General features: G+C 70.7%; 43 protein-coding genes, 1 tRNA gene and 1 pseudogene. 32 read left to right on the top strand and 13 right to left on the bottom strand.

What is annotated here, in order from left to right:
• Positions 1-63 precede the first annotated feature (63 nt).
• Positions 64-1,125, bottom strand: coding sequence for a LacI family DNA-binding transcriptional regulator (locus tag P3L51_RS10860; RefSeq protein ID WP_354604917.1), 1,062 nt, complete (start codon positions 1,123-1,125; stop codon positions 64-66).
• A gap of 124 nt (positions 1,126-1,249) precedes the next feature.
• Here P3L51_RS10860 and P3L51_RS10865 point away from each other — a divergent pair, with 124 nt between their 5' ends.
• The 5 genes from P3L51_RS10865 (at position 1,250) to P3L51_RS10885 (ending at position 8,631) form a co-directional block, all read left to right on the top strand.
• Positions 1,250-2,401, top strand: a complete 1,152-nt coding sequence (locus P3L51_RS10865; RefSeq protein WP_354604918.1) for a Gfo/Idh/MocA family protein — start codon at positions 1,250-1,252, stop codon at positions 2,399-2,401.
• Positions 2,398-3,627, top strand: a complete 1,230-nt coding sequence (locus P3L51_RS10870; RefSeq protein WP_354604919.1) for a dihydrodipicolinate synthase family protein — start codon at positions 2,398-2,400, stop codon at positions 3,625-3,627. Before P3L51_RS10865 ends, P3L51_RS10870 begins: the two co-directional genes overlap by 4 nt.
• Positions 3,628-3,737: 110 nt before the next feature.
• Positions 3,738-4,529 carry a sugar phosphate isomerase/epimerase family protein gene (locus P3L51_RS10875; RefSeq protein ID WP_354604953.1) on the top strand — a complete coding sequence of 264 codons (792 nt, stop codon included), beginning with the start codon at positions 3,738-3,740 and terminating at the stop codon, positions 4,527-4,529.
• Between the two features lie 325 nt (positions 4,530-4,854).
• On the top strand, positions 4,855-7,077 hold the full coding sequence (recD2, locus tag P3L51_RS10880; RefSeq protein WP_354604920.1) for an SF1B family DNA helicase RecD2: 2,223 nt from the start codon (positions 4,855-4,857) through the stop codon (positions 7,075-7,077).
• A 264-nt stretch (positions 7,078-7,341) separates the two neighbouring features.
• Positions 7,342-8,631 (top strand): citrate synthase, encoded by a 1,290-nt coding sequence (locus P3L51_RS10885; protein WP_354604921.1) that lies wholly within the window; start codon positions 7,342-7,344, stop codon positions 8,629-8,631.
• A 588-nt stretch (positions 8,632-9,219) separates the two neighbouring features.
• Here P3L51_RS10885 and P3L51_RS10890 read toward each other — a convergent pair.
• Complete coding sequence (locus P3L51_RS10890; protein ID WP_354604922.1) at positions 9,220-9,537, bottom strand: heavy-metal-associated domain-containing protein; 318 nt, start codon at positions 9,535-9,537, stop codon at positions 9,220-9,222.
• Between the two features lie 143 nt (positions 9,538-9,680).
• A complete protein-coding gene (locus tag P3L51_RS10895) occupies positions 9,681-10,415 on the bottom strand; it encodes a TetR/AcrR family transcriptional regulator (RefSeq protein WP_435594423.1) in 735 nt (244 codons plus the stop codon).
• A gap of 153 nt (positions 10,416-10,568) precedes the next feature.
• Between P3L51_RS10895 and P3L51_RS10900 the strand changes: the two genes are divergently transcribed.
• Positions 10,569-12,869 (top strand): MMPL family transporter, encoded by a 2,301-nt coding sequence (locus tag P3L51_RS10900; protein WP_354604924.1) that lies wholly within the window; start codon positions 10,569-10,571, stop codon positions 12,867-12,869.
• Positions 12,870-12,967: 98 nt separating this feature from the next.
• Here the strand turns inward: P3L51_RS10900 and P3L51_RS10905 are convergent, their stop codons facing one another.
• Both P3L51_RS10905 and P3L51_RS10910 read right to left on the bottom strand, forming a co-directional pair.
• Positions 12,968-13,165, bottom strand: coding sequence for a helix-turn-helix transcriptional regulator (locus P3L51_RS10905; RefSeq protein WP_023541603.1), 198 nt, complete (start codon positions 13,163-13,165; stop codon positions 12,968-12,970).
• 254 nt (positions 13,166-13,419) lie between these two features.
• Positions 13,420-14,331: a sugar phosphate isomerase/epimerase family protein gene (locus P3L51_RS10910; RefSeq protein WP_354604925.1), complete on the bottom strand. Its 912-nt coding sequence runs from the start codon at positions 14,329-14,331 to the stop codon at positions 13,420-13,422.
• 126 nt (positions 14,332-14,457) lie between these two features.
• Here P3L51_RS10910 and iolC point away from each other — a divergent pair, with 126 nt between their 5' ends.
• The 8 genes from iolC to P3L51_RS10950 all read left to right on the top strand — a co-directional run bounded on the left by iolC (position 14,458) and on the right by P3L51_RS10950 (position 24,214).
• The gene (iolC, locus tag P3L51_RS10915) at positions 14,458-15,570 is read left to right on the top strand and encodes a 5-dehydro-2-deoxygluconokinase (RefSeq protein ID WP_354604926.1); all 1,113 of its coding nucleotides are present in this window, start codon (positions 14,458-14,460) and stop codon (positions 15,568-15,570) included.
• Positions 15,567-16,448 carry a Cgl0159 family (beta/alpha)8-fold protein gene (locus P3L51_RS10920; RefSeq protein ID WP_354604927.1) on the top strand — a complete coding sequence of 294 codons (882 nt, stop codon included), beginning with the start codon at positions 15,567-15,569 and terminating at the stop codon, positions 16,446-16,448. The genes iolC and P3L51_RS10920 overlap by 4 nt, the downstream gene beginning before the upstream one ends.
• 78 nt (positions 16,449-16,526) lie before the next feature.
• Positions 16,527-17,495: a 5-deoxy-glucuronate isomerase gene (gene iolB / locus P3L51_RS10925; RefSeq protein WP_354604928.1), complete on the top strand. Its 969-nt coding sequence runs from the start codon at positions 16,527-16,529 to the stop codon at positions 17,493-17,495.
• A complete protein-coding gene (iolD, locus tag P3L51_RS10930; RefSeq protein ID WP_354604929.1) occupies positions 17,492-19,378 on the top strand; it encodes a 3D-(3,5/4)-trihydroxycyclohexane-1,2-dione acylhydrolase (decyclizing) in 1,887 nt (628 codons plus the stop codon). Before iolB ends, iolD begins: the two co-directional genes overlap by 4 nt.
• Positions 19,379-19,450: 72 nt before the next feature.
• A complete protein-coding gene (gene mmsA / locus P3L51_RS10935; RefSeq protein ID WP_354604930.1) occupies positions 19,451-20,950 on the top strand; it encodes a CoA-acylating methylmalonate-semialdehyde dehydrogenase in 1,500 nt (499 codons plus the stop codon).
• A 124-nt stretch (positions 20,951-21,074) separates the two neighbouring features.
• Complete coding sequence (locus tag P3L51_RS10940; RefSeq protein ID WP_354604931.1) at positions 21,075-21,716, top strand: DUF4291 domain-containing protein; 642 nt, start codon at positions 21,075-21,077, stop codon at positions 21,714-21,716.
• Complete coding sequence (locus P3L51_RS10945) at positions 21,713-23,266, top strand: S1 RNA-binding domain-containing protein (protein ID WP_354604932.1); 1,554 nt, start codon at positions 21,713-21,715, stop codon at positions 23,264-23,266. Before P3L51_RS10940 ends, P3L51_RS10945 begins: the two co-directional genes overlap by 4 nt.
• Positions 23,267-23,362: 96 nt before the next feature.
• A complete protein-coding gene (locus P3L51_RS10950; RefSeq protein ID WP_354604933.1) occupies positions 23,363-24,214 on the top strand; it encodes a class I SAM-dependent methyltransferase in 852 nt (283 codons plus the stop codon).
• A gap of 7 nt (positions 24,215-24,221) precedes the next feature.
• Here the strand turns inward: P3L51_RS10950 and P3L51_RS10955 are convergent, their stop codons facing one another.
• A complete protein-coding gene (locus P3L51_RS10955; protein WP_354604954.1) occupies positions 24,222-24,638 on the bottom strand; it encodes a GNAT family N-acetyltransferase in 417 nt (138 codons plus the stop codon).
• 159 nt (positions 24,639-24,797) lie between these two features.
• Here P3L51_RS10955 and P3L51_RS10960 point away from each other — a divergent pair, with 159 nt between their 5' ends.
• Together P3L51_RS10960 and P3L51_RS10965 are read left to right on the top strand one after the other, a co-directional pair.
• Positions 24,798-27,452, top strand: coding sequence for an alpha/beta fold hydrolase (locus P3L51_RS10960; protein ID WP_354604934.1), 2,655 nt, complete (start codon positions 24,798-24,800; stop codon positions 27,450-27,452).
• Positions 27,449-28,321 carry an ABC transporter permease gene (locus tag P3L51_RS10965; RefSeq protein WP_354604935.1) on the top strand — a complete coding sequence of 291 codons (873 nt, stop codon included), beginning with the start codon at positions 27,449-27,451 and terminating at the stop codon, positions 28,319-28,321. Before P3L51_RS10960 ends, P3L51_RS10965 begins: the two co-directional genes overlap by 4 nt.
• A gap of 14 nt (positions 28,322-28,335) precedes the next feature.
• Here P3L51_RS10965 and P3L51_RS10970 read toward each other — a convergent pair whose 3' ends face one another.
• Positions 28,336-29,181: a DNA-binding response regulator gene (locus P3L51_RS10970; protein WP_354604936.1), complete on the bottom strand. Its 846-nt coding sequence runs from the start codon at positions 29,179-29,181 to the stop codon at positions 28,336-28,338.
• 440 nt (positions 29,182-29,621) lie between these two features.
• On the opposite strand from P3L51_RS10970, the gene P3L51_RS10975 reads away from it, so the two are divergent.
• Positions 29,622-31,193 carry a vWA domain-containing protein gene (locus tag P3L51_RS10975; RefSeq protein ID WP_354604937.1) on the top strand — a complete coding sequence of 524 codons (1,572 nt, stop codon included), beginning with the start codon at positions 29,622-29,624 and terminating at the stop codon, positions 31,191-31,193.
• 169 nt (positions 31,194-31,362) lie between these two features.
• Positions 31,363-31,836 carry an anthrone oxygenase family protein gene (locus P3L51_RS10980; RefSeq protein ID WP_354604938.1) on the top strand — a complete coding sequence of 158 codons (474 nt, stop codon included), beginning with the start codon at positions 31,363-31,365 and terminating at the stop codon, positions 31,834-31,836.
• Here P3L51_RS10980 and P3L51_RS10985 read toward each other — a convergent pair.
• Positions 31,817-32,686, bottom strand: a complete 870-nt coding sequence (locus tag P3L51_RS10985; RefSeq protein WP_354604939.1) for a class I SAM-dependent methyltransferase family protein — start codon at positions 32,684-32,686, stop codon at positions 31,817-31,819. The genes P3L51_RS10980 and P3L51_RS10985 overlap by 20 nt on opposite strands.
• Before the next feature lie 201 nt (positions 32,687-32,887).
• On the opposite strand from P3L51_RS10985, the gene P3L51_RS10990 reads away from it, so the two are divergent.
• From P3L51_RS10990 to P3L51_RS11010, 5 genes are all read left to right on the top strand, one after another.
• A complete protein-coding gene (locus P3L51_RS10990; RefSeq protein ID WP_354604940.1) occupies positions 32,888-34,123 on the top strand; it encodes a damage-control phosphatase ARMT1 family protein in 1,236 nt (411 codons plus the stop codon).
• Between the two features lie 46 nt (positions 34,124-34,169).
• Complete coding sequence (locus P3L51_RS10995) at positions 34,170-35,450, top strand: DUF4032 domain-containing protein (RefSeq protein WP_354604941.1); 1,281 nt, start codon at positions 34,170-34,172, stop codon at positions 35,448-35,450.
• Positions 35,447-35,941 (top strand): GNAT family N-acetyltransferase, encoded by a 495-nt coding sequence (locus P3L51_RS11000; protein ID WP_354604942.1) that lies wholly within the window; start codon positions 35,447-35,449, stop codon positions 35,939-35,941. Before P3L51_RS10995 ends, P3L51_RS11000 begins: the two co-directional genes overlap by 4 nt.
• A gap of 101 nt (positions 35,942-36,042) precedes the next feature.
• Positions 36,043-36,180 carry a hypothetical protein gene (locus P3L51_RS11005; RefSeq protein WP_354604958.1) on the top strand — a complete coding sequence of 46 codons (138 nt, stop codon included), beginning with the start codon at positions 36,043-36,045 and terminating at the stop codon, positions 36,178-36,180.
• A 118-nt stretch (positions 36,181-36,298) separates the two neighbouring features.
• Complete coding sequence (locus P3L51_RS11010) at positions 36,299-36,832, top strand: DUF6630 family protein (RefSeq protein WP_354604943.1); 534 nt, start codon at positions 36,299-36,301, stop codon at positions 36,830-36,832.
• On the opposite strand, the gene P3L51_RS11015 is transcribed toward P3L51_RS11010, so the two are convergent.
• Both P3L51_RS11015 and P3L51_RS11020 read right to left on the bottom strand, forming a co-directional pair.
• Positions 36,829-38,049, bottom strand: coding sequence for a monodechloroaminopyrrolnitrin synthase PrnB family protein (locus P3L51_RS11015; RefSeq protein WP_354604944.1), 1,221 nt, complete (start codon positions 38,047-38,049; stop codon positions 36,829-36,831). The two genes, P3L51_RS11010 and P3L51_RS11015, sit on opposite strands and share 4 nt — an antisense overlap.
• A gap of 71 nt (positions 38,050-38,120) precedes the next feature.
• A pseudogene (locus P3L51_RS11020) lies at positions 38,121-39,097 on the bottom strand (aldo/keto reductase).
• Positions 39,098-39,325: 228 nt separating this feature from the next.
• On the opposite strand from P3L51_RS11020, the gene P3L51_RS11025 reads away from it, so the two are divergent.
• Together P3L51_RS11025 and P3L51_RS11030 are read left to right on the top strand one after the other, a co-directional pair.
• Complete coding sequence (locus tag P3L51_RS11025; RefSeq protein WP_354604955.1) at positions 39,326-40,126, top strand: APH(3'') family aminoglycoside O-phosphotransferase; 801 nt, start codon at positions 39,326-39,328, stop codon at positions 40,124-40,126.
• Positions 40,127-40,352: 226 nt separating this feature from the next.
• Positions 40,353-41,633: an MFS transporter gene (locus P3L51_RS11030; RefSeq protein WP_435594424.1), complete on the top strand. Its 1,281-nt coding sequence runs from the start codon at positions 40,353-40,355 to the stop codon at positions 41,631-41,633.
• Between the two features lie 107 nt (positions 41,634-41,740).
• Here P3L51_RS11030 and P3L51_RS11035 read toward each other — a convergent pair.
• Positions 41,741-41,816, bottom strand: a tRNA-Arg gene (locus P3L51_RS11035).
• 324 nt (positions 41,817-42,140) lie between these two features.
• Between P3L51_RS11035 and P3L51_RS11040 the strand changes: the two genes are divergently transcribed.
• From P3L51_RS11040 to P3L51_RS11070, 7 genes are all read left to right on the top strand, one after another.
• Positions 42,141-43,733, top strand: a complete 1,593-nt coding sequence (locus P3L51_RS11040) for a dynamin family protein (protein ID WP_354604956.1) — start codon at positions 42,141-42,143, stop codon at positions 43,731-43,733.
• A gap of 5 nt (positions 43,734-43,738) precedes the next feature.
• Positions 43,739-45,586 carry a GTPase gene (locus P3L51_RS11045; protein ID WP_354604946.1) on the top strand — a complete coding sequence of 616 codons (1,848 nt, stop codon included), beginning with the start codon at positions 43,739-43,741 and terminating at the stop codon, positions 45,584-45,586.
• Positions 45,587-45,771: 185 nt separating this feature from the next.
• The gene (locus P3L51_RS11050; RefSeq protein WP_354604947.1) at positions 45,772-46,359 is read left to right on the top strand and encodes a single-stranded DNA-binding protein; all 588 of its coding nucleotides are present in this window, start codon (positions 45,772-45,774) and stop codon (positions 46,357-46,359) included.
• A 291-nt stretch (positions 46,360-46,650) separates the two neighbouring features.
• Positions 46,651-48,003, top strand: a complete 1,353-nt coding sequence (locus tag P3L51_RS11055) for a Cys-Gln thioester bond-forming surface protein (protein ID WP_354604957.1) — start codon at positions 46,651-46,653, stop codon at positions 48,001-48,003.
• 342 nt (positions 48,004-48,345) lie between these two features.
• Entirely contained in the window at positions 48,346-50,010 is a 1,665-nt protein-coding gene (gene ettA / locus P3L51_RS11060) for an energy-dependent translational throttle protein EttA (protein WP_354604948.1), read from the top strand.
• A gap of 1 nt (position 50,011) precedes the next feature.
• Positions 50,012-50,437 carry an acyl-CoA thioesterase gene (locus P3L51_RS11065; RefSeq protein WP_354604949.1) on the top strand — a complete coding sequence of 142 codons (426 nt, stop codon included), beginning with the start codon at positions 50,012-50,014 and terminating at the stop codon, positions 50,435-50,437.
• A complete protein-coding gene (locus P3L51_RS11070) occupies positions 50,434-51,144 on the top strand; it encodes a DUF8010 domain-containing protein (protein ID WP_354604950.1) in 711 nt (236 codons plus the stop codon). Before P3L51_RS11065 ends, P3L51_RS11070 begins: the two co-directional genes overlap by 4 nt.
• Before the next feature lie 112 nt (positions 51,145-51,256).
• Here P3L51_RS11070 and P3L51_RS11075 read toward each other — a convergent pair whose 3' ends face one another.
• Together P3L51_RS11075 and P3L51_RS11080 are read right to left on the bottom strand one after the other, a co-directional pair.
• On the bottom strand, positions 51,257-52,258 hold the full coding sequence (locus tag P3L51_RS11075) for an ABC transporter ATP-binding protein (protein WP_354604951.1): 1,002 nt from the start codon (positions 52,256-52,258) through the stop codon (positions 51,257-51,259).
• Positions 52,255-53,027, bottom strand: a 773-nt coding sequence (locus P3L51_RS11080) for an FtsX-like permease family protein (RefSeq protein ID WP_354604952.1), incomplete at its 5' end; no start/stop codon positions are given. The genes P3L51_RS11075 and P3L51_RS11080, both read right to left, overlap by 4 nt.

The following is a 53,027-nucleotide window of genomic DNA, read 5'->3' on the forward strand; positions in this document are numbered from 1 at the left end:
CCGCGTGCGCGTACTCCCGCCCGCACGCGCGTACCCGCGCGCGGGCCCAAGCCCGTGTCCCCCTCAGCCCCGTGGCGGCGCCGTCGAAGCCCGCGCCATCAACTCCGCCGCGATCGTGGTGATCCCACCGGGCGGCGGAGCCTCCGCCCCCATCGCCAGCCGGCCGGCCCGCGCCCCCGCCTCGTACAGGGGCAGCCGCACCGTCGTCAGTGCCGGCACCGCGTCGACCGAGAACGGCAGGTCGTCGAAGCCCGCCACCGAGATGTCCTGCGGAATGCGCAGGCCCTGGTCGCGCACCGCCGCGCACGCGCCGAGCGCCACCGTGTCGTTCGCGGCCACCACCGCCGTCAGGTCCGGCGAGCGCCGCAGCAGTTCCAGCGTCGCCTCGTATCCCGAGCGCCGGTCGTAGGGGCCGTGCACCGTCAGCGGACCCTGGTCCTCGCTCAGCCCCGCGGCGGTCAGCGCCGTCCGGTGGCCCTCCAGCCGGTGCCGGGTCGTGGTGCGCTCGGCCGGTCCCGCGACGTATCCGATCCTGCGGTGCCCCAGTGCCAGCAGATGCTCGGTGAGCCGCCGCCCGCCACCCCGGTTGTCGAAGGCCAGCGATGCCACGACCGCGCTGCTGCCCGGCAGTGGAGGCCGCCCGCACAGCACCACGTGCGTCCCCGCGTCGGCGAGTTTGGTCAGCTTGGCCGACATCGCCGCGATATGAGTGGGGTCTTCGAGGGCGCCACCGGTGAGGATCACGGCGGCGGCCCGCTGGCGCTGGAGGAGGGTGAGATAGGTCAGTTCCCGCTCGGGGGAGCCGCCCGTGTTGCAGACGACGGCGAGCTTCTCGCCTCCTGCCCGGCCCGTTCCCTCCTGGCCGCCGATCTCGGTCTGCGCGGCCCCGGCCATGATCCCGAAGAACGGGTCGGCGATGTCGTTGACCAAGATCCCGACCAGGTCGGACGTGGCGGCGGCGAGCGAGCTGGCCGGTCCGTTCAGTACGTAGTCCAGCTCGTCCACGGCCCGCAGTACGCGCTCCCTGGTGGATGCGGCCACCGGGTAGTTGCCGTTCAGCACGCGGGAAACGGTGGCGGGCGACACCCGGGCGCGGGCCGCCACATCGGCCAGGGTGACTGTCATCGGCGGTTCCTCCGAAAGGTGGGTGAGGGAGCAGATCGGCGCCGGACTCTTGTCCGGTCGCTTTCGGCAGGCTAGCTTCATACCTTATAGAAAGCGCTTGCTACGGCCGTATGGAGGGAACTTCGTGACACGCAGGACAGTGCGGATCGCCATGAACGGCGTCACGGGGCGGATGGGGTACCGGCAGCACCTGGTGCGTTCCATCCTCGCGATCCGCGAACAGGGCGGACTGGACCTCGGCGACGGTGAGGTGCTCTGGCCCGAGCCCGTTCTCGTCGGCCGCCGTGAGCACGCCCTGAGAGAGGTCGCCGAACGGCACGGCCTCACCGAGTGGTCCACCGACCTCGACACCGTCCTCGCCGACGACACCGTCGACATCTACTTCGACGCGCAGGTCACCTCCGCGCGAGTCGAGGCCATCAAGAAAGCCGTTGCTGCCGGGAAGCACATCTACACGGAGAAGCCGACCGCGACCGACCTCGAAGGCGCCCTGGATCTCGCCCGCCTCGCCCAGAGCGCAGGCGTCAAGCACGGTGTCGTCCAGGACAAGATCTTCCTTCCTGGCCTGCTGAAGCTGAAGCGCCTCATCGACGGCGGCTTCTTCGGCGAGATCCTCTCCGTACGAGGCGAGTTCGGCTACTGGGTCTTCGAAGGCGACTGGCAGGAATCGCAACGCCCGTCCTGGAACTACCGGACCGAGGACGGCGGCGGTATCACCGTCGACATGTTCCCGCACTGGGAGTACGTCCTGCACGAGCTGTTCGGCAAGGTCAACTCCGTCTCGGCGCACATCACCACCCACATCCCGCGGCGCTGGGACGAGCAGGGCAAGCCGTACGCGGCGACCGCCGACGACTCCGCCTACGGGATCTTCGAGCTGGAGGGCGGCATCGTCGCGCAGATCAACTCCTCCTGGGCGGTGCGGGTCAACCGGGACGAGCTCGTGGAGTTCCAGGTCGACGGCACACACGGCTCGGCGGTGGCCGGACTGCGCCGCTGCCGTGTCCAGCACCGCAGCGCCACCCCCAAGCCCGTCTGGAACCCGGACCTGGCCGCCACCGAGTCCTTCCGCGACCAGTGGCAGGAGCTGCCGGACAACACCGAGTTCGACAACGGCTTCAAGGCCCAGTGGGAGCTCTTCCTGCGCCACATCACGCTCGGCGAGCCGTACCGCTGGGACCTGCTCGCCGGCGCCCGCGGCGTACAACTCGCGGAACTCGGGCTCAAGTCCTCGGCGCAGGGACGCCGCTTCGACGTACCGGAGCTCTCGCTGTGACCACCCGAACCTCACCCTCCCCGGCGCCCGACACGCCCTCCGTAAGGACATCGGGGCAAGGGCTCCGGCTCCCGGACGCGGACGGCCTGCTGCGCACCTACCGGCCGCGCCGCGAACCCGCCGCCTTCACCACCGAGGGCGCCGACGCCGCCCCGCTCGTCTCCCGTACGGTCTTCTCCGCCGCGCACGTCGTCGCCGACCCGTACGCGGACAGCAGCCCCGGAGCGCCGGTCGTCGTCGACTGGGACACCACGCTCGCCTTCCGCCGCCATCTGTGGTCGCACGGCCTCGGGGTCGCCGAGGCCATGGACACCGCGCAGCGCGGCATGGGTCTGGACTGGGCGGGCGCGGCCGAGCTGATCCGCCGTTCGGCCGCGGAGGCGCGGTCCACCGGCGGCCGGATCGCGTGCGGAGTGGGCACCGACCAACTCGCGCCGGGAGCACATTCCCTGGAGGACGTGCGGGCGGCGTACGAGGAACAGCTCGCGCTCGTCGAGGAAACCGGCTCCCAGGCCATCCTGATGGCCTCACGCGCGCTCGCCGCCGCGGCCCGAGGCCCCGAGGACTATCTGGCCGTCTACGCCCATCTGCTGCGGCAGGCGGACGAGCCCGTCGTACTGCACTGGCTGGGCCCGATGTTCGACCCGGCGCTGGACGGCTACTGGGGCAGCACGGACCTCGACGCGGCCACCGAGACGTTCCTCCAGGTCATCTCCGAACACCCGGACAAGATCGACGGGATCAAGGTCTCGCTGCTGGACGCGCGTCGCGAGGTCGAGCTGCGCCGGCGTCTCCCGCAGGGCGTGCGCTGCTACACGGGCGACGACTTCAACTACCCCGAGCTGATCGCGGGCGACGAACGCGGCTTCAGCCACGCGCTGCTGGGCATCTTCGACCCGCTCGGACCGGTGGCCGCCGAAGCCGTACGCGTCCTGGACACGGGTGACGCGAAGGGCTTCCGGGAACTGCTCGACCCCACGGTCGAACTCTCCCGCCACCTCTTCCAGGCCCCCACCCGCTTCTACAAGACGGGCGTCGTGTTCCTCGCCTGGCTGGCCGGGCACCAAGACCACTTCGCCATGGTCGGCGGCCTCCAGTCGGCCCGTTCGCTTCCGCATCTGGCGCGCGCGTACGAACTGGCCGACGGGCTGGGCCTGTTCCCGGACCCGACCGCGGCCGAGGCCCGGATGAAGTCCCTGCTCGGCGTGTACGGAGTGGACCAGTGACGGACATGAACGGGGCGATCGACGTGACCGAAGTGACTGGGGCGTCCGACGTGCCCGACGCGCGTGCGACCGGACTGCCTGGCGACCTCAGCCGGTTCAGCATCAACCAGATGACGGTCAAACAGCTCACCCTCCCCGAGCTGACCGAGGCATGTGTGCGACTCGGCGTCCCGGGCGTGGGCCTGTGGCGTGAGCCGGTGCGGGCGTACGGCACGGAGGCCGCGGCCAAGCTCGTACGCGACGCCGGGCTCGCCGTCACCACCCTGTGCCGCGGCGGTTTCCTCACGGCGAGCGACCCCGCGGCACGGGCCGACGCCCTGGACGACAACCGCGCGGCGATCGACGAGGCCGTCACCCTTGGCACCGACACCCTGGTCCTGGTGTCGGGCGGGCTGCCGGCCGGCAGCCGGGATCTGCACGGGGCGCGTGAACGGATCGCGGACGCGCTCGCGGTCCTGGCGCCGTACGCCGGGGAGCGCGGGGTACGGCTTGCGATCGAGCCGCTGCACCCGATGTACGCTTCCGACCGCTGCGTCGTCTCCACGCTCGACCAGGCGCTGGATCTCGCGGAACGCTTCCCCGCCGAGCAGGTCGGGGTCGTCGTGGACACCTACCACGTCTGGTGGGACGACCGGGCCCCGGCGGCGATCGCCAGGGCGGCGGACCGGATCCACTCCTTCCAACTGGCCGACTGGACCACCCCGTTGCCCGCCGGGGTGCTGAACGGCCGCGGCCTGATCGGTGACGGGGCGATCGACCTGCGGGCATGGCGCGAACGCGTCGACGCGGCCGGGTACGACGGCCCCGTCGAGGTCGAACTCTTCAACGACACCCTGTGGGTGCGGGACGGCGCTGAGCTGCTGGCCGATGTCGCGGCGAGGTATGTGAGGCATGCGCTGTAAGGGTGGCCCGTCTGTCGCGACGAAGCCTCCCTCGTAGGGAAATGATTATTTCTGTCATCTTCTATCAGCATTTCTGATGCCAGAAAAAATAACTGCCCGCAACCGTGCAACCCTTTCGCGGTGATGTCTGTCGTACATGGCATCAAGGCTTCCGGGGAGGGGTCCGGGGGGATCGGGAAGCTTTGTGTCGGAGGGGGGAGCGCGTGGGGCCCGGTCCGGTGGACCGGGCCCCTAAAGCTTTCCGGACGCTCCCTCGAAGCGCTGTGCGACCGTGAGTTGTCCACAGGGCGGTCCCGCTGTCGTACCCGGGCGGTAGCGTCGGATCATGTCCAATCCGGCCGTGCTCGAAGGCGTTCTTGAGCGGATCACGTACAGCAACGAGGAGAACGGCTACACGGTCGCCCGCGTCGACACCGGCCGGGGCGCCGATCTGCTCACCGTGGTCGGCTCGCTCCTCGGCGCGCAGCCGGGGGAGTCCCTGCGCATGGAGGGCCGTTGGGCCTCGCACCCCCAGTACGGCAAGCAGTTCACGGTGGAGAACTACACGACGGTCCTGCCCGCGACCATCCAGGGCATCCGCCGCTATCTGGGCTCCGGTCTGATCAAGGGCATCGGTCCGCGCATCGCCGAGCGGATCGTCGAGCATTTCGGCGTCGACACCCTGGAGATCATCGAGAAGGAGCCCAAGCGGCTCGTCGAGGTTCCCGGCCTCGGCCCCAAACGGACGAAGTTGATCGGCGCCGCCTGGGAGGAACAGAAGGCCATCAAGGAAGTCATGATCTTCCTTCAGGGCGTCGGTGTGTCCACCTCGATCGCCGTCCGGATCTACAAGAAGTACGGCGACGCCTCGATCTCCGTCGTGAAGAACGAGCCCTACCGGCTCGCCGCCGACGTCTGGGGCATCGGCTTCCTCACCGCCGACCGCATCGCGCAGGCCGTCGGCATCCCCCACGACAGTCCCGACCGCGCCAAGGCCGGACTGCAGTACGCGCTCTCCCAGTCCACCGACCAGGGCCACTGCTTCCTGCCCGAGGAGCAGCTCATCTCCGACGCGGTGAAGCTCCTCCAGGTCGACACCGGCCTGGTCATCGACTGCCTCGCCGAGCTGGCCGCCGAGGACGAGGGAGTCGTCAGGGAGAAGGTGCCGGGCCCCGACGGGGGCGAGCCGGTCACCGCCGTCTACCTGGTGCCCTTCCACCGCGCCGAGCTGTCCCTCTCCGCCCAGCTGCTGCGGCTGCTGCGCGCCGGGGAGGACCGGATGCCCGCCTTCCAGGACGTTGTCTGGGAGAAGGCCCTGCCCTGGCTCGCGGGCCGCACAGGAGCCGAGCTGGCGCCCGAGCAGGAGGCGGCGGTGCGGCTCGCCCTCACTCGTAAGGTCGCCGTCCTGACCGGCGGGCCGGGCTGTGGAAAGTCCTTCACGGTCCGCTCGATCGTGGAGCTGGCCAGGGCCAAGAAGGCGAAGGTGGTGCTCGCGGCGCCCACCGGCCGGGCCGCCAAGCGCCTCGCCGAACTCACCGGCGCCGAGGCGTCCACGGTCCACCGGCTGCTGGAGCTCAAACCGGGCGGCGACGCCGCGTACGACAGGGACCGGCCGCTCGACGCCGATCTGGTCGTGGTCGACGAGGCGTCCATGCTGGATCTGCTGCTCGCCAACAAGCTCGTGAAGGCGGTGGCACCCGGTGCGCATCTGCTGCTCGTCGGTGATGTGGACCAGCTGCCCTCGGTGGGGGCGGGCGAGGTGCTGCGCGACCTGCTGGCCGACGGCGGGCCCGTGCCCCAGGTACGTCTGACGCGGATCTTCCGGCAGGCCCAGCAGTCGGGAGTGGTCACCAACGCCCATCGCATCAACTCCGGGGTCCAGCCCATCACCCAGGGCCTCAGTGACTTCTTCCTCTTCGTGGAGGACGAGACGGAGGAAGCCGGGAAGCTCACGGTGGATGTCGCGGCCCGCCGGATCCCCGCCACCTTCGGCCTCGACCCGCGGCGCGACATCCAGGTGCTGGCCCCGATGCACCGCGGTCCGGCCGGCGCGGGCACCCTCAACGGCCTGCTCCAGCAGGCCATCACCCCCGCCCGGCCCGAGCTGCCGGAGAAGCGGCTCGGCGGCCGCGTCTTCCGCGTCGGCGACAAGGTCACCCAGATCCGCAACAACTACGACAAGGGGCGGAACGGGGTCTTCAACGGCACGGTCGGGGTCGTGACCTCGCTGAACCTGGACGACCAGTGTCTGACGGTGCGGACGGACGAGGACGAGGAAGTGCCTTACGACTTCGACGAGTTGGACGAGCTGGCTCACGCGTACGCGATGACGATCCACCGCTCGCAGGGCAGCGAGTACCCGGCCGTGGTCATCCCCGTCACGACCGGCGCCTGGATGATGCTCCAGCGGAATCTGCTCTACACGGCGGTCACCCGGGCCAAGAAGCTCGTCGTCCTGGTCGGCTCCCGGAAGGCGATAGGCCAGGCTGTCCGTACGGTCTCGGCCGGCCGTCGCTTCACCGCCCTCGACCACCGGCTGTCGGGCAGCCTCAGGTCCGGCGGCTTCTGACGCGGACGTGCGCCGGAAACGGGGCCGGGGCGGGCGCCGTTCCCGGGCGCGCCGACCCCCTCCAGAGGAGTGTCCGGCGGAGGGAATGCCCACCCCGGACTTTCGGAACCGGGGCGAAGGGGGCAGGATGTGAAAGTTGGCGGCACTCAGTGCCGCGAATAGGCCTAATGGTCGACCCCGAGTGCACTCTCCTGAGCCAAATGGGGGATGGTAGAGACAGTCAGGGCACCTCGAAGAAGAGGCACTACGTCGGTGAGGGATGACGTGAGCGACAACTCTGTAGTACTGCGGTACGGCGATGGCGAATACACCTACCCGGTGATCGACAGCACCGTCGGCGACAAGGGCTTCGACATCGGGAAGCTGCGGGCCCAGACCGGCCTGGTGACTCTGGACAGCGGCTACGGCAACACCGCCGCCTATAAATCCGCCGTCACCTATCTCGACGGTGAACAGGGCATCCTCCGGTACCGCGGCTACCCCATCGAGCAGCTTGCCGAAAGCTCGACGTTCCTCGAGGTGGGCTACCTGCTCATCAACGGTGAACTTCCCAAGGTCGACGAGCTGTCGTCCTTCAAGAACGAGATCACCCAGCACACGCTGCTGCACGAGGACGTGAAGCGCTTCTTCGACGGCTTCCCGCGTGACGCGCACCCGATGGCGATGCTGTCCTCCGTGGTCAGCGCGCTGTCGACGTTCTACCAGGACAGCCACAACCCGTTCGACGAGCAGCAGCGCCACCTCTCGACGATCCGGCTGCTGGCCAAGCTGCCGACGATCGCGGCGTACGCCTACAAGAAGTCGATCGGGCACCCCTTCGTCTACCCGCGCAACGACCTCGGGTACGTCGAGAACTTCCTGCGTATGACCTTCTCGGTCCCCGCCCAGGAGTACGACCTGGACCCGGTGGTGGTCGCGGCCCTCGACAAGCTGCTGATCCTGCACGCCGACCACGAGCAGAACTGTTCGACCTCCACCGTGCGTCTGGTCGGCTCGTCGCAGGCGAACATGTTCGCCTCGATCTCCGCCGGCATCAGCGCCCTCTGGGGCCCGCTGCACGGTGGCGCCAACCAGTCGGTGCTGGAGATGCTCGAGGGCATCCAGGCCAACGGCGGTGATGTCGACTCCTTCATCAACAAGGTGAAGAACAAGGAGGACGGCGTCCGTCTGATGGGCTTCGGCCACCGCGTCTACAAGAGCTTCGACCCGCGGGCGAAGATCATCAAGGCGGCGGCGCACGATGTCCTCTCGGCGCTCGGCAAGTCCGACGAGCTGCTGGACATCGCGCTGAAGCTGGAGGAGCACGCGCTCTCCGACGACTACTTCGTCTCGCGCAACCTCTACCCGAACGTGGACTTCTACACGGGTCTGATCTACCGGGCCATGGGCTTCCCGACCGAGATGTTCACCGTGCTCTTCGCGATCGGCCGGCTGCCCGGCTGGATCGCCCAGTGGCACGAGATGATCAAGGAGCCCGGCTCCCGCATCGGCCGCCCGCGCCAGATCTACACCGGCGAGGTCCTGCGCGACTTCGTGCCTGTCGAGAGCCGCTGAGCCTTCGACCGGACGGTCATCGTTGTCAGGCCGACGGCCCTGCGGGCCGGACGCCACCCGAGCGCAACAGAAAGCGCCCCGCTTCCCGATCCCCCCACGGGTCGGTATAGCGGGGCGCTTCCCATATCCCCGGTGCGGATTCCCCCCACGGGATCCGGGCCGGGCGTCTGCGGTTGCCGGCAGAAGCCAGTTTCACGCGGTCTGCCGGGGTACGTACGAACCAGGGGGGCCGCTCAAAGCTCCCCAGTTGCACGTCCCCCGGCCAACGCTTGCCTGAGACATCCCCCAAGACATCTCATGAACGTCCCCCAAGACGTTCTCGGCATCGCCTCTTAGACTCGCGAGCTGCCCGGATGGTTACCCCTAAATCTATGTGATCTAGATCTCTTTGTGAAGGTCCTGTGCCTCATGTGAAGGAGCGGGGCCGCAAATTGTTGGTTACTACGAAAATAGGTGAAAATACCGTCGCACTGCCTCGCCGATCATGGGGCTGAGCAGGGCTATTGCGGCGCGGGCGGCCGAAACGGCGGAAGGGCCGCACGTCGCCGGGATGGAATCCGGTCGCGTACGGCCCCGTGAGGAGGCTGGTCAGGCCGGGCCGGTCAGTTCGTATCCCGCCTCGTCGACCGCCGCGCGCACGTCGCTCTCGTCGAGCGGGGCCTCGGAGACCACGGTCACCCGGCCGGTGGCGGCCTCGGCCTTCACCGACGTGACGCCTTTCAGTGCGGAGATCTCGCCGGAGACCGCGCCTTCGCAGTGGCCGCAAGTCATGCCGGTGACCGCGTACACCGTCGTGACGGCGCCCGTCGCGGTCTCGGCGGCGCCGTCGTGGCAGGAGCCGGTCGGCGAGCAGCAGGAACCGGCGGCCTGGGCGGTCACCGTCTCGATCTTCGTCTCTGCGGTCATGGCGTTCTCCTCCGGGGCGGGCGTACGAAACGACGGGTGCCAGGGAGCGGCGGAAATGCCGCGATGCCCTAACACTCACAGGCTATACCCCTAGGGGGTATGAATGCGAGTCCGGGATCGCGGCGTGTGGTCCTCGTGCGGAGTCAGGAGTCAGGTGCGCTGGTCTCCCGCTGTGACCGGCAGCGGGGGAGTGTGTCGCCGACGAGGGGGTCCAGATAGCGGAACATGGCGTTCTTCAGCTCCCGGATGTAGGCCTCCCGCTCCTCGCCCTCGTGCGACAGGACCAGATCCAGGCCGCCCTTGAACAGGACGAAGACGAACTCCGCCGTCCTGGCGCGCTCGGCCCGCGGGGTGTCGGGGAGGTAGCTGCCCAGGATCTCTTCGACCCGGGTCAGCAGGGTGTCGTGCAGGACGTCGTGTTCCTCCGTCACCTGCCCCGGGATCTCGGAGCCGTGCATCAGGACGGCGAACGCCGGATTCTCGCAGTTGAACGTGATCAGCGGATCGAGGACGGCGTCCAGCATCTCGGGGAGCGGCAGATCCATGTGGGTGGGTGTGAACGCCTGGCCGTACGTCGCGCGCCAGCGATTCAGGAGCACGTCACCCAGCTCGACGGCGATGGCTTCCTTGTTCGGGAAGAACTGGTACAGCGTGCCCGGCGAGACGCCGGCCTCCCGGGCGATGGAGTTGGTGCTCGCCGCCGTGTAGCCCGTCGCGCAGAAGACGCGGCCCGCGGCTTCGAGGAGCTGCGCGATACGGCGCTCACCGCGGGCCTGGCGGCGGCGCGGCTTTCCCGTCTCGTCCGCGGAGTCGCCGCCCTTGGCTGCACTGTCCTGGATGCCTCGCTCCACGGCTCCGCCTCTCCTCGCTTCCGGCACGTGAACTCCCAGGATCCCTCGATCGGTTGACTGCGGTTGACAAATGCGAGTCCCCGCTCGCATTCTTGATTTATGCGAGCGATCACTCGTGTTTGTCATTCTATGGCAGTCGCTGACCCATGCTCTGGGTCACGGTGAAGGGGACACCGCACTATGTCCGAAGTCAACAGGGGGTCGCGAATCGGCGGCTGGACCCGGTTCGTCACGGCGCGCCCACGGCTTTCGCTGCTGGTCGCCCTGGTGATCACGGCGTTGGCGGTCTTCGCGGGGAGCGGGGTCGGCGACCGGATGGGGAGCGGCGGCTGGGAGGATCCCGCCGCCTCGTCGACCTACGCCACGAAGGCGCTGGAGCGTGAGTTCCCGGCCTCCCAGCCGAATCTCCTGCTGCTCGTCGACGCGGGCGACAGAGGGGTGGACGACCCAGCCGTCGCCGCCGAGGCCGAGCGGCTCACCGAGCGGCTGGCCGCCGAGGAGGGCGTCGTAGGCGTCGGGTCGTACTGGCAGACGAGGGTGCCCGCGCTGCGCGCCGAGGACGGGGGTGAGGCGCTGATCGCGGCCAGGATCGTGGGCGAGGAGAAGGAAGCCGGCAGGACTCTGGAGCGGATAGCGCCCGAATTCCGCGGCTCGCAAGGGTTGCTGGAGGTCTCGGTCGGCGGGCCGGTCGCCGTGCGGCACGAGATGCAGGCCATCATCCAGGAGGACCTGCTGCGGGCGGAGCTGATAGCGCTGCCGGTCACGCTGGTCCTGCTCGTGATGGTCTTCGGCAGCGCGATCGCCGCCCTGCTGCCGCTGGGTATCGGCATCGTCGCCATCCTGGGGACCAATGCCGTGCTGCGCGGGATCACCGAGATCACGGATGTCTCGGTCTTCGCGCAGAATCTCACCACGGCCCTGGGGCTCGGACTGGCCGTGGACTACGCGCTGTTCATCGTGCGCAGATTCCGGGAGGAGCTGGCCGAGGGCTCGGAGGTGCGGGAAGCGGTGGGTACCACGCTCCGCACCGCCGGCCGGACGGTGCTGTTCTCCGCGCTGACGGTGGCGGTGTCGCTCGCGGCGATGATGGTCTTCCCGCAGTACTTCCTGCGCTCGTTCGCCTACGCCGGGATAGCGGTGGTGCTGCTCGCCGCGGCCGCCGCGCTGATCCTGCTGCCGGCCGCGCTGATGCTGCTCGGCCATCGGGTCAACTCCCTCGATCTGCGACGGCTGTTCAGCAGGGGACGGAAGAAGCCGGCGCCCGGCGACGGGACGGCGGGCGGATCCCGGCCGGGAGCGGCGGCCGAGGCGGGCGGCGGCTGGGGACGCACCGCGGCGCTGGTGATGCGCAGGGCTCCGCTCTTCGCGGTCGCGACGGCCACGGGCCTGGTGCTTCTCGGACTGCCCTTCCTGGGCGTCAAGTTCGGCACGGCCGACGACCGGCAACTGCCGTCGAGCGCCGAGGCCCGAGTGGTCCAGGAGGACATTAGGAGCGGTTTCCCGGGCAGCCCCGGCGGTGGGCTCGAAGTGCTGGGCGAAGGCGGAGCGACGGCCGCCGAGTACGCGGACTACCGCGACCGGGTGGCCGGTCTGCCGGATGTGCTGCGGGTCGACGGTCCGGTCGTCTCCGGCGACCACGCGTACTTCACCGTGCTGCCCCGTGGTGAGTCGGTGGACCAGGGGACCCAACGGCTGGTCCGTGAACTCCGGGCCGAGCCGGCCGCCTTCGACACCTCGGTCACCGGCACGGCCGCCGTACTGGTGGATTCGAAGGACGCCATCGCGGACCGGCTGCCCCTGGCCGCGGGCATCATCGTCGTGGTGACGCTGCTGCTGGTCTTCCTGCTCACCGGCAGCGTCCTCATCCCCATCCAGGCGGTGGTGCTCAACGCGCTCAGCCTCACGGCGATGTTCGGAGCAGTCGTCTGGGTCTTCCAGGACGGCCATCTCTCCGGGTTGCTCGGGTTCACCCCGACGGGGGACATAGAGACGACGCTTCCGGTGCTGATGTTCTGCGTCGCCTTCGGACTCTCCATGGACTACGGGGTGTTCCTGATATCCCGGATCAAGGAGGAGTACGACCGCAGCGGTGACCACGAGCGGTCCGTCATATTCGGGCTTCAGCGCACGGGAGGCCTGATCACGGCGGCGGCGGTGATCCTGGCGGTGGTCATGGTCGCCATCGGCACCTCGCGGGTGACCAACACGATGATGCTCGGGCTCGGTATCGCGCTCGCGGTGGTCATGGACGCGATGGTGGTGCGCAGTCTGCTGGTCCCGGCGGTGATGAAGCTGACGGGCAGGGCGACATGGTGGGCGCCGGGGCCGTTGCGCCGCTTCCACGACCGGTTCGGGGTGAGCGAGGGAGAGTCGCGGCCGGCGGCCGGGACGCCCGTGACGGACGGCGCCGACGGCGCTGACGGGCCCGACGGCGCCGTGTCCGGGGCGGGTGAGCGGGACAAGGTCGGGGCCCGGGCCTGAACCGGACCGAGGGCCCCGTACGTCCACCGGTGGTGGCGTACGGGGCCCTCGGAGCCGGTCGTGTACAGGGGCCCGGCGCGGGGATCAGATCCCGCCCCTCACTCTCTGCGGCCTCTGTTCCCCGGGCGCTTGGCCACCCAGGCGCGGACGGTGTCCGCGTACCAGTAGGGCTTGCCGTTCTCCACGTGGTCCGGCGGCGGAAGCAGACCGTGCTTGCGATACGAACGGACGGTGTCCGGCTGTACCCGGATGTGCGCGGCAATCTCCTTGTAGGACCAGAGACTTCTGTCCGTCATGCGTGGCACCTCCCTGCGTCCGCCGCAGCGGCGGCCGGGGGGCCGTCTGGAGGGCTGCGACTGAAACGCTGGTGATCACTGAGCCTGTGCCCGTTGAACGACTCAGAGTGACGGTGAGGGAGGGGCTGTCGCGCTGCTGTTACGTAAAACCCGCGTAATGGAGATATGCGTGACGTTAAGCGGATGTCTGTGACAGAAGCGGCGCATTGGAGGTGAGTGTGTCGATGGCCCAACTGTTCGACAGGGGCGCCCGGTTACGCGCCGCACGAGCGGAGGAAGCGGCGCGTCCGCTCGGCGATCGGATAGGGCTTGTCGGGCGGGCAGGGATACATGTCCTGTTCGACGATGGCGAAGAGATCGACATCCAGGTCCTGGGCCGCCGTCAGCACCGGTCCCAGCGCGGGCACTCCGGTCGGCGGCTCGCACATCACGCCCCGTCCGACAGCCGGCCCGAACGGTACCTCGTTGGCGACGACGTCCGCGAGGATCTCCGGATCCACCTGCTTGAGATGCAGATAGCCGATGCGCTCCCCGTAGGTCTCGATCAGTTTGACGCTGTCGCCGCCGCAGTACGCGTAGTGCCCGGTGTCCAGACACAGTGACACCAGGGCGGGATCGGTGGCGTCGAGGAAACGGCTGACGTTCTCCTCGCTGTCGATGTGGGTGTCGGCGTGCGGGTGGACCACGATGTTCAGCCCGAAGCGGTCGAGCACCTCGCGGCCGAGCCGCTCCGTCTGGGCCGTCAGGTCGTGCCACTGCGCGGCGGTGAGGGTCCGGTCCTCCAGCACCTGCCCCGTCTTGTCGTCGCGCCAGAAGGACGGGATGACGACCAGATGGTCCGCGCCCATCTCCCTGGTGAGTGCCGCGATGTCGGCGACATGCGCCCAGGTCCTGTCCCAGACGGCGGGCCCATGGTGAAGTCCGGTGAACACCGTGCCGGCCGAGACCTTCAGGCCACGCGCGGCCGTCTCGTCGGCGAGGCGGGCCGGATCGGTCGGCAGGTAGCCGTACGGACCGAGTTCGATCCACTCGTATCCGGCCTGGGCCACTTCGTCGAGGAAGCGCCGCCAGGGAACCTGCTGGGGATCGTCGGGAAACCACACGCCCCAGGAATCGGGTGCCGACCCGACCCTGATGCGGTTCAGCGGGGGTACGGAGGAGGTCATACCGGTCAGCCTCGCGGCCGTCCGAGAAGAGTGTCAAGCCTTCGTCCGAATGTAAGGACAAAACGTTGACAGAGGTCGGGAGAGAGCACTAGACCTGGGACCGGCCGTCGAAACGAGGGGACGCGCATGCCTGAGCCGTACGACGTGATCACCATGGGGCGGATCGGCGTGGACCTCTATCCGCTGCGCACCGGAGTCCCGTTGGCGCAGGTCGACACCTTCGGGAAGTTCCTCGGCGGATCGGCGACGAATGTGGCGGTGGCCGCCGCCCGGCTCGGCCGACGTACCGCGGTCATCACCCGCACCGGACGGGACGCGTTCGGGGACTATCTCCACCACGCCCTGCGGGAGTTCGAGGTGGACGACCGGTGGGTGACACCGGTCGACCGGTGGCCCACGCCGGTGACGTTCTGCGAGATCTTCCCGCCCGACGACTTCCCGCTCTACTTCTACCGGCAGCCCAAGGCGCCCGATCTGGAGATCCACCCGCGCGAGTTGGACCTGGACGCCATCGGATCCGCGCGGATCTTCTGGATGACCGGCACCGGCCTGTGCGAGGAGCCCAGCCGGGCCGCCACGCTGACCGCTCTGCGCGCACGCGGCGAGGCGCGGGAACACAGCCCCGAGGAGCGGCCGTCCGGGCGACGGCCCGGAACCGCCATCACCGTCTTCGACCTCGACTGGCGCCCGATGTTCTGGAAGGCACCCGCCGACGACTCCCGCCCCGACGGCCCGGTCGACCACGACAGCCACGACAGCCACGACGATCCGCGGGTGCTCATGGCGGCGGCCCGGCCCCTGTACGAGCAGGCCCTGCGCCACGCCACCGTCGCGGTGGGAAACCTGGACGAGTGCGAAGTCGCCGTCGGAGAGCGCGAACCGTACGCCGCCGCCCGCGCGCTCCTCGCCGCCGGACCCGAACTGGCCGTGGTCAAGCAGGGACCCAAGGGCGTCCTCGCCGTCCACCGCGACGGCACCGTCGCCGAAGTGCCGCCCGTCGCCGTCGAGGTCGTCAACGGCCTCGGCGCAGGCGACGCCTTCGGCGGCGCCCTCTGCCACGGACTGCTGGCCGGCTGGGACCTGGCGCGCGTCATGCGGTACGCCAACGCGGCCGGCGCCATCGTCGCCGCCCGGCTCGCCTGCTCCTCCGCCATGCCGTACGCCCGGGAAGTCGTCCAGGTCCTCGGCGGCGGCCCCGTCCCCACACCGGGAACGCTGCCACCGGAGGCCGCCCTGTGACCCGCGTCGACGCGTCGGAACTCGTACGGATCCGCACGCACCACCCCGAGGCGATCGCCGAGGCCGCCGCCCGCCGAGGCCGCCGCCCCCTCCTGCGCCCCGGCGGACGGCTGATGATCGTCGCGGCCGACCATCCGGCCCGGGGCGCCCTCGCCGTCGGCAACCGCCGCCTGGCCATGGCCAACCGTGTCGATCTGCTGGAGCGGCTCTGCCTCGCGCTGTCCCGGCCCGGCGTCGACGGCGTCCTCGCCACCGCCGACATACTCGACGACCTGCTGCTCCTCGGCGCCCTGGAGGACCGCGTCGTCGTCGGCTCCATGAACCGCGGCGGCCTCGCCGGCGCCGCCTTCGAACTGGACGACCGGTTCACCGGCCACCGCGCCGAGGACATCGCCCGCCTCGGCTTCGACGCGGGCAAGCTGCTGCTTCGCGTCGACTACGAGGACGGGCGCTCGGCGGACACCCTCCTGTCGGCCGCCCGCGCGGTCGACGCCATGGCGGAGCGGCGGCTGCCCGTCTTCGTCGAGCCGTTCATCTGCCGCCGCAGGGACGGACGGCTCGGCAACGACCTGACGGCCGAGGCGGTGACCCGCTCCATCGCCATCGCCTCCGGTCTCGGCGGCACCTCGGCGTACACCTGGCTGAAGCTGCCGGTCACCGAGAATCCGGACGACATGGCCCGGGTCATGGAGACGTCCACCCTGCCCGCCGTCCTGCTCGGCGGCGAGATCGGTGACGACCAGGAGGGCACGTACGAGAAGTGGCGCAAGGCGCTGCGCCTGCCCACGGTGCAGGGCCTGGTCGTGGGGCGCTCGCTCCTCTATCCGGTGGACGGGGACGTCGCGGCGGCCGTCGACACCGCCGTGGGCCTGTTGTAGGGCGGCGGCCGCCCGACCGCTGTAGCTGTAGGGGACACGGGGAGAGTAGGCAGACGCGCGGAGGGATACGGAACGACCATGACGACGGACACCGACACCGACACGGGCTCCGACGGTGAATTCCTGGAACGGCACGTGCGCGCGGGCAGCACGGCGAGCGGACCGTACGCGCTCGACATCGAGCCGAGGCGGGCCGGCTGGCTGCACAGCGCCCTGCGCGTCCTCGACCTGCCGCCCGGCGGTACACACACGCTGGACAGCGGGGACAGCGAATGGATCGTGCTTCCGCTCAACGGCGGTTGTACGGTGCACACGCAAGGCGAGATCTTTGAACTGCTGGGCAGAGAAAGCGTGTTCAGCTCCGTCACGGACTTCGCGTACGTTCCGCGTGACGCCCACGCCCAGATCGCCTCCGGTGCGGGGGGCCGCTTCGCCCTGGCAGGAGCGAAGTGCGAGCGAAGACTCCCCGCTCGCTACGGCTCCGCACCGGAGGTTCCGGTCGAATTGCGGGGCAGCGGCAACTGCTCCCGCCAGGTCAACAACTTCGCCGCCGCCGACACGTTCGACTGCGACCGGCTGATCGCCGTCGAAGTCCTCACGCCCGGCGGCAACTGGTCGTCGTACCCGCCGCACAAGCACGACGAGAACCACCCCGGCGTCGAGTCCGAACTGGAGGAGATCTACTACTTCGAGATCGAGGACGGCGGCCTCGGCTACCACCGCGTCTCGCCCTCCAGGCCCGGCGGTACCGACGTCCTCGCCGAGGTCCGCACCGGCGACACCGTCCTCATCCCCGACGGCTGGCACGGCCCGTCCATCGCCGCCCCCGGACGCGCCATGTACTACCTCAACGTGATGGCCGGACCGGGAGCGACCAGACAGTGGCTGATCCGCGACCACCCCGACCACGGCTGGATCCGCGACACCTGGCCCGGCCAGGCGGTCGATCCCCGACTGCCGATGTACGAAGCGCCCGGGCCGCCGCCGTCACAGGGGCCGCCGAGCCAACCTCCTTATGAGGACGAGGACAAGGAGACCCACCGATGAGTACGCGCCGCCTCACCGTGGCCCAGGCACTGATCGCCTTCCTGTCCCGCCAGTACACCGAACGTGACGGCAACCGCCGTCGGCTGATCGACGCCACCTGGGGCATCTTCGGCCACGGGAACGTGGCGGGCATCGGCCAGGCACTCGTCCAAGCCGGCCCGGAGATGCCGTACTTCCAGGGCCGCAGCGAACAGGCCATGGTCCACGCCGCCGTCGGTTACGCCCGGCAGAGCAACCGCCTCGCCACCCACGCCGTGACCACGTCCATCGGCCCCGGCGCCACCAACCTCGTCACGGGCGCCGCCCTCGCCACCATCAACCGGCTGCCCGTACTGCTGCTCCCCGGCGACATCTTCGCCACGCACCCCGCCGACCCCGTCCTCCAGCAGCTCGAAGTGCCCCACGCGGGCGACGTCTCCGTCAACGACGCGCTGCGCCCCGTGTCGAAGTACTTCGACCGCGTCTCGCGGCCCGAGGCGCTCGTCCCGGCCGCGCTCGCCGCCATGCGGGTCCTCACCGACCCCGCCGAGACGGGCGCGGTGACCCTCGCCCTGCCCCAGGACGTCCAGGCGGAGGCGTACGACTGGCCGGAGGAGTTCTTCGCCGAGCGCGTCTGGCGGGTCCGCAGGCAGGGCCCCGATCCGTACGAACTCTCCGACGCCGCAGAGGCCGTCCGCGCGGCCCGCCGTCCGCTCCTCGTCGCGGGCGGCGGCGTCCACCACAGCGCGGCCGAGGACGCGCTGGCCGCTTTCGCGACGGTGACCGGCATCCCCGTCGCCTCCACCCAGGCAGGCAAGGGCTCCCTGCGCCACGACCACCCGGCGGACGTCGGCGGCATCGGCCACACCGGCACCGCCACCGCCGACGAACTGGCCCGCACCGCCGACCTGGTGATCGGCGTCGGCACCCGCTGGTCCGACTTCTCCACGGCATCGGCGACGCTCTTCTCGAACCCGGCGGTCCGCTTCCTCAACATCAACGTCACCGGCTTCGACGCACACAAGCTCGCCGCCGCGCCCCTGGTCGCCGACGCCCGCACCGCCCTGGAGGAACTCACCACGGCCCTCACGGGCCACCGCGTCGACGCGGCCTACGCCACCGAGTACGCCGACGACAAGGAGCGCTGGGAGCACCGTGTCGACGCCGCGTTCGACACCTCCGAAGACCTCCTGCGGCCCAACCAGCCGCAGGTCCTCGGCCTCCTCGACGCGCTCGTCACCGACGAGGACATCGTGATCAACGCGGCGGGATCGCTTCCCGGCGACCTCCACAAGCTGTGGCGGTCCCGCTCCCGCGATCAGTACCACGTCGAGTACGGCTACTCGTGCATGGGTTACGAGATCCCGGCCGCCATCGGCGTGATGCTCGCCGACCCCGGGCGGCCCGTCTGGGCGCTGGTCGGCGACGGTACGTACCTGATGAATCCCACCGAGATCGTCACCGCAGTCCAGGAACGCCTCCCATTGAAGCTGGTGATCCTCCAGAACCACGGCTACGCGTCGATCGGCGGCCTCTCGGAGTCCGTCGGCGCGGAGCGGTTCGGTACGGCGTACCGCTATCGGGAGGCCGACACGGTCGGCTCGCCCACGTACACGGGCGACCCGCTCCCCGTCGACCTCGCCGCCAACGCGGCCTCGCTGGGGATGCGTGTCATCCGCGCCAAAACCATCCGTGACCTGCGCGAAGCGCTTGCCGTCGCGCGTGAGTCAGACGTCCCCACATGTGTCTACGCGGAGACCGAAACGGCAGACACTGTGTCGGGCGCGCCTCCCGCCCAGGCGTGGTGGGATGTTCCCGTGGCCGAGACGGCGACCCGCGCGTCCGCGGTCACAGCACGCGAGGAGTACGACCGGAAGGCCGCGGCCCGCCGCCGCCACCTCTGACACACGGCACCGTCTTTCCGACCCCGCCCCCAGGGCGCGCCGCCCGCGCCGATGGACCCGAAGGAGCACGTAATGAAGACCGTCAACCACTGGATCGGTGGCAAGACCGTCGAGGGCACGTCGGGCAACTGGGGCCCGGTCACCGACCCGGCGACCGGCGCGGTCACCACCCAGGTCGCGCTCGCCTCGCCGGAGGAGGTGGACGCGGCCGTCACGGCGGCGAAGGCCGCGTACGGCACCTGGGGCACCTCCTCCCTCTCCACGCGCACCGGCGTCCTGTTCAGCTACCGCGCACTGCTCGACGCGCACCGGGACGAGATCGCCGCGCTGATCACCGCCGAGCACGGCAAGGTCCACTCCGACGCCCTCGGGGAGGTCGCGCGCGGGCTGGAGATCGTCGAGCTGGCCTGCGGGATCACCACGCAGCTCAAGGGCGAGTTGTCGACGCAGGTCTCCCACCGGGTCGACGTCTCCTCGATCAGGCAGTCGCTGGGTGTCGTCGCCGGGATCACGCCCTTCAACTTCCCCGCGATGGTGCCGATGTGGATGTTCCCGCTGGCCATCGCCTGCGGCAACACCTTCGTACTGAAGCCGAGCGAGAAGGACCCCTCGGCGGCGAATCTGCTGGCCGAACTCGCCGCGGAGGCGGGGCTGCCGGACGGCGTGCTCAACGTCGTCCACGGCGACAAGGTGGCCGTCGACTCCCTCCTGGCCCACCCGGACGTCGCCGCGGTCTCCTTCGTCGGCTCGACGCCGATCGCCCGCTACATCCACGCGACCGCCTCCGCCAACGGCAAGCGCGTCCAGGCGCTCGGCGGCGCCAAGAACCACATGCTGGTCCTCCCGGACGCCGACCTGGACGCGGCGGCCGACGCGGCCGTCTCGGCGGCCTACGGGTCCGCCGGCGAGCGCTGCATGGCGATCTCGGCGGTCGTCGCGGTCGGCGCGATCGGCGACGAACTCGTACAGAAGATCCGCGAACGTGCCGAGAAGATCAAGATCGGCCCCGGCAACGACCCGGCCTCCGAGATGGGCCCGCTGATCACGGCCGCCCACCGCGACAAGGTCGCGTCGTACGTGACGGGCGCCGCCGCGCAGGGCGCCGAAGTCGTCCTGGACGGCACCGGCCTGCGCGTCGATGGCTACGAGGACGGCCACTGGATCGGCCTGTCGCTCCTCGACCACGTATCGACCGACTCCGACGCCTACCGCGACGAGATCTTCGGCCCGGTGCTGTGCGTGTTGCGCACGGAGACGTACGAGGACGGCGTCGCCCTCATGAACGCCTCACCCTTCGGCAACGGCACGGCGATCTTCACCCGCGACGGCGGTGCGGCCCGCCGCTTCCAACTGGAGATCGAGGCGGGCATGGTCGGCGTGAACGTCCCGATCCCGGTGCCGGTGGGCTACCACTCCTTCGGTGGCTGGAAGGACTCCCTCTTCGGCGACCACCACATCTACGGCAACGACGGCGTGCACTTCTACACGCGCGGCAAGGTCGTCACGACCCGCTGGCCGGACCCGGCGGACGCCCCGTCGGGCGTGGACCTGGGCTTCCCCCGCAACCACTGAGCGCCGGAGCCCGCTCCAGACCGCGGCGGCCCGCACGGTACCCCTATTCCGTGCGGGCCGTCGCAGTGCTCCGACGCCTTCTTAATAGGTGGCCACGCGGACGGAGCCGCAGCACGCTGTCCCCATGCCAGAAGTGACGACTCCGCGCACCACACCGACTCCGCGGCCCCCGGAGCCCAAGTACCGCATCCGCGCGCACCACACCGCCTCGACGATCACCGTCCACCAGGCGTACCCACCCTCGATCGGGCTTCCCGCCGCGCGCGACGGACGGTTCCCCGACGCCTGGAAGCGCGACAGGATGACATGGATCAAGCCGTCCTTCCTCTGGATGATGTATCGCTGCGGCTGGGGCCTGAAGGAGGGGCAGGAGACCGTCCTGGCCGTCGAGATCAGCCGTGAGGGGTTCGAGTGGGCGCTGCGGCACGCCTGTCTGTCGCACTACGACGCCGAGGTGCACGCCGACCCGGCCGTGTGGCGGCGGGAGTTGAAGCGGAGTACCGCGCGGGTCCAGTGGGATCCGGAGCGTGATGTGCGGCTGGAGGCGTTGTCGTACCGGTCGCTTCAGCTCGGGCTGGCGGGGGAGGCGGCGCGGCGGTACGCCGACGATTGGATCGTCTCCGTCCGGGACGTGACGCCGCTTGCGCGGCGGATTCACGGGCTGGTCAGGGGCGGCGAACTGGCCGCCGCGCAAGCGCTGCTGCCCGTCGAGACGCCCTATCCGGCCGAGGCGGAGGGCGAGCTGCTGCGTCGCCTCTGCCCGTGAGCGGCGCCAGCCCCGAAGGGGCTGACGTATACGCCCGGTCCGCACTTCCCCATGTCTACCGCCTGACCAAGTACGACCCCGCCGACCGCGACGAGTGCGGCGTGTACGTCGGGGCGGAAGAGGCGATCAGCGATCACGGGCCCGTCGAGGCCTCGTACTTGGAGGCGGTGTCCGCGTTCGCCGAGGAGACCGGTGTGCGGGCGCTGTCCGTCCGCGAACCTCAGATCGGGCCCGGCATCGCACACTTCGGGCCGGAGCCCCCGGTCGACGGGCACGGGCTGGTGGGGATCTTCCCGCGAGACCTGACCGGGTTTCACGACGGGGCGGAAGTGCCGGTTCCGGTCGGTCTTGAGCTGGTGCGCGTCATGCTCAGAGGCGACGGAGCATGGTGCCGGCTGGAGACCGAGGGGACGTTCGCCGTGCACGTCGGGTGGGACCTGTACGTCTACGTGAGCAGCGACGTGCCCTGTGAGGCCGCCGTGGCCCGCACGGCCGCGCTGGGGCTCTTCGCCGAGCCGGTGGACGTCTCGCCGTACGACGCGGACTACGACGAGCCCGGCGAGCAGCGGCCGGCCGACAACCTCTTCTGGGAGCGGCTGTCCTGGGGTGTGGCGGCGCGGTGGGCCGGGCTGCTGGAGGAGACCCACGTCGACAACGGCAGCCGCTGGCATCTGCTCCGCGACGGCCCCGGCGCCGGTGTCGGCTCCACGCTCGCCTCGGTGCGCGCCCGGCTCGCCCCGCGTGCCCGGCTGACGGTCTGGCCGGGGCTCTCCACCGACACCGATGCCGTCCTCGCCGCCCTTCCGGAGGAAGGGCTGGTCGAACTCGTCCGGGAGGACGACGAGGCCCGGGTCACCGGCGTCGTCGCCGACGTGGGCGAGTCCGCGGAGCTGGCCGCGCTCGTCTCCGGCGCCCGTGCCGCGACCGTCCTGCCGATGGATGTCGACGAATGCCACCCGCTGTTCACCGCAGTCCTGCCCGACAGCGACGGCGTCCTCCGGGCCCGTTGGCGGACCGAGCCGACCCGCGGCGACCGCGACTGGGCCTTCCTCAAGACGCTGCGCCGGGGGCAGGTCGTCACCGGCACCGTCACCGTGATCGCCGACTTCGGCGTCACCTTCGTGGACATCGGCGGGTTCACCGCGATCATCAACATCCCCGAGGTGTCCTGGCGGAGCATCGATCACCCCGCCGACGTCCTGACCGTCGGGCAGGAGGTCACCGCCCTGATCCTGGACGTCGACCGGGTCGGTGAACGGGTGTCGCTGTCGCTCAAGGCACTTCAGGAGGATCCGCTGCCGCGGCTCGCCGGCCGTGTGGGCGAGGTCGTCACCGGTCCCGTCACACGGATCGAACCCTTCGGTGTCTTCGTCCGTCTCGAGGAACGGGCCGACGGATTCGAGGGGTTGCTGCCCGAGCCCGAACCGGTCGGGGACGCCACCCGGGACGCCGCCCGGGTCGGCGACCGGCTCACCGTGCGGATCGCCGAGGTCGATCCCGCGACCCGCCGGATCCTGCTGGCTCGCGAGCGTACGCGGGCGACCGACTGAGCGCTCCACGACTCCCGGACTCCCGTCGCGAAACAGGCGCGCCGAACGCGTCGAGTTCTCGCCATGCTATGCGCGCAAGACGGGAGGAGCGGCAGTATGGAAGGCATGACGGACATGGTGAATTCAGCCCAGGCCGAAGCGTGGAACGGCTACGAGGGCAGGCACTGGGCGGAACACCAGGATCGGTACGACCATCTGAACGATGCCGCCAATGCCCCGCTGTTGGAGGCGGCGGGCATAAAGGCGGGTGACCGGCTTCTCGACATCGGGTGTGGGAACGGACGGGTCACCCGGCTCGCCGCGAGGCGTGGGGCTCGGGCCGTCGGGATCGATCTGTCGGCCCCGATGCTGGCGCGGGCCCGGGAGTCCGCCGTGGCCGAGGAGGTCGAGGACGTCACGTTCGTGCAGGGCGACGCACAGGTGCACGACTTCGAGGAGGGGGTCTTCGACCTCGCCGTGAGCCGTTTCGGGGTGATGTTCTTCGCCGATCCCGCCGCCGCGTTCCGCAACATCGGACGGGCGTTACGGCCCGGTGGGCGGCTCGCCTTCGTCTGCCCGCAGTCGTTCAGCCTCATGGACCAGGCGGTGATCTTCGCGGCGATCGGCACCCAGGTCACGCTCCCCGCCCTCACCGAGGACAGCAAGCACCAGCCCGCCTCCTTCGCGGACCCCGCACACACCGAGCGCGTGCTGAGCGAGGCCGGCTTCAAGGGAATCGGTCTGCGTGCCCTGGCGCTGGCCCAGCACTGGGGCAAGGACGCCTCCGACGCCTCCGCGTTCCTGATGGGATGGGGTCCCCTCCAACACTGGCTGGCCCTGGCCGATGCCGACGAGCGGACCCGTACGCGCGCCCACGACGCCGCCACGGAAGCGTTCCACGCCTTTGAGACGCGGAGGGGCGTACGGCTGACCAGCCGCCTGTGGCTCGTCACCGCGGAGCGCCCCTGAACAGGGTCTAGGAGCTCGGGAACTCCCAGGTCAGCATGGCGAAGCGACCCTCGTCACGCGCCCCGGCCGCGCGGTAGGTCGCCAGCGCCGGTTCGTTGTCGGTGTCCACTCCCACCCACATGTCGTAGCAGCCGCGCTCACGCGCGATCCCCGCGAGGGCCTCGGTCAGCGCCCGCCCGATGCCCCGCCGACGGTACGGCTCGTCCACGGACAGCTCGTACAGGAACATTTCGACGCCTTTGTCGGGATGGAGCATCTCGATGCCGGAGACGAATCCGGCCGGGGCTCCTTCGACGTAGGCGATCAGCAGCAGATGACCCGGCGCGGCGAGGAAGCGCTCCGCCCACTCCGGCCGGGCCGGGTTGTCGTACAGATGCTGGGCGGCGACGAGTTCGCCGACCGTCGTCGCTCGCCGGATCTCCATGCCGGTCATCTCGCTCGTCTCTCCTCGCGCACCGCGTCGGGGGCCGCTCGCCGTACCACGGCTGGTGTACGGCGACGCTACCGCGTACTCCTCAAGGAGGCCCCCGAGTTCCGACCGGTGTCAGCGCGGGTGGCGAGCGGGGCCGTTTAGGGTTCAAGCATGGAGATCCCAACCCCCCGACGGCCACGGCTGCGCAAACGATGGCTCACGGGTGTGGCCGCGGCCGCCGTGCTCGTCGGCGCCGGCACGTGGACCGCCGTCGCCTCGGACAGCGCGCCCACCGTGCACCGAGCCGACCAGACGATGGAGATGCCCGGCGCAAGGATCGACACCTCGTACTTCACCGCCGGTGACGGCAATGACGGCGGCGACAAGCGCAGGCCCGCCGTCATGCTCGGCCACGGCTTCGGCGGCAGCAAGAACGACGTACGGGCCCAGGCCGAGAAGCTCGCGCGTGACGGATATGCCGTGCTGACCTGGTCGGCACGGGGTTTCGGCGAGTCCACCGGCACGATCGGACTCAACGACCCCGCCTACGAGGTCAAAGACGTCTCCCGGATGATCGACTGGCTCGCCGAGCGCCCCGAGGTCCAGCTCGACGCCGACGGCGACCCGCGCGTCGGCATGAGCGGAGCCTCCTACGGAGGAGCCATCTCGTTGCTCGGCGCGGGCTACGACCCGCGCGTCGACGCGATCGCGCCCGTGATCACCTACTGGAATCTCGCCGACTCGCTCTTCCCCGACGGCGTCTTCAAGAAGCTCTGGGCCGGGATCTTCTTCTCCACCGGCGGTGGCTGCGACACCTTCGAGAAGCAACTCTGCGAGATGTACGACCGTGTCGCCGTCGCCGGGAAGCCCGACGCGGCGGCCGGTGAACTCCTCGCGGAGCGCAGCCCGTCCGCGATCGGCGACCGCATCAAGGTGCCCTCGCTGATCATCCAGGGCCAGACCGACTCCCTCTTCCCGCTCGGCCAGTCCGACGCCATGGCGAAGACGATCAAGGCCAACGGCGCGCCCGTCGCCGTGGACTGGATGGCCGGCGGCCACGACGGCGGAACCGCCGAGACCGGCCGCATCGAGAGCCGTATCTCCTCCTGGTTCGACCACTACCTCAAGAAGGACACCGGCGCCGACACCGGGCCCGCGTTCCGCGTCAGCCGGACCGGCGGCGTGGACTCCACCGACGGCCAGGCGCTGTTGAGGGGGGCGAGCAGCGACAACTATCCGGGGCTGCGCAGCGGCATAACGAACGTCCCGCTGTCCGGCCGCGCGCAGTCGTTCGACAACCCCGCCGGCGCGAGCCCGCCCGCCATCTCCACGGTGCCGGGTCTCGGCGGCGGACTGTCCCAGCTGTCCTCGTTCGGCATGGGCCTCGCCCTCGACTTCCCCGGCCAGTTCGCCCGCTTCGACTCGCGGCCGCTCGACCGGTCGCTCCAGGTCACTGGCTCACCGACCGTCCGGGTCACGGTCAAGGCCGACACCGACGACGCCGTGCTCTTCGGCAAGGTCTACGACGTCGGGCCCGACGGCGGCCGACAAGTACTGCCCTCACAACTCGTCTCCCCGATCCGCGTCGAAGGCGTCAAGGCGGGCGACGGCAGGACCGTCGAACTGACACTGCCGGCCATCGACCACAAGATGGAGGCCGGGCACCGGCTGCGCGTCGTCCTCGCCGCGACCGACCTCGCCTACGCCTCACCCGCCGCCCCCGCCACGTACACCGTCACGCTGGACGGCGACCTGTCCGTACCGACGGCGCCGGCCCTCAGCACTGCCGCGCCGACCCTCGCCTGGTGGGTCTGGGGCCTGCCGTTGGCGGGCGTGCTGATCGCCGCCGCGCTGCTGCTCACCGCGCGCCGTCGCGTCAGCGCACCGGCGCCCGATCCGGAACTGGCCGACGTCCCCCTCCAGATCAGTGACCTGTCGAAGCGCTACGCCAAGTCCGCCGACCGCTATGCCGTACGGGACCTCTCCTTCCGCGTCGAGAAGGGGCAGGTGCTCGGGCTCCTCGGCCCGAACGGCGCGGGCAAGACCACGACCCTGCGGATGCTGATGGGCCTCATCACCCCCGACGCCGGAGACATCAGGGTCTTCGGGCACGCCATCAGGCCCGGCGCACCGGTCCTGTCCCACGTCGGGGCCTTCGTCGAGGGCGCCGGCTTCCTGCCGCACCTGTCCGGGCGGGACAACCTGGAGCTGTACTGGCGGGCCACCGGCCGCCCCGCCGAGGACTCGCACATCGAAGAGGCCCTGGAGATCGCCGGACTCGGTGACGCCCTCGCCCGCGCGGTGCGCACCTACTCGCAGGGCATGCGGCAGCGACTCGCGATCGCGCAGGCCATGCTCGGTCTGCCGGATCTCCTCATCCTGGACGAGCCGACCAACGGCCTCGACCCGCCGCAGATCCGCGAGATGCGCGACGTGATGATCCGCTACGCGGCCAACGGCCGGACCGTCATCGTCTCCAGCCATCTCCTCTCCGAGGTCGAACAGACCTGTACGCACCTGGTGGTCATGGACCGGGGCCGGCTCGTCCAGGCCGGTCCCGTCGCCGAGATCACCGGCTCCGGCGACACCGTGCTCGTCACCACCGCCGGACAGGTACCCGAGCCGGTCGTCGACAAGATCGCCGCGCTGGCCGGGATCGGATCCGCGATCCGTACGGACGAGGGGCTGCTCGTACGGCTCGACGGGGCCAGCACCAACACCCTGGTCACCGAACTCGTCCGGATGGACGTGGCGCTGACCGGCGTCGGACCGCACCGCCGCCTGGAGGACGCCTTTCTCACCCTCATCTCAGGAGCCTCCGCATGAGCGCGCTGACCGAATCGGCTCCGGGCTACCGGGCGGGCCGCACCCTCCCGCTCCGGGTCGAACTCGTACGACAGCTCAAGCGCAGGCGGACGATGGCGATGGGCGGGGTGCTCGCGATCCTGCCCTTCGTACTGATCGTGGCCTTCGCCATCGGCGGGACGCCGGGCGCCGACGAGGACGGTGGCGGGGGCGGCAGCCGGCTGAACCTGATGGACACCGCGACCTCGTCCGGTGCCAACTTCGCCGCCGTCTGCCTCTTCGTCTCGGCGGGCTTCCTGCTGGTCGTGCCCGTCGCGCTGTTCTGCGGGGACACCGTGGCCTCCGAGGCGAGCTGGGCCTCCCTGCGCTATCTGCTCGCCGCGCCGGTGCCGCGCGCCCGGCTGCTGTGGAGCAAGCTGGCGGTGGCGCTCTCCATGAGCCTGGCGGCGATGGTGCTGCTGCCGGTCGTGGGGCTGGTGGCGGGCACGGCCGCGTACGGGTGGGGGCCGCTGGAGCTGCCCACCGGAGGGTCCCTCGGAACGGGCGACACCGTGCCGAGGCTGGCGCTCGTGGTCGCGTTCATCTTCGTCTCCCAACTGGTCACGGCCGGGCTCGCCTTCTGGCTCTCCACGAAGACCGACGCCCCACTCGGCGCGGTCGGCGGCGCGGTCGGGCTGACGATCATCGGCAGCGTGCTGGACCAGGTCACCGCGCTGGGGAGCTGGCGCGACTTCCTGCCCGCGCACTGGCAGTTCGCCTGGGCGGACGCGCTCCAGCCCCAGTTGGAGTGGAGCGGCATGCTGAAGGGCTCGGCGATCTCGGTGACGTACGCCCTGGTGCTCTTCGCGCTCGCGTTCAGGAACTTCTCCCGCAAGGACATCGTGAGTTGAGCCCCTGACGGTGTTCACAGCCAGCCCCGACGAGCCGCTTCCGCCCCCGCGCGGAAGCGGCTCGTCGTGCCGAGGGCGGTGAGCAGCTCGCCGACCCGTCTGCTGTAGGTGCGGGGCGACATGCCGAGGCGCGCCGCCGCCGCCTCGTCGGTGAGCCCGCACAACAGGGCTTCGAGTACGGGACGTAAGTGATGGGGGAGGGCGCCTGCCCCAGGACCGGCCGGGGTGCCGGTGCCGGTCTGCGTGGCGCCCGGTGCCGGGCCCGTCGCCGGGTCCCACGGCGCACCCTCCGGCGGGTCCCCCTTGACGGGAAACTCCTCGCCGCTGTCCCACCAGTGCTGATGGATACGGACCAGGGCCCCGACGACGACAGGATCCTGGACCAACAGCAGCCCGTTGAAGTGGAGATCCAGGTCGAGGGGGAGAGCGGCCGTCGTACGGTCCACGAGGACCATCTTGAACGGGATCGACTCCGTCATCCGTGCTCCCCGGGCGAGGGCGCGCAGCTCGTACGGCAGAGCCGCCAGGCTCCGGCGCGGCACGATCCGGCGGACCGTGAGCGGAACCGCGGGCAGGGGAGCGGTCCCGGCGTCGGCCCCCGCTCCAGGGCCCGCGGCCGTGCCGGTGGCGGTGCCCGTTCGCGTCCCCGGTCGCGCCTCGGGGTCCGCCCGTTCCGCGACCGCGCGTACGCACGCGGTGGCGAACTCCACGAACGGCAACGGCAGGCCCTTCCCGAGGGAATTGCCCGGATCGTCGAACGTCAGCAGTTCGTGACGCGCGGAACGGACGAGCGCCGCCAGGGTGGCGGCCACCTGATGGGTGCCACGGACCGGCCGGCCCGCCGGTCGGAGAGTCTCCACCGCGTCCCCCCGCAGTGTGCTTCTCGGTAGCGCCGACCTGCTGAGTACGGAGCCTGGAACATGTGTCACGGCTGACCACCCCCGCCATCCCCTCGGAGCCGTACGCAACTCCATGTACTCACGAGACTGCACACTGTGACAAGTGCAGTTCAGAGAGTGGCGACTCCATGCCAAAGGAGCCGACTCACGCATCAACGGCACCGGTTGGCACTCGACTTCACGCGAAGACGGCGGAATCGGCGGACGGTGGCGGACAACTCTCCTGGCCCGTTGCCGCATTGAGATTCATCCGCAACCTCCCGTGCCGGTCCCGGCGACCGTCTCGAACGTCACATACACAAGTGCCGAGAACGATTCCAGGGGGGACCGTGACGAAGCTCCACGCGAGCGGGAAGCGCCACGCGAGGACGAGGCTCCACGCGAGGGCGTGTCGAGGTGCGGTGGTCGCGTTGCTGGCGGGCGGCCTGCTGCTCACCGGCTGCTCGGGCCACGGCACGCGCGAAGCGAGCCAGAAGGCCGACGGGCCGGATCGCGGAAGCGCGTTCGGCGGCGGGTCGGGCTCCGGGTCCGCGGGGTCGGGGGCCGCAGGCGTCGAACAGGGCGAGGGACAGCGGGACGGCGAACAGAAACGGCAGGACAGAGAACCGGAGGGTGAGTTCGCGCCGGAGCCGGACTACCTGTCGACCTTCGCACTGGACGTGGACACCGCCTCCTACGGATACGCGCTCCGCACTCTCGGCGACGGACGGCTGCCGGATCCCGGAACCGTACGGCCCGAGGAGTTCGTCAACAGCTTCCGCCAGGACTACGAACGCCCCGAGGGCGACGGCTTCTCCGTCGCGGTGGACGGCGCCGTGGCGCCGGGTGCGGACGACGACTGGTCCCTCCTGCGCGTCGGCCTCGCCACCCGCCAGGCCGACCACGGGGGTGAACGCCCCCCGGCCGCACTCACGTTCGTGATCGACATCTCGGGCTCCATGGCCGAGCGAGGCCGCCTCGACCTCGTCAAGGAATCACTCGGCATCCTTACGGACGAACTGCGCGGCGACGACTCGATCGCCCTGGTCACCTTCAGCGCCGCCGCCGAGAGCAGGCTGCCGATGACCCGTGTCGGCGACAACCGCTCCCGGATCCACGACGTGATCGAGGAGCTGGAACCGGCCGCCTCGACCAATCTCGGGGCAGGCGTCGAGACCGGCTACGAGGAGGCCGTCGACGGCCTCAGGAGCGGCGCGACCAACCGGGTCGTCCTGCTGTCGGACGCGCTGGCCAACACCGGCGAGACGCAGGCGGACGCGATCCTCGAACGCATCGCGGACGCGCGTACCGAACACGGCATCACCCTCTTCGGCGTCGGTGTCGGAAGCGACTACGGCGACGCCCTGATGGAACGACTGGCCGACAAGGGCGACGGACACACGACGTACGTCTCCGACCGGAAGCAGGCCCGGAAGATCTTCGTCGACCAGCTCCCCATGAACGTCGAACTGCGCGCCAGGGACGCCAAGGCGCAGGTGGCGTTCGACAGCGACGCGGTCGAGCGGTTCCGGCTGATCGGCTACGAGAACAGGGCCGTCGCGGACGAGGACTTCCGGGACGACGGCGTCGACGGCGGCGAGGTCGGGCCGGGGCACACCGTGACGGCGCTGTACGCCGTCAAGCTGCGGCCCGGCGCGAGCGGCGAGGTGGCGAAGGCGACGGTGCGCTGGCTGGATCCCGAGACCCGGGCGCCGCGCGAGCGGTCGGGCTCGGTCGGCGCGAGCGCGGTGGACTCCCGGCTCTGGGGCGACGCGAACCCGCGGCTTCAGGTGACAGCCGTCGCCGCGTACTTCGCCGAAGCGCTGCGCGGCGAGTCTGCGGACGACGACGGCACGGCCCACGGCGCTCCGCCCGGCGCGCCCGGCCTCGGTGAACTGGAGAAGCGGGCACGGACGTTGGCCGACTCCACGGAGGACGGGGCGGTGAAGGAACTGGCGGAGGCGATCGGTCAGGCGAGCCGCGCGAGGGGCTGATCGCGCGGCCGGGTCCGGTCCGGGAGTGGTCCCGGGCCGGACCGGCGGGGTCCCCGAGCGGTCCTGGGCCGGTCCCGGGCCGGTCATGGGGAAGGCCGTGGGGCGGTGCGGAGGGCCGTCGGTGGAAACGGTGCTGCGGCGCCCCGCCCCACGGGCCATGATGTGCGGCATGGCCACTGTCCTGCTCGCGCTCGCTGTCGTCTTCACCGGTCTGTACGCCGGCATCATGCTCATCTTCTTGACCGGGATCATGCCCGCGCTGGCCCGGCTCACGGACGGGCAGTTCGTGACGGCCATGCGCCGGGTCAACGAGGAAGTGCCGCGCGGGCTGTTCCTGCTTGTCTTCCTCGCCGAGGTGGCCTTCCCGGTCGCCGCGCTCGCCGTCCCCGTCGACGACCGTTCCGACACGCAGTGGTGGCTGTTGCTGGCGGGCCTGATCTGCGTGGTCGTCAACCACCTCGTCACGGTCGCGGGCAACATCCCGCTCAACAACGCCCTGGCGTCCTCGGAGACCTCGCCCGAGGCCAACCCCGACAGCGCCGTCCGCGCGGCCTTCGAGAGCCGCTGGAACCGCTTCCACGCCGTCCGTACGCTCTTCGCCCTCGCGGGGTTCGCGCTGATCGTCAGCGCCTCGCTGTCGTGACGGTGAACAGTCCCACGGACTCCCGCCGGCTCGCGACCTCCGCGAACCCGGCCTGACCGGCCCACCGTTCGGCCAGCTCCACGGGACGGCACTTCATCTCCCACAGGACGCCGTCGCGGTTCGGCAGCACGTTCGCGATGAACTCCAACTGAGGGTGGTGGGTCTGGGTCGTGAAGACCAGCACTCCGCCCGGTGCGAGCATCCCGCGCAGCCGCGCGACGGACGCCGCGATGACGGCGTCGTCCAGCAGCAGTTCGTAGAGCCCCGACACGACGATGATGTCGGGCGCGTGGGAGGAGGGCGTGGGCTCCAGGGCGTCTCCGTGCACGTACGAGATCCCCGTCAGCCCTCGCTCGGCCGCCTGGCGCCCGCCCTGCGCGAGACCCGCGCGGTCCAGGTCGCGGCACTCGACGTGGAGGGTGCCCGGCGCGTACTCCGCGAGCAGGTCCTGGAGATACCGTCCGGGCCCGGACGCCACGTCCAGTACGCGCACACCGCCACCGTCGGCGCCACCGTCGGCGCCGTTCGCACCGCCGCGACGCGTGATCTCTATACGGAGGACGTCTTTCAGCAGCTCGCGGCGGGCGCGGATGGCGCGCCATCCGACGGCGTTCAGATACACGCGGTCGATGACGTGTCCCACGACAGGGAAGCCGCCGGCCTTGTTGACGTACACGTAGTCCAGCATCGACCCGCTGTCGAATCCGTGCCGGTATCCGATACGGACCCCCGCGCTCGCGCGGCCGACGGTGCCGAGGAGGGCGCGCATCGCCGCCCACCGCGCGCGGTTCAGCGAACCGGTCCGGTTCGGAGTCTTCTGCGATCGTTGGGTCGTGCTCGTCTTCGTCATGCGCATCAGCGTCGGCCCGGAGGGCGGGCCTTGGTATCCGCGCGGCTACTCGGACGGCACGTGAGTAGTCCTGCGTACGCTCCGGTCCGGGCCTGCCGCGCGCAGCACCTCGGTACCGGCCGTGCGGGCGGCCGGTACGGTGCGACGGTGGCCGCTCCCGACCGGCGGCGACACCGACCAGTTCCGGAGGACAGGGAAGCCATGGCTGAAGCGGACGACGCCCCCGTGATCGTGAGCAGCGCACCCGGTTCGTTCGCGCGGAGCGTGCTGGCCGAGCGCCATCCCGCCCTCATCCAGCAGGTACGGGACGCGTTCCCGTGGTCCCCGGAACGGCACCGCGCGCTCGACGCGCTGCTCCTTTCCTCCACGGAGGGCGTCATCGAACCTTTGGATCCGGACGCGCACGACCGGGAGCAGTGGGACGCGTGGGGCGGGGAGTACTTCGGCCGGTCATGGTTCGACGTGCCGTTCCTCTGGTCCGAGAGCTACTTCTACCGCCGACTCCTCCAGGCCGTCGGATACTTCGCGCCGGGGCCCTGGCAGGGTGTCGACCCGTTCGCGCCCTTCAAGCGGGCCGAGCTGCGGGGCTCGCTCGTCGACGACGAACTCGCGGCGCTCGACGCCCTCGCCCCACGACCGGTCGAGGAGCGGGCCGCCGCTTACCTCCAGGGCTCGCTCTGGGGCAACCGCGCGGACCTCGGCTTCTCGGTCGGTTCGCAGGGCTCCCGGGGCTCAGGGAGCGGCTCCGAGGGCTCCGGGGTCGGCTCCGCCGATGAGGAGCCGCCGCCCCTCGTCGCGGACGACAGCGAGGTGCTGTGGTCGCTGCTGCCCACCGACCGGCCGCCCGGCGCCGCGCGGACCGTCCACGTCATCGCCGACAACTCCGGCCGCGAGCTGATCCCCGACCTGGTCCTCATCGACCACCTCCTTACTACGGGACGCGCGGACGACGTGGTCCTGCACGTGAAGCCGTATCCGTACTACGTCTCCGACGCCACCATGGCCGATGTCGTCGACTGCGCGCGCCGTATCGCCCGGGCGCCCGGCGGCGCGGGGGAGGCCGGGAAGCGGCTCTGGGCCGCGATGGGCGACGGGCGGCTCGCCGTACGTGCGCACGGCTTCTACTGCGCGCCTTTCCCGTACGGCGAGATGCCCGCCGATCTGCGCCGGGAATTCGAGGGTGCCGCCCTGACGATCGTGAAGGGCGACCTCAACTACCGCCGCCTCGTGGGTGACCGACTCTGGTCGCCGACCACCTCGTTCGCCGGGCGGACGGCACACTTCCCGGGGCCGGTGGCCGCCTTGCGTACCCTGAAGTCCGATGTGATCGTCGGCCTCGCCCCGCGCACCGTGGCGCGACTCGAAGACGCGGGCGACGGTACGAACCAGGCATGGCGTACGAGCGGGACGCACGCGCTCGTGCAGGTCAGGCCCTGAGCCAACGCACACACACACAAACGCACGAACGTCGGAGGCGAGCGGCATGGCGCTCCAGATCAGCGCGACCAACCCGGAGCAGCCGGCCGTGCTCCTCGACCTGCCCTGGGGCATTCCGCTCGAAGAGTGGCCCGACGACTGCCTGGTGGCGCTCCCACGCGGCATCTCGCGCCATGTGGTGCGCTTCGCGGACGCCGGGTCCGAGGTGCTCGCGGTCAAGGAGATCGCCGAGCGGCCGGCGGTGCGCGAGTTCGGGCTGCTCAGGGACCTGCACCGGCTGGGCATACCGGCGGTCGACCCCGTCGCGGTGGTGACGGGGCGGGTCGACGTGGACGGCAGGCCGCTGGAGTCCGCGCTGATCACCCGGCACCTCAAGGGCTCGCTGCCCTACCGCTCGATGTTCGAGTCGACCATGCGCCCGAGCACGGTGAAGCGCCTCATGGACGCGCTCGCCGTCCTCCTGGTGAGGTTGCATCTGACCGGCTTCGCGTGGGGCGACTGCTCGTTGTCCAACGCCCTTTTCAGGCGCGACGCGGGCGCGTACGCCGCGTATCTCGTGGACGCCGAGACGGGCCAGATCCAGCCCACGCTCAGCCGTGGCCAGCGCGACTACGACATAGAGCTGGCCCGCGTGAACATCGCGGGGGAGCTGATGGACCTGGAGGCCTCCGGCTCGCTCCATCCGTCGGTGGACCCGGTGCCGTTCGGGGCGGCGATCGTACGGCGCTACGAAGACCTGTGGCACGAGCTGACGAGGGAGTCCGTCTACCCGGTCGACAAGCGTCACTACATAGACCGCCGGATCCGTCGGCTCAACGAACTGGGTTTCGATGTCGCGGAGATGCAGATAGAGCGGTCGCCCGTGGGTGACACGGTCACCTTCCTGCCGAAGGTGGTGGACGCGGGCCACCATCAGCGCCAACTCCTGCGGCTCACCGGCCTGGACGCCGAGGAGAACCAGGCGCGACGCCTGCTCAACGACCTGGAGAGCTGGATGGCGGGCCAGGACGACTACGCGCCGGACGACCCGCTGGGCGCACGCCCGGAGGTCCTGGCGCACCGCTGGGTGCGCGACGTGTTCCGGCCGACCGTACGGGCCGTACCGCTGGATCTGCGCCGCAGGACGGACGCGGCCCAGATCTACCACGAGGTGCTGGAACACCGGTGGTACCTGTCCGAGAACGCCGGGAACGACGTGGGGCTGGACGCGACCATCGAGGACTACGTCGCCAACATATTGCCGCGCACGCAGGACCCGTCCGTGCCGGTTCCGCTCGCGGAGGAGTCGGAGGAGCCGGTGGATCGGACAGGAATCCGGGAGACATGACCGATCTCGTGACGGAGCGCCTTCTGCTCCATCCGCTGAGCCCTCCGGAGGCTGTACGCCTGGTCATGGGCGACAGGACCAGTGGCTCCCACTGGGCGCCCGGCTACCCGGACGAGGGCGATGTCTCCGGCGCCACGCGCTTCCTGACCACGTGCGAGGCCGTCGGCGATCCCCGGCCGTTCGGCACGTACGAGATCCGTGTCAGGGAGACCGGCCTGGCGGTCGGCGGCGTGGACTTCCACGGCCCGCCGGACGGGACCGGCGCCGTGACCATCGGCTACGGCCTCGTCCCCGCGGTACGGGGCAAGGGTTACGCCTCCGAGGCGCTGCGCGGCCTGCTGCTCTTCGCGCGGGAGAGCGGTGTCACCTCCGTAAGAGGCGACACCGGCCACGACAATGTCGGGTCCCAGCGCGTCATGGCGGCGGCCGGCATGCGACTGGTCGCCGACGACGGCAGGCTGAAGTTCTACGAGATCGCCTGGCCCGGTTGAGCGGCCCCGCCGCGACGGGGGAAACGCGGCGGGACCTGGAGAGCGGATGCCCTGCGTTCCGCCGGTTACACATGGGACTTGATGTGGCGTGGACCACCCGAGTGAGTGCTGAATGCGCACGGGCCGACACGCGGCAGCCCTCCGGCGTCGGTGACGTCGCGCGGACCGTGCGTGAGTCGATGGACGCGATCCGGATGGACTTCGCCGAGGCCAACCAGTGGGTGGGCCGGCGGGCGTGACGCCGTAGCGCCTGCGGCCGCGGCCCGTTGTCGTACCCCTGTGGCAAGGTGTTTTCAGGTGCCGAACGAACGGCACTCCACACCTCGTTGACCCCCTGGCCACTGAAGGAGCACACCCATGTCCGGTCCTGGACCCGGCCCCGCTTCCGGCGGAGTCCTCGACTCCCTGACAGCGGTGGCGTCACTGCTGGCGCCCGACCGGCCCGCTGTCGCGGAACAGGCGCGGTACGCGCACGACGACCCGGAGGGTTACGTGCGTACGTACGCGGACCGGCTGGAGAACCGGGGCATCGACGAGCCGTTCCCGGGTCTCGCGTGGATAGCCCTCGTGGACGCGCTTCACGAGCACGAGCTGCTCGCGGAGTTCGACTGGAAGGAGGGCGCGGACGAGATCCGGTTCCGGCTGCGGGGGCTGGCCTCGCGCCCGTCCGCCGACCCCTGGACGCTGTTCGAGGACGGCGGGACGGACGTGCCGACCCATGACTTCCTGGAGGTGTGCGACCGGCACTACCGCGAGGTCGGCGCGGCCCTCGTGGTGCTCGACATCGAATCGGACTGCTACCCGGTGGCGTGCCTGCGCGTCGGCCGCGTCGATGAACTTGTGGCGCTCGCGAAGGGCGCGGGTTTCGCGGTCTGGCCCCTCGGCTCCTAAGGCTTCTCGTCCGTATTCGGGCCGGATCGGGGAGCGGCGTCCAGCGCGTGCCGCAGCCGGTCGAGCGAGGGTCGCGCGCCGCCGTCCGTTCCCGGCCGTCGCCGGGCGGTCCTGAGGTCGACCAGGCGTGCCAGGGTGCCCATGACCACGTGGAGCGGCGGCCCGCTGGTCGTCAGATCGGCCGCCTCGGACTCCGTCTCCGACTCCTGCGGCGCACGGGCGGCGGGAGCCTGGAGGAAGGGGACGACGAGCCGGTGGTGGTGGAAGGCTGACGCGGCGCCGTGCAGACGGCAGACGGTGAGGAACAGCTCGGCGTTGTCGCGCAGTTGGGGCGTGAGCGGACCGCCCGTCGCTTCCCGGAGGAAGGTGTCGAGCAGCGGCTCGGCCGTCACGGTGGTCCGCAGTTGAGCCTGGTCCTCCGGCGGCATGTACGGGTACTTCTCCGTCAACAGGGCCTGGTAGAAGGGGTCGTACGGCGAACAGAGGCCGAGCAGCACGTCGATCGCGTTGATCGCCGCGAAGTCGCCCGCGTTCACGCCCCGGTACTCCACACCGCCGACCTGATGCGGTTTGAAGTAGGGCCTGATGTTGAGGAAGAACCGGTCGACGTCGAGGGTCTTGCTCAGCGTCCTGCCCAGGTCCAGCACGTCGTCCAGTCCCGACCGCGCCTCCCGCAGCAGATACGCCGTCAGCGGGCTGGAGACGCCGAGCGCCGGGACGCGGCGCAGCGCGGCGGCCGTGCGCTGGTATGCCAGCACCGACAGGCCGTTGTACAGGATGAAGGCGCGTTCGTCGTCGAGCGCGGTGAACGTACGGAAGGTGTCGCCGACCGCCCGGTTGTACAGCGCCTGGTGGGCGAAGACGAACCGCGGCGCGACGCCGAGCGACGACGCCAGCAGCTGGGCGAGCGGCCAGGCGGCGGACTGCGGCCCCTCGATCTCGTGACGGCGGCAGGCGCCGAGGTAGAGCCCGACCGAGCCGAGGAGTTCGTACCGCTCGTCGTCACCCGTCGGCAGGGAGCGCGCCGTACCGCTCTCCGTGATCCGCCCGACCAGTTCGGCGCCCTCGCGACCGATCCGGCGCTTGACCGTCTCAAGTTCCGGCCGGCCGTACAGAATCTGCGCCTCGGCCGCGAAGTACGCCTCCTCCAGCCGCGTATTGAGAGCGACGAAGTCGTTCCTGATCCACCGGTCGAAGTCGTCGCAGGCGCTGGTCACGGCGTGGGTTCTCCAGAGGCAGGTCGGGAAAGAGGGTGCGCTCGCCTCATCCGACCGCCCGGACGGCCCGGTCACCAGGACCAATGCCGACCTTCTATAGAGGTCCAATCGGCCGCACTGCCGCCTCGCCGGTTCCTCACCCCGCCTGGTCGAGGCGCTCGCGCCGATGACGGGGATGATCGGCGGATCGCCGCCGAGTAGCCAGGCCGGCACGACCTGCCCGGCGGTGGCGCCGGTCTCCCGCGCGACCTCCCGCAGCGCGGCGAGCTGCGCGGTGGCGCCCGGGTGGTCGAACCGGTCCGGGACGGGCTTGGCCGGGTTCGTGTGTAGGCGCCGCTGAGCAGTGGGGTGTACGCGAGCAGTGTGAGGTCGGCCTTCTCGGTACGCGCGTAGTCGAGGAGTTCCGGGGTGATGTGCTCGCCCGTACCAAAGGCCGCGCCGGGTGCGGGCCGCAGATACGTGTACTGCTGCTGGACGCACGTGTACCCGGCCAGCCCGCGTTCGCGCGCCAGGGAGCGGGCGCGCTCGATGCGCCAGGTCACCTGGTTGCCGGCGCCCACGATGCCGACGGTGCCGTCGGCGACGAGCGCGCCGAACCCCTCGACGGTGTCGGTCTGCGGGGTCGCGCGGTCCTCGATGTGTCCGAAGAGGACGTCGACCCGGTCGGTGCGAGTCGGCGCAGGCTGCCCTCGACGCCGGCGCGCAGGGCTTCGGCGGACAGCCCTTCGGCGTTCGCGGGCCAGACTCCCGGACCCGCCGGGCGGGCGCCGGCCTTGGTGGCGAGCACGATCTCCTCCCGATTTCCGCGTGCCGCCATCCAGCGCCCGATCACTTCTTCGCTGTCGCCGCCGTGGGCGCCTTTCTCCCAGAACGAGTAGCAGTTGGCGGTGTCGATGAACGTGCCGCCCCGCCCCACGAAACGGTCCAGGATCGCGAAGCACGTGGCTTCGTCCACCCGGGTTCCGAACGGCATGGTGCCCAGACAGAGGGTGCTGACGCGGGGGCCGGGCGTGGCGTCGCGACGGCGGCCGAGAGTGCGAAAACGCATGAGTGCTCCGCGAGTTGAGGGGGAGGGAGGTGGGGCGCGTCGCGAACTCTCCCGGTTGATGTGCACTTTAAGTCAAGGCTCGGGCGGCGACGAGGATCGGACACCGGTCGGTGCCCCGCCCGCGGTCGGCCCGAGGTGAAGTCCTGGGGCGCCCGTACCGCCTCCCCGCGTTTAATGCCGAGTGCGTTGCGGGCCGCACTGGTTAGGGTGGCCGACGTGATCGATGCGATGTTCCGAACCCTGCTGCGCGCCGGCCACGACAGCGGTGAGTGGGAGCCCGTCACGGACGGCGAGTCCGACGCCGAGGTCTTTCGGTCCGAGGACGGCTCGCGGTACGCCAAGTGCGTGCCGGCCGACTCCGTGACTTCCCTGGAAGAAGAACGTGATCGCGTCGACTGGCTCAGCGGGCAGGGCGTCCCGGGTCCACGCGTACTCGACTGGCGTGTCACCCCGGACGCCGCCTGCCTGATGACGAGCACCGTCGTGGGAGTCCCCGCAGACCGGGTCGCGGCTCCGGAGCTGCGGGCGGCGTGGGAGCGGATCGCGGACGCCGTGCGTCACTTGCACGATGTGCCGGTGCGGCGGTGCCCGTTCAGCCGTGACCTCTCACGGATGTTCGCGACCGCCCGCGACGTCGTCGCGCGCGGCGCGGTCAATCCGGAATTCCTTCCCGAGGAACAGCGGTTGACGCCCGCAGACGAGCTGCTCGCGCGTCTCGTCCCGCAGCTCGAACAGCGGCTCGCCCAGGAGGCCGCCGAGAGTGTCGTCTGCCACGGGGATCTGTGTCTGCCCAACATCGTCCTCGACCCGGAGACCATGGACGTGGCGGGCTTCATCGATCTCGGCCGCCTCGGCCGGGCCGATCCGTACGCCGACATCGCGCTCCTTCTCGCCAACTCCGGGGAGACGTGGGCCGACGAGCGGCGGGCGAACTCCGCCGACGAGGCGTTCGCCGAGCGGTACGGCATCGCGCTCGACCGCGACCGGGAGTCGTTCTATCTCCATCTCGATCCGCTCACCTGGGGATAGGCCCCGCCCCAGCCGTCCCCAGACCCGTCCTTTCCCGAACGACACGTTCCCGAGCGACACGTTCCCGAGGAGTTGAGATGCCCGGTCACCCGAGCGCGCGTTGACGTCGTAGGTCGCGACCGACCTGTCATCGCGTGCTGCCCTTCGGGCTGCGGCACAGCGCACTTCCCCCGCCCCATTTCGGCGGGTTTCGAACCCGATAGCTCAAGGGGTCCCTGTGCCGACCGTGCCACCTGTGCCATCCGTACCGTTCGATCCGTCGCGCCCGCCGAGCCTGTGGCGCGATCACGACTTCCGCAGCCTCTGGGCCGGCCAGACCGCCTCCCAGTTCGGGGCGCAGGCCGGCCAGGTGACCCTGCCGCTCCTGGCCGTGGTGGCGCTCAACGCCGACGCCGCTCAACTCGGCGCCCTGCGCGCCGTCCAGCAGATACCGATCCTGCTGTTCTCGCTCTTCGTCGGCGTGTGGGTGGACCGTTGGCGAGCCCGCAACGTGCTGGTGCTCGCGGATTTCGGCCGCGCGGTGGCACTGGCCGTCATCCCGGTCGCCTTTCTCTTCGGCGTACTCGGCATTCCGGTGCTGCTCGTCCTCGCCTTCCTCATCGGCGTACTCACGGTGTTCTTCGACGTGGCCTACCAGGCCGCTCTCGTACGACTGGTGAAACGCGACCAGTTGGTCCAGGGCAACAGCGCGCTGGAGGGCAGCAGATCGGCGGCGCAGGTCGGCGGCCCCGCGCTCGGCGGCGCGCTCGTGTCGCTCCTCTCGGCGCCGGTCGCCGTCATCGCGGGCGCGTTCTTCTTCACCCTGTCCTTTCTGTCGATCCGGCGCATACGTCACCGCGAGGTGATACCTCCGTACGTAGGACGATCCGGCCCCCGAATGCGACAGCAGATCCTCGAAGGTCTCCGCTTCGTCGCCGGCGATCCCTCACTGCGGGCCGTGGGCCTCGCCTCGGCCCTCTTCCATTTCTTCTTCGCGGCCCTGATGACGGTCTATCTGCTCTTCCTGCCCCGCACACTGCATCTCTCGGGGGCGGCTGTGGGCCTGGTGCTCGCGGCCATGGGACCGGGCGCGATCCTGGGCTCCGTCCTGTCCGCCAAGCTGCCGAAGAGGCTCGGTCACGGAGTGGTTCTGGTGTCCTCGGCGGCACTCGCCGAAGGCGTGATGCTGTTCGCGCCCGCACTGCACGGCTCCACCGGCATCACGATCGCCTCCCTCATGGCGATCAACTTCCTGTTCGGCGTCTTCAGCCAGTTGGTGGACGTCACGGTCATGACCGTCCGTCAGTCGATCACGCCGCTGTCGATTCAAGGGCGGGTCGTCGCGACCCTCAACTTCGTCGGCATGGGGCTGACTCCGCTCGGCTCGCTGCTCGGCGGCTTCCTGGCCACGCGGTGGGACTTGCGAACGAGCCTGCTGCTGACCGTGATCGGTCTTTTTCTGTCGCCATTGTCCATGGCGTTCTCGCCCCTCGCCCGCCTCGGGAAGGAGCTTCCGGCGCCGCGGTGATGCCTCTGAGCCGTAGGGCTCCCGCTCCGTGGCGTGCCCCCGGGCCCGGGAGGCGGAGGGGCGGCGGCGGGGACACGGCACGCTTCCGCGAGCCGACAAGGTGGCAGTGGCGCCCCCGGCAGGACTCGAACCTGCGGCCAAGCGCTTAGAAGGCGCCTGCTCTATCCACTGAGCTACGGGGGCCGATACCTGGCCTCGGGGGCCCGGAGTGCCGTGGGCAGTCCGTGCGGTCCGTGACCTGTGCCGGGACAAGGATAGGGCTCCGTTCACCCTGGCCCGGTTGCTTCACCTGCGTGGCACGATGTGGAGGTTCAGTGAAGCGAACCGATAATCGCAGGCAGGTGCGATTCCTGCAGTGCTTTTCGCGCCTGAAGCTACGGGTGTTGTGCACTCGTTATGCCTGTGCCCCACTCGTCCCGTCTGTCCCCCGCGCCTGACCGGCGCGCAGGAGATGTCTATACGCTTCAAAAAGGCGCCAAAGTTGGGCATTCTTCGCATGTGGTGACCTTGGACGTACGGCCTCAGCTGATCGACGCACTTTCCGCGCTGCGCGACCGTGTCGCCGCCGTGCGTCTTCCACTCCCTCTCGCCGGGGCTCCGCGTGCCCGGCAGACCAGGGAGGAGCTGCTCGCGCAGCTCGACGACTATCTGGTGCCGCGGCTGCGGGACCCCGAAGCGCCGCTGCTCGCCGTGGTGGGCGGATCCACCGGGGCCGGGAAGTCGACCCTCGTCAACTCCCTTGTGGGGCGGCGGGTCAGCGAAGCGGGCGTGCTGCGGCCCACCACCCGTACACCCGTACTGGTGTGCCACCCCGACGACTGCCACTGGTTCGACGGCGTGCGGGTCCTTCCGCAGCTGGCGCGTGTCTGGCTGACCCAGCAGGAGGAGGACGGCGGGGCCGGGGCCTGGAGCGGGGACGACGAGAACGCGCTGCGCATCGACACCGCCGTGGCGCTGCCCCGCGGCCTCGCACTGCTGGACGCGCCCGACATCGACTCGCTCGTCGTACGGAACCGCGTTCTTGCCGCCGAGTTGATCTGCGCGGCCGACGTGTGGGTGATGGTGACCACCGCGTCCCGGTACGCCGACGCGGTGCCCTGGCATCTGCTCCGTACGGCGAAGGAGTACGACGCCTCGCTCGTGACCGTCCTGGACCGGGTGCCGCACCAGGTGATTGACGAGGTGTCACGTCAGTACGCGGCGCTGCTCACCAAGGCGGGCCTGGGCGACGTACCCCGCTTCACCATCCCCGAACTGCCCGAGTCGGCGGGCGGCGGCAGCGGGCTGCTGCCCACCACCGCCGTCGCGCCGCTGCTCGCCTGGCTGACGCACCGGGTGCGGGACCCGGCGGCCCGTCAGCAGGCCGTCGTCCGTACGGCCGCGGGCGTCATCGGCTCGCTCAACGTGCGGATGCCGGAGCTCGCGGGCGCCGTCGCGGCCCAGTACGCCGCCGCCGTACGCCTCACGGGCGCCGTCGAGGAGGCGTACGCCTCCGAGCGTGAGCGGGTGGGCAGGCGGCTCAAGGCCGGTGCCGTACTCGCCGGGGACGCGCGGACCCGCTGGCGCGGCTATCCGAGGGACAGCTCGGCACGTGAACTGCTCGACTCGTTGGCCGAGAGCCTGGCCTCGCTGCTCCAGTGCGCCGTCGCCGCCGCCGACGAGCAGGTCACCGAGGCGTGGCGGCGCGAGCCCGCGGCGGCCGCGGTCCTGACGCCGGGGCCGGACAGGGAGGTGTCCGAGCGGATCGGGATGGCCGTACGGCGCTGGCGGCGGGTCGTGGAGGAACTGGCCGAGGAAGAGGTACGGCTCCTCGAACGCAATGCCGCGCCCGACGCCGAGACGGTCGCCGCGCTCCTGGCCGCCGCCCTCCTGGGCGGGCACCGCGCCCGGGTCGCGGGGGAGCGGCTCGCCGAGCGGATCGGGGCGCAGGGCGCGCTACGGCTGCGCGACAAGGGCAGCGACCTGGTGGCGACGTACATCGACGACGTACTGCACTTCGAGCGGGACCGGCGGCTGGCTCCGCTCGACGCGCTCGAAGTGGCGCCGGAGCCGCAGGCGGAACTCATCGCCGCGCTTTCCGTACTCCAGAAGGAGATGTGACCGAGATGGCGGACGTGACGGACGGGACGACGTTGACGGACGGGCCCGGTGAGATCGGGGCGCGGGCCGCGGCGGGTGTGGCGAACGTGGGCAGAGGTGCGGACGCCGGTGCGGACGGCGGTCCGGATGCCGCGGGGCGGCACTGGGACGACGGGCTGATCGCCCGGCACGCCGCCGGAGGCAAGGGCTCCGGCGTCACCGTCGGTGTGGAGGCGGTCGACGGGGCGGACGGTACGGCGGCCCCGGCCGACCTCCACCAGCCCATCGGAGGCGCCTACGAGGGACCGCTGCGCGTACGGCTCGACGCCCTGCGCGAGTTGGTGGGCCTGTCGCGGACCAGAATCGAGGGGACCACGCTCGCCGAGGCCGGACGGGTGCTGGACGAGGCGTCCACGCGGCAGCGGCTCTCGTCGCGGCACACCGTCGTGGCCATCGCGGGTGCCACCGGCAGCGGAAAGTCGACGCTGTTCAACGCGCTGGCGGAGGTGCCGATCTCTGAGACGGGGCTGCGCAGGCCGACCACGTCCGCGCCCATCGCCTGCGTCTGGTCCGAGGGCGCCGCCGGGCTGCTCGACCGGCTCGCCATCCCCGGGAGGCTGCGCCGCAGGCCGCTCGCGGGCGGCGACGGGGACGAGGAACTGGCGGGCCTCGTCCTCATCGACCTGCCCGACCACGACTCCGCCGTCGTGGCGCACCGGGACCAGGTCGACCGCGTACTGGCACTGGTCGACGCGGTCATCTGGGTGGTCGACCCGGAGAAGTACGCGGACGCCGCGCTCCACGAGCGTTATCTGCGGCCGTTCGCCGGCCACGCGGAGATCACCTTCGTCGTGCTGAACCAGATCGACCGGCTGCCCGGCGACGCCGCCGACCAGGTCCTGGACGATCTGCGCAGGCTGCTGGACGAGGACGGCATGGCGCTCGGCGAGCACGGAGAGCCGGGGGCCACCGTGCTGCCGATCTCCGCGCTCACCGGTCGGGGCGTGGGCGAACTGCGCGAGCTGGTCGGCCGTTTCGTCCAGGAGCGGAACGCCGCCGCCCGGCGGCTGTCGGCCGATGTGGACGCGGCCGCGAGTCGGCTGCGCTCGGTGTACGTGTCCGACGGGCGCACGGGGCTCGGTGAGCGCTCCCGCGAGGAGTTCGCGGAACGGCTCGCGTGGGCGGTCGGCGCGCTGGCCACCGGCGAGGCGGCGGAGCGCGAGTGGCGCAGGAACGCGGGTCGCGCGTGCGGGACGCCGTGGCTGCGGCTGTGGCGCTGGTACGAACGCACCCGGACGCCCGGCGGCACCGCGCCGCGCGCCGAGGTGATCGTGGAGGACGAACTCACCGCCAGGCAGCGGGTCGAGCAGGCCGTCCGTACGGTCGCGGAAGACGCGGCGGCCGGGCTGCCGAGGCCGTGGGCCCAGGCGGTGCGCGAGGCGGCGGTCCGCGGCGCCGTCGGGCTGCCGGAGGCGCTGGACGAGCTGGCCGTGACGGCGGGTCCGCCGAGCGGGCGCCCCGCCCGCCCCGCGTGGTGGCCGGCGGCGGTGCTCGCGCAGGCGTCCATGACGCTGCTTCAGATCTTCGGCGGGCTGTGGCTGGTCGGCCAGATCATCGGCGTGCTCCCGCCCGGCATTATCCCGCCCGTGCTGGTGATGCTGGCCGGGATCGTCGGCGGGCCGCTGGTGGAGTGGGCGTGCGCGGCGGCGGCGCGGGGTCCGGCGAGGCGGTACGGGCAGGACGCCGAGCGGCGGCTGCGGGAGGCGGCGGCGGGGTGTGGACGGGCCAAGGTGCTCGATCCGATCGCGGCGGAGCTGATGCGGTACCGGGAGGTGCGGGAGCAGTACTCGGCGGTGTCCGGCGTGACGAGGTAACCGCGTCCCGTCCGCCCGGTGTCCGGGCGCGACCACGTACGGGTGACGGAGATATTCAGAACCGGCGAGTTATCCACAGGCGTCGGCAGGAATCTCCCATCCGGTCCAGCATGAAGTGGTCGGCCGAAGGGGCCGGAGAAACGGAGCACCGGGAAGCCGGGAAGCCGGAGAAGAGGGGGGCTGTCATGAACGACACCGTGGTCACGCTGGTGGGAAACGCCGCGACGGGGGTGGAGTATCGGGAAACGTCGACGGGTGGGGTGGCGCGGTTCAGATTCGCGGTGACCCCGCGCCGCTGGGACCGCCGGAATTCGGCCTGGACGGACGGGAGTACGAGCTTCTACACCGTCTGCGCGTGGCGGAATCTCGGGGCGAATCTCACCGCGTCGGTCAATGTGGGTGACCCGCTGGTCGTGCACGGCAGGCTGCGGGTGCGGGACGAGGCGAACGACGGGCAGCGCAGGACGTTCGTGGACATCGACGCGGTGTCGATCGGTCACGATCTGACGTGGGGGACCTCGGCGTTCAAGCGGGTGGCCCGGGCGAATCCGGCGCTGACGGAGCGTCCGGCGGACGCGTCGGCGGCGACTTCCGCCGCGCAAGCCGCCGCCACAGCCGCTGCCGACGTCGGTACCGGCCCCGACTCCGGCCCCGACTCCGACCCCTGGGCCGGCGCGGTCGGCAAACCGGTGCGTACGCAACCGTGGCTGTCCGAACAGGACGATTCGCCGGCGTCGGCCGGGGCGGTCGCGGCGCCTACCGGACCGCTCTGACCGGGGAGTTGTGGAGATTTGTCGATAGTCGAACGACTTCGAAGGTACGAGCGATAACGATTCCGATTCGGAACGGTTATCTGAACGTACGAACGGGCATCGGCGGTCGCCTCCATCCATAGGATTCCCGAGTACTCATGGGGCACTTGAGTCTGCTGGTGAGGCAATCCCCCCCCCACGCGTCCCACGCGGAGGACCTCACCCGGAGGGAAAAGATCTGTGTTGTCTGCGCTGTCCGAGTTCTTCGCTCCAACCGCTCGGAGGCGGGGCGCCGCCCGTCTCGCCGCCGCGATGGCCGTCTCGGGCCTTGTCGTGGCGGGCTCCATAGCCGGCGCGGGAGCGGCAGTGGCCGACGACGCGCTCCAGCATCGCGGCGGCGCCGCGGCCACGCTCGACGGCCTCATGACGTTCGACAAGGCCGTGCTCACCACGGACGGCGAGAAGCACGAACTGCCCGCCGGGCTCTTCGAGATGACCGTCGACGGCGGCGGCAAGCTCAAGACGTACTGCGTCGACATCAACAACCCCACCCAGGACCAGGCGAAGTATCTGGAGACGCCCTGGGCGCAGACCTCGCTCGGCGCGAACAAGAACGCCGGGAAGATCCGCTGGATCCTGCAGAACTCCTACCCCCAGGTCGACGACCTCGCGGCGCTCGCCGACGACGCGGGCACCGGGCCGCTCACCGCGCAGACCGCCGCCGCCGGTACGCAGGTCGCCATCTGGCGCCACTCCGACAACGCGGATGTCGCCGCCGTCGACCCGCAGGCCGAGAAGCTGGCCGACTGGCTGGAGCGGAGCGCCGGCGGTCTCGGTGAGCCCAGGGCCTCGCTCACCCTGGAGCCCGGCGCTGTCTCCGGCCGGAGCGGCGAGCGTATCGGGCCGGTCACCGTCCGTACCGACGCGGAGGGTGTCGCGGTGTCCCCGCCCGCCGACGCCGCCGCGATGGGCATCGAGATCACCGACAAGGACGGCAAGCCCGTCACCGAGGCGGCCAACGGCGCGCAGCTCTACTTCGACGTCCCCGAGGACGCGGCCGACGGCACGGCCGCGCTGAGCGTGCAGGCGAGCACGTCGGTGCCGGTGGGCAGGGCGTTCGCCGGGGTCACCAAGAGCCAGACGCAGATCCTGGCCGGCTCCAGCGAGTCGACGGTCTCGGCCACGGCCACCGCCACCTGGGCCGCGAAGGGCGCGATACCGGCGATCACCGCCGAGAAGAACTGCGCGGAGGGCGGTGTGGACGTCACCGCGGCCAACAAGGGCGACGAGCCGTTCGTCTTCACCCTCGCCGGCGCGGAGTACGCGGTCGAGGCCGGCGGGTCCAGGACGGTCACCGTGCCGGTCGCCGAGGACCAGGCGTACGACTTCACGATCACCGGGCCCGGTGGTTTCACCAAGAACTTCCAGGGCGTTCTCGACTGCCGGACCAGCGCGAACGCCGGTCCGCCGGCCGACGAGACCACCACCCAGCTGGCCCCGGCCACGACGGGCGGCGTCGCCGGTACCGAAGGGCTCGACCTGGCCGAGACGGGCACCTCCAACGCCACCCCGGTGATCGCGGGCGTCGCGATCGGGCTGGTCCTGCTCGGCGGCGCGGCGGTCCTCTTCTTCCGCAAGAAGGACGACCCTTCCACCGAGGACTGACCCGCCCACGGCCGGCACGGTTCCCGGCCGCCCCTGACAGCGGCCCCGACGCGCAGACGAATCCGGTCGCGCGGCGGGGCCGCGCGCCGGGGCCGTTCACGTCCATGTCCGCTGTCACGCCCGCTGTCACGCCCGCTGACAGGTCCGCCGCCCGCCGTCGGCCGCCACGTGTCGCCCCGGCCCGCCCCGGGCGCGCCCGCGTGGACCGCAGGTCGGGACGGTGTGTCCGAGGCCTGGACAGGCGGTTTCTCCCCAGGGAGGGACGTGCGGCAAGATGGCTTCATCTGCCCTCACGCGGTGGAGCCGCACATTGGCCCTTCTCGATCTGCCGGACGGTTTCTCTTGGCTGAGTACATCTACACGATGCGCAAGACGCGCAAGGCGCACGGCGACAAGGTCATCCTCGATGACGTGACGCAGAGCTTCCTGCCCGGCGCGAAGATCGGTGTGGTCGGCCCCAACGGCGCCGGTAAGTCCACCGTGCTGAAGATCATGGCCGGGCTGGAGCAGCCGTCCAACGGCGAGGCCTTCCTGTCGCCCGGGTACTCGGTCGGGATGCTCCTCCAGGAGCCGCCGCTGGACGAGACCAAGACGGTGCTGGAGAACGTCCAGGACGGCGCCGCCGAGCTCATGGGCAAGCTGAAGCGGTTCAACGAGGTCGCCGAGCTGATGGCGACCGACTACTCCGACGCCCTGATGGACGAGATGGGCAAGCTCCAGGAGGACCTGGACCACGCCAACGCGTGGGACCTGGACACCCAGCTGGAGCAGGCCATGGACGCGCTGGGCTGCCCGCCCGGCGACTGGGCCGTCACCACGCTCTCCGGCGGTGAGCGCCGCCGTGTCGCGCTCTGCAAGCTGCTGCTGGAGGCGCCCGACCTGCTGCTGCTGGACGAGCCCACCAACCACCTGGACGCCGAGTCCGTGCAGTGGCTGGAGCAGCACCTCGCCAAGTACCCCGGTGCCGTCGTCGCCGTCACCCACGACCGGTACTTCCTCGACAACGTCGCCGGGTGGATCTGCGAGGTCGACCGCGGCCGTCTCCACGGCTACGAGGGCAACTACTCCAAGTACCTGGAGACCAAGCAGGCACGTCTCAAGGTCGAGGGCCAGAAGGACGTCAAGCGCGCCAAGCGGCTCAAGGAAGAGCTTGAGTGGGTCCGCTCCAACGCGAAGGGGCGCCAGGCCAAGTCCAAGGCCAGGCTGGCCCGTTACGAGGAGATGGCCGCCGAGGCGGACAAGATGCGGAAGCTGGACTTCGAGGAGATCCAGATCCCGCCGGGCCCCCGGCTCGGCAGCGTCGTGGTCGAGGTCCAGAACCTGAGCAAGGCGTTCGGCGACAAGGTCCTCATCGACGACCTCTCCTTCACACTGCCGCGCAACGGCATCGTCGGGGTCATCGGCCCCAACGGCGCCGGCAAGACCACGCTGTTCAAGATGATCCAGGGCTTCGAGGAGCCGGACTCCGGCAGCATCAAGGTCGGCGACACCGTCAACATCAGCTACGTCGACCAGAACCGCGGCAGCATCGACCCGAAGAAGTCGCTGTGGGCCGTCGTCTCCGACGAGCTGGACTACATCAACGTCGGTCACGTCGAGGTGCCCTCGCGGGCGTACGTCTCCGCGTTCGGCTTCAAGGGCCCGGACCAGCAGAAGCCGGCCGGAGTCCTCTCCGGCGGTGAGCGCAACCGCCTCAACCTGGCGCTGACCCTCAAGCAGGGCGGCAATCTGCTGCTCCTCGACGAACCGACCAACGACCTCGACGTCGAGACCCTGTCGTCGCTGGAGAACGCGCTGCTGGAGTTCTCCGGCGCGGCCGTGATCATCTCTCACGACCGGTGGTTCCTCGACCGCGTCGCCACGCACATCCTGGCGTACGAGGGCGAGTCCAAGTGGTTCTGGTTCGAGGGCAACTTCGAGGCGTACGAGAAGAACAAGGTGGAGCGGCTGGGCGCCGACGCGGCCCGTCCGCACCGCGCCACGTACAAGAAACTGACGCGAGGCTGACATGGCCCGCCACCACTACAGCTGCCCCATGCGCTGGTCGGACATGGACGCCTTCGGGCACGTCAACAACGTCGTCTTCCTCCGCTATCTGGAGGAAGCGCGTATCGACTTCATGTTCCGGCTGGCGCCGGGGGGCGGCTCACCGTCCTTCTCGGGCGGGTCCGTCGTGGCCCGGCACGAGATCGACTACAAGCTGCCGCTGGTGCACCGGTACGAGCCGGTGACCGTCGAGCTGTGGGTGACGAAGATCGGTGCGGCGACGCTCACGATCGCGTACGAGATCAAGGACGAGGACCAGGTGTACGTGCGGGCCTCGACCGTCATCGTGCCGTACGACCTCCAGGCGGGCCGGCCGCGGCGGATCACGGCCGAGGAGAAGTCCTTTCTCCTGAAGTACCTGGACGACGCGGAGGCACTCGCGGCATGACGGCGACGACCGTGCGGGCCCTGCGGCTCGCCGACACGGCGGAGGCGGCGGATCTCGCCGCCTTCCTCGGCCGGCTCATCCGCTACGACCGGGCGGCAGCCGTACGCCTCCAGGTGGGCGCCGGGGCCGTGGCGGTGTTCGGGCGGCCCCCGGCGTTCGAGGTCCTGGCGATCCGTACGGCGCGGCTGTGTGACGCCCCGTCGGCGGCCGTGCCCGCGGCTCCGGTGGAGCTGGACGTCACCGTCTCCGCCGGTGAACTCCTCGAAGCCATCGACGAGTTGACGGGCGGCTTCGCGCTGCCCGCCGCCGTCACCGGACCTCCGTGGACCGGGGTGCTGCCGCCGCGTGGCGGCTGGCAGCGGGTGCCCGGCCTGCCGGGTCCCGCCGCGCTGCGCCAGGCGGTCGCGGCGGCGGTCGCCGAATTCCGCACGCGCGACGAGGCGTTGCCCGCCGCGCACCGGGACCGTGCCGAACGGGACAGGATCGGCAACGAGATCTGGTCCCGGACGGTCGGCGACACGGGCCTGCCGCTGCGCGCCGTCCACGCGGCGCAGTCGGTGGGCTTCCTGCGCCCGATGCCCGAGAACGCAGCGGTGGCGCTGCTCAGGACCGGCGCGTGGACGCGGCTGCGGACGCCGTACGGCTCGATCGCCGTACGGACGGGTGGAGCGGGCGGCATCGGCGGGCTGAGCGTCACCCCGACGTAAAACCTGTCGCGGACGTCGTGCCGCTCCGTTCTGTGGCGGGCCGGCCCGGTTCACCGGGTCCGCCCGGTGGGTGGTCTGTCCTCGATCGGCGGAGGGGCTCGATGCGCCCCCGTCACTCGTTCGGGGTGTCCGGCCAGACTCCTATGTGGTCCTGTTCCAGTTCCAGCATCACGCGGTGTTCCATGCCCAGCGCCTTCGTGTACTCGGCGGGCAGCTGGAGGCGGCCCGCGCGGTCGAGCATCGCGTACTCCCGTGCCACCACCGACTCCTGGCCCGTCGTCGCGTCGACCTCAGTGCGGCGCAGGACCTCCGACGAGGTGCGGCCGTCGCGGATGGCGACCGTGCGGCGTACCTCGTCCGCGACCTCCTGGTCGTGGGTGACGATCACGATCGTCGTGCCCAGCTCCTTGTTCGCCCGGCGGAACGCGGCGAACACCTGCTCCCCGGTCGCCGAGTCCAGCTCGCCCGTCGGCTCGTCGGCCAGCAGCACGGAGGGGGAGTTGGCGAGGGCGACGGCTATCGCGACACGCTGTTGCTGGCCGCCGGACATCTGGTGCGGGCGTCGGTCGCGGCAGTCCGCCACGTCCAGCATCGTCAGCAGCGATTCGGCCCGCGCGGCGCGCTCGGCGCGACGGCGGCGGCCACCCCGGCCGCTCAACTGCATCGGCAGTGCCACGTTCTGACCGGCAGTCAGGTACGACAGCAGATTCCGGCCGGTCTCCTGCCAGACGAAGCCCACCGCCTCACGCCGGTAGCGCAGGCGCGCTTTCGCGTCCATGCCCAGCAGATCCCGGCCGGCCACCTTCGCGGCGCCGGCCGTCGGGACGTCCAGCCCGGCGAGGATGCTCATCAGCGTCGACTTGCCGCTGCCGGACGCGCCCACGAGTGCCATCAACTCGCCCTCGGCCACCAGCAGATCGAGACCCTGGAGGGCCTGCACCTCCACCCCGTCGGCGGTGAAGATCCGCACCAGCCGGTCGCACGCGATGAGCGCGTCGTGCCCGTACGAGGGCCGGTCGCGGTGGGTGCCCGCGCGTCGCTCCAACTGCTCCAGCGTCGGCACCGCGGAGTCACCGGCCCCCGCCCCCGCCCCGGACTCGGTCGACGATGTCATCGGCTGTCTCCTGCCCTGAGTTCGTTGATCGATCCCCGCCGTCCCGCCCACCACGCCTGCACGGCCGACACCGCCCCGGCGAGCGCCAGTACCCCCAGGGCCGGCAGTGCCAGCGACCACGGATCGACCCGCAGCGGCGCCCCGTCCAGCGTCACGTCCGACGCCGCGGTGAGCGCCAGCCGTCCGAGATCCACTCCCGGCGCCAGCAGCACGACGGTTCCCCAGCCGACGAACGCCCCGCCCACGGTGGCGAGCAGCGCCTGCGGAAGGACCTCCAGGCCCAGGAGTTGGCGGCCCTGGCGCGTCGTGAGGCCCATGGTGCGCAGCCTCGCCAGCAAGGTGAGGCGCTCAGGGGCCGTCTGCGACAGCGAGAGCAGCAGGGCCAGCAGGGCGTAGCCCGCGCCCGCCGCGATCGCCGCCGCGTAGATCCGTTCGGCGCCCTCCTGCATGGGCGTGTTGACGAATGTCTTCCGCTCGTCGGTGCGCAGCCGCACGGTGAAGGGGGCACGGGACTCCTCACCGAATCCGGCGACGGTACGGCGCAGCGCCCCGCCGTCCAGCTTCGCACCCGTGACCAGCAGGGTGGTCGGTGCCCGCTGCGTCAGGTCGGCGGCGTTCACCAGGAGGTAGTCGGCGCCGGGCGCCGCCGGGGTGGTCGGGCGTATCCCCGCCACCCGCACCTTGAAGTCCCCGGCGGCCGACCGGATGTCGCGCGGCCGGTCTCCGAGCCGTTCGGCGACGGCGGGCGAGGCGCTGTCTCTTATACACA

It is taken from the genome of Streptomyces panacea, from assembly GCF_040560175.1.
Classification (GTDB): domain Bacteria; phylum Actinomycetota; class Actinomycetes; order Streptomycetales; family Streptomycetaceae; genus Streptomyces; species Streptomyces panacea.

Bases quoted from the DNA above. Each gene is read 5' to 3' on its own strand.
- P3L51_RS10860 (WP_354604917.1), bottom strand. From the start codon at position 1,125: ATGACAGTCACCCTGGCCGATGTGGCGGCCCGCGCCCGGGTGTCGCCC.
- recD2 (WP_354604920.1), top strand. From the start codon at position 4,855: ATGTCCAATCCGGCCGTGCTCGAAGGCGTTCTTGAGCGGATCACGTAC.
- P3L51_RS11075 (WP_354604951.1), bottom strand. From the start codon at position 52,258: ATGACATCGTCGACCGAGTCCGGGGCGGGGGCGGGGGCCGGTGACTCC.
- P3L51_RS11010 (WP_354604943.1), top strand. From the start codon at position 36,299: ATGTCCGGTCCTGGACCCGGCCCCGCTTCCGGCGGAGTCCTCGACTCC.
- iolB (WP_354604928.1), top strand. From the start codon at position 16,527: ATGACGACGGACACCGACACCGACACGGGCTCCGACGGTGAATTCCTG.
- iolD (WP_354604929.1), top strand. From the start codon at position 17,492: ATGAGTACGCGCCGCCTCACCGTGGCCCAGGCACTGATCGCCTTCCTG.
- P3L51_RS10940 (WP_354604931.1), top strand. From the start codon at position 21,075: ATGCCAGAAGTGACGACTCCGCGCACCACACCGACTCCGCGGCCCCCG.
- P3L51_RS10995 (WP_354604941.1), top strand. From the start codon at position 34,170: ATGGCGCTCCAGATCAGCGCGACCAACCCGGAGCAGCCGGCCGTGCTC.
- P3L51_RS11045 (WP_354604946.1), top strand. From the start codon at position 43,739: ATGGCGGACGTGACGGACGGGACGACGTTGACGGACGGGCCCGGTGAG.
- P3L51_RS10905 (WP_023541603.1), bottom strand. From the start codon at position 13,165: ATGACGGACAGAAGTCTCTGGTCCTACAAGGAGATTGCCGCGCACATC.
- P3L51_RS11025 (WP_354604955.1), top strand. From the start codon at position 39,326: ATGTTCCGAACCCTGCTGCGCGCCGGCCACGACAGCGGTGAGTGGGAG.
- P3L51_RS10910 (WP_354604925.1), bottom strand. From the start codon at position 14,331: ATGACCTCCTCCGTACCCCCGCTGAACCGCATCAGGGTCGGGTCGGCA.
- P3L51_RS10960 (WP_354604934.1), top strand. From the start codon at position 24,798: ATGGAGATCCCAACCCCCCGACGGCCACGGCTGCGCAAACGATGGCTC.
- P3L51_RS10955 (WP_354604954.1), bottom strand. From the start codon at position 24,638: ATGGAGATCCGGCGAGCGACGACGGTCGGCGAACTCGTCGCCGCCCAG.
- P3L51_RS10985 (WP_354604939.1), bottom strand. From the start codon at position 32,686: ATGACGAAGACGAGCACGACCCAACGATCGCAGAAGACTCCGAACCGG.
- P3L51_RS11055 (WP_354604957.1), top strand. From the start codon at position 46,651: ATGGCCGTCTCGGGCCTTGTCGTGGCGGGCTCCATAGCCGGCGCGGGA.
- P3L51_RS11050 (WP_354604947.1), top strand. From the start codon at position 45,772: ATGAACGACACCGTGGTCACGCTGGTGGGAAACGCCGCGACGGGGGTG.
- P3L51_RS10965 (WP_354604935.1), top strand. From the start codon at position 27,449: ATGAGCGCGCTGACCGAATCGGCTCCGGGCTACCGGGCGGGCCGCACC.
- P3L51_RS11070 (WP_354604950.1), top strand. From the start codon at position 50,434: ATGACGGCGACGACCGTGCGGGCCCTGCGGCTCGCCGACACGGCGGAG.
- P3L51_RS10900 (WP_354604924.1), top strand. From the start codon at position 10,569: ATGTCCGAAGTCAACAGGGGGTCGCGAATCGGCGGCTGGACCCGGTTC.
- P3L51_RS10875 (WP_354604953.1), top strand. From the start codon at position 3,738: ATGACGGTCAAACAGCTCACCCTCCCCGAGCTGACCGAGGCATGTGTG.
- mmsA (WP_354604930.1), top strand. From the start codon at position 19,451: ATGAAGACCGTCAACCACTGGATCGGTGGCAAGACCGTCGAGGGCACG.
- P3L51_RS11065 (WP_354604949.1), top strand. From the start codon at position 50,012: ATGGCCCGCCACCACTACAGCTGCCCCATGCGCTGGTCGGACATGGAC.
- P3L51_RS10890 (WP_354604922.1), bottom strand. From the start codon at position 9,537: ATGACCGCAGAGACGAAGATCGAGACGGTGACCGCCCAGGCCGCCGGT.
- P3L51_RS10990 (WP_354604940.1), top strand. From the start codon at position 32,888: ATGGCTGAAGCGGACGACGCCCCCGTGATCGTGAGCAGCGCACCCGGT.
- P3L51_RS11000 (WP_354604942.1), top strand. From the start codon at position 35,447: ATGACCGATCTCGTGACGGAGCGCCTTCTGCTCCATCCGCTGAGCCCT.
- iolC (WP_354604926.1), top strand. From the start codon at position 14,458: ATGCCTGAGCCGTACGACGTGATCACCATGGGGCGGATCGGCGTGGAC.
- P3L51_RS10980 (WP_354604938.1), top strand. From the start codon at position 31,363: ATGGCCACTGTCCTGCTCGCGCTCGCTGTCGTCTTCACCGGTCTGTAC.
- P3L51_RS10950 (WP_354604933.1), top strand. From the start codon at position 23,363: ATGGAAGGCATGACGGACATGGTGAATTCAGCCCAGGCCGAAGCGTGG.